The sequence below is a fragment of the Rheinheimera mesophila genome, from assembly GCF_000986865.1.
Taxonomy (GTDB): Bacteria; Pseudomonadota; Gammaproteobacteria; order Enterobacterales; family Alteromonadaceae; genus Pararheinheimera; species Pararheinheimera mesophila.
Window position 1 is genome coordinate 57672 of record NZ_LAVS01000006.1, and the last position, 45659, is coordinate 103330.

The 45659-nt window shown below is 48.0% G+C and carries 49 protein-coding genes (1 of these 49 only partly in view); 23 read left to right on the forward strand and 26 right to left on the reverse strand.

Annotated elements, in window-relative coordinates:
- Nucleotides 1-788, forward strand: the 3' portion of a protein-coding gene (locus SD53_RS04120; RefSeq protein WP_046518958.1) for a hypothetical protein. It extends 118 nt beyond the left edge of the window; 788 of the gene's 906 nt are visible here — the last part of the coding sequence; its start codon lies off the left edge, out of view; it ends in the stop codon at nt 786-788.
- 554 nt (nt 789-1342) lie between these two features.
- Here the strand turns inward: SD53_RS04120 and SD53_RS04125 are convergent.
- Nucleotides 1343-2215: a DUF2971 domain-containing protein gene (locus SD53_RS04125; protein ID WP_046518959.1), complete on the reverse strand. Its 873-nt coding sequence runs from the start codon at nt 2213-2215 to the stop codon at nt 1343-1345.
- Between the two features lie 557 nt (nt 2216-2772).
- Here SD53_RS04125 and folE point away from each other — a divergent pair.
- Together folE and gloA2 are read left to right on the forward strand one after the other, a co-directional pair.
- Entirely contained in the window at nt 2773-3417 is a 645-nt protein-coding gene (folE, locus tag SD53_RS04130; RefSeq protein ID WP_046518960.1) for a GTP cyclohydrolase I FolE, read from the forward strand.
- Nucleotides 3418-3595: 178 nt separating this feature from the next.
- Nucleotides 3596-4000: an SMU1112c/YaeR family gloxylase I-like metalloprotein gene (gene gloA2 / locus SD53_RS04135; protein WP_046518961.1), complete on the forward strand. Its 405-nt coding sequence runs from the start codon at nt 3596-3598 to the stop codon at nt 3998-4000.
- On the opposite strand, the gene SD53_RS04140 is transcribed toward gloA2, so the two are convergent.
- Nucleotides 3936-5075: an alkaline phosphatase family protein gene (locus tag SD53_RS04140; protein WP_068226338.1), complete on the reverse strand. Its 1140-nt coding sequence runs from the start codon at nt 5073-5075 to the stop codon at nt 3936-3938. The genes gloA2 and SD53_RS04140 overlap by 65 nt on opposite strands.
- A gap of 240 nt (nt 5076-5315) precedes the next feature.
- On the opposite strand from SD53_RS04140, the gene SD53_RS04145 reads away from it, so the two are divergent.
- Nucleotides 5316-6707, forward strand: a complete 1392-nt coding sequence (locus SD53_RS04145) for an alanine/glycine:cation symporter family protein (protein ID WP_046518962.1) — start codon at nt 5316-5318, stop codon at nt 6705-6707.
- 134 nt (nt 6708-6841) lie between these two features.
- On the opposite strand, the gene SD53_RS04150 is transcribed toward SD53_RS04145, so the two are convergent.
- From SD53_RS04150 to SD53_RS04165, 5 genes are all read right to left on the reverse strand, one after another.
- Nucleotides 6842-7264 (reverse strand): DUF3010 family protein, encoded by a 423-nt coding sequence (locus SD53_RS04150; RefSeq protein WP_046518963.1) that lies wholly within the window; start codon nt 7262-7264, stop codon nt 6842-6844.
- 466 nt (nt 7265-7730) lie between these two features.
- Complete coding sequence (locus tag SD53_RS18930; RefSeq protein WP_260394386.1) at nt 7731-7862, reverse strand: hypothetical protein; 132 nt, start codon at nt 7860-7862, stop codon at nt 7731-7733.
- A gap of 75 nt (nt 7863-7937) precedes the next feature.
- Nucleotides 7938-8471 carry a tetratricopeptide repeat protein gene (locus SD53_RS04155; protein ID WP_052749244.1) on the reverse strand — a complete coding sequence of 178 codons (534 nt, stop codon included), beginning with the start codon at nt 8469-8471 and terminating at the stop codon, nt 7938-7940.
- A gap of 250 nt (nt 8472-8721) precedes the next feature.
- Nucleotides 8722-9606 carry a LysR family transcriptional regulator gene (locus tag SD53_RS04160; RefSeq protein WP_046518964.1) on the reverse strand — a complete coding sequence of 295 codons (885 nt, stop codon included), beginning with the start codon at nt 9604-9606 and terminating at the stop codon, nt 8722-8724.
- Nucleotides 9607-9791: 185 nt separating this feature from the next.
- Nucleotides 9792-10442 (reverse strand): class II aldolase/adducin family protein, encoded by a 651-nt coding sequence (locus tag SD53_RS04165; protein WP_241481749.1) that lies wholly within the window; start codon nt 10440-10442, stop codon nt 9792-9794.
- 80 nt (nt 10443-10522) lie between these two features.
- Between SD53_RS04165 and SD53_RS04170 the strand changes: the two genes are divergently transcribed.
- From SD53_RS04170 to SD53_RS04195, 6 genes are all read left to right on the forward strand, one after another.
- On the forward strand, nt 10523-11680 hold the full coding sequence (locus SD53_RS04170; protein WP_046518966.1) for a methionine aminotransferase: 1158 nt from the start codon (nt 10523-10525) through the stop codon (nt 11678-11680).
- The gene (locus SD53_RS04175; protein ID WP_046518967.1) at nt 11656-12438 is read left to right on the forward strand and encodes an amidohydrolase; all 783 of its coding nucleotides are present in this window, start codon (nt 11656-11658) and stop codon (nt 12436-12438) included. Before SD53_RS04170 ends, SD53_RS04175 begins: the two co-directional genes overlap by 25 nt.
- Before the next feature lie 9 nt (nt 12439-12447).
- Complete coding sequence (locus tag SD53_RS04180) at nt 12448-13629, forward strand: MFS transporter (protein ID WP_046518968.1); 1182 nt, start codon at nt 12448-12450, stop codon at nt 13627-13629.
- Between the two features lie 101 nt (nt 13630-13730).
- Nucleotides 13731-14153, forward strand: a complete 423-nt coding sequence (locus SD53_RS04185) for a cytidine deaminase (RefSeq protein WP_046518969.1) — start codon at nt 13731-13733, stop codon at nt 14151-14153.
- Between the two features lie 14 nt (nt 14154-14167).
- Nucleotides 14168-15484: a thymidine phosphorylase gene (gene deoA, locus SD53_RS04190; RefSeq protein WP_046518970.1), complete on the forward strand. Its 1317-nt coding sequence runs from the start codon at nt 14168-14170 to the stop codon at nt 15482-15484.
- Between the two features lie 113 nt (nt 15485-15597).
- Complete coding sequence (locus SD53_RS04195) at nt 15598-16479, forward strand: TIGR02285 family protein (RefSeq protein WP_046518971.1); 882 nt, start codon at nt 15598-15600, stop codon at nt 16477-16479.
- A 7-nt stretch (nt 16480-16486) separates the two neighbouring features.
- Here the strand turns inward: SD53_RS04195 and SD53_RS04200 are convergent, their stop codons facing one another.
- The 3 genes from SD53_RS04200 to trxA form a co-directional block, all read right to left on the reverse strand.
- Entirely contained in the window at nt 16487-17782 is a 1296-nt protein-coding gene (locus tag SD53_RS04200) for an NAD(P)/FAD-dependent oxidoreductase (RefSeq protein WP_046518972.1), read from the reverse strand.
- Nucleotides 17783-17832: 50 nt separating this feature from the next.
- Nucleotides 17833-19101 (reverse strand): transcription termination factor Rho, encoded by a 1269-nt coding sequence (gene rho, locus SD53_RS04205; RefSeq protein ID WP_046518973.1) that lies wholly within the window; start codon nt 19099-19101, stop codon nt 17833-17835.
- Nucleotides 19102-19295: 194 nt separating this feature from the next.
- On the reverse strand, nt 19296-19622 hold the full coding sequence (trxA, locus tag SD53_RS04210; RefSeq protein ID WP_046518974.1) for a thioredoxin TrxA: 327 nt from the start codon (nt 19620-19622) through the stop codon (nt 19296-19298).
- A gap of 104 nt (nt 19623-19726) precedes the next feature.
- Here trxA and rhlB point away from each other — a divergent pair, with 104 nt between their 5' ends.
- Nucleotides 19727-20998, forward strand: a complete 1272-nt coding sequence (gene rhlB, locus SD53_RS04215; protein ID WP_046518975.1) for an ATP-dependent RNA helicase RhlB — start codon at nt 19727-19729, stop codon at nt 20996-20998.
- Nucleotides 20964-22508 (forward strand): guanosine-5'-triphosphate,3'-diphosphate diphosphatase, encoded by a 1545-nt coding sequence (gppA, locus tag SD53_RS04220; RefSeq protein ID WP_366246837.1) that lies wholly within the window; start codon nt 20964-20966, stop codon nt 22506-22508. The genes rhlB and gppA overlap by 35 nt, the downstream gene beginning before the upstream one ends.
- Nucleotides 22509-22539: 31 nt before the next feature.
- Here the strand turns inward: gppA and hemB are convergent, their stop codons facing one another.
- The 12 genes from hemB to SD53_RS04280 all read right to left on the reverse strand — a co-directional run bounded on the left by hemB (nt 22540) and on the right by SD53_RS04280 (nt 32240).
- A complete protein-coding gene (hemB, locus tag SD53_RS04225; RefSeq protein ID WP_046518977.1) occupies nt 22540-23544 on the reverse strand; it encodes a porphobilinogen synthase in 1005 nt (334 codons plus the stop codon).
- The gene (locus tag SD53_RS04230; RefSeq protein WP_046518978.1) at nt 23531-24301 is read right to left on the reverse strand and encodes a GGDEF domain-containing protein; all 771 of its coding nucleotides are present in this window, start codon (nt 24299-24301) and stop codon (nt 23531-23533) included. Before SD53_RS04230 ends, hemB begins: the two co-directional genes overlap by 14 nt.
- Nucleotides 24291-25094, reverse strand: coding sequence for a TatD family hydrolase (locus tag SD53_RS04235; RefSeq protein ID WP_046518979.1), 804 nt, complete (start codon nt 25092-25094; stop codon nt 24291-24293). The genes SD53_RS04230 and SD53_RS04235 overlap by 11 nt, the downstream gene beginning before the upstream one ends.
- Nucleotides 25094-25576, reverse strand: coding sequence for a hypothetical protein (locus tag SD53_RS04240; protein ID WP_125060980.1), 483 nt, complete (start codon nt 25574-25576; stop codon nt 25094-25096). Before SD53_RS04240 ends, SD53_RS04235 begins: the two co-directional genes overlap by 1 nt.
- Before the next feature lie 6 nt (nt 25577-25582).
- On the reverse strand, nt 25583-26338 hold the full coding sequence (tatC, locus tag SD53_RS04245) for a twin-arginine translocase subunit TatC (RefSeq protein ID WP_046518981.1): 756 nt from the start codon (nt 26336-26338) through the stop codon (nt 25583-25585).
- Entirely contained in the window at nt 26316-26723 is a 408-nt protein-coding gene (tatB, locus tag SD53_RS04250; protein WP_046518982.1) for a Sec-independent protein translocase protein TatB, read from the reverse strand. Before tatB ends, tatC begins: the two co-directional genes overlap by 23 nt.
- The gene (gene tatA, locus SD53_RS04255; protein ID WP_046518983.1) at nt 26724-26993 is read right to left on the reverse strand and encodes a twin-arginine translocase TatA/TatE family subunit; all 270 of its coding nucleotides are present in this window, start codon (nt 26991-26993) and stop codon (nt 26724-26726) included.
- Between the two features lie 50 nt (nt 26994-27043).
- On the reverse strand, nt 27044-28663 hold the full coding sequence (gene ubiB, locus SD53_RS04260) for a ubiquinone biosynthesis regulatory protein kinase UbiB (protein WP_046518984.1): 1620 nt from the start codon (nt 28661-28663) through the stop codon (nt 27044-27046).
- Nucleotides 28664-28665: 2 nt separating this feature from the next.
- Complete coding sequence (locus SD53_RS04265; RefSeq protein ID WP_046518985.1) at nt 28666-29271, reverse strand: ubiquinone biosynthesis accessory factor UbiJ; 606 nt, start codon at nt 29269-29271, stop codon at nt 28666-28668.
- A complete protein-coding gene (gene ubiE / locus SD53_RS04270) occupies nt 29271-30026 on the reverse strand; it encodes a bifunctional demethylmenaquinone methyltransferase/2-methoxy-6-polyprenyl-1,4-benzoquinol methylase UbiE (protein ID WP_046518986.1) in 756 nt (251 codons plus the stop codon). The genes SD53_RS04265 and ubiE overlap by 1 nt, the downstream gene beginning before the upstream one ends.
- 108 nt (nt 30027-30134) lie before the next feature.
- A complete protein-coding gene (locus tag SD53_RS04275; protein ID WP_046518987.1) occupies nt 30135-31214 on the reverse strand; it encodes a DNA alkylation repair protein in 1080 nt (359 codons plus the stop codon).
- A 3-nt stretch (nt 31215-31217) separates the two neighbouring features.
- Nucleotides 31218-32240, reverse strand: a complete 1023-nt coding sequence (locus SD53_RS04280; RefSeq protein WP_046518988.1) for a GGDEF domain-containing protein — start codon at nt 32238-32240, stop codon at nt 31218-31220.
- Nucleotides 32241-32563: 323 nt separating this feature from the next.
- Here SD53_RS04280 and SD53_RS04285 point away from each other — a divergent pair, with 323 nt between their 5' ends.
- Together SD53_RS04285 and SD53_RS04290 are read left to right on the forward strand one after the other, a co-directional pair.
- The gene (locus SD53_RS04285) at nt 32564-34288 is read left to right on the forward strand and encodes a DUF885 domain-containing protein (RefSeq protein WP_046518989.1); all 1725 of its coding nucleotides are present in this window, start codon (nt 32564-32566) and stop codon (nt 34286-34288) included.
- A 120-nt stretch (nt 34289-34408) separates the two neighbouring features.
- Nucleotides 34409-34909 (forward strand): hypothetical protein, encoded by a 501-nt coding sequence (locus SD53_RS04290; protein WP_046518990.1) that lies wholly within the window; start codon nt 34409-34411, stop codon nt 34907-34909.
- 20 nt (nt 34910-34929) lie between these two features.
- Here SD53_RS04290 and SD53_RS04295 read toward each other — a convergent pair whose 3' ends face one another.
- Together SD53_RS04295 and SD53_RS04300 are read right to left on the reverse strand one after the other, a co-directional pair.
- Nucleotides 34930-35160, reverse strand: a complete 231-nt coding sequence (locus tag SD53_RS04295) for a hypothetical protein (RefSeq protein WP_046518991.1) — start codon at nt 35158-35160, stop codon at nt 34930-34932.
- Entirely contained in the window at nt 35138-35635 is a 498-nt protein-coding gene (locus SD53_RS04300) for an EVE domain-containing protein (RefSeq protein ID WP_046518992.1), read from the reverse strand. Before SD53_RS04300 ends, SD53_RS04295 begins: the two co-directional genes overlap by 23 nt.
- A 159-nt stretch (nt 35636-35794) precedes the next feature.
- Here SD53_RS04300 and SD53_RS04305 point away from each other — a divergent pair, with 159 nt between their 5' ends.
- From SD53_RS04305 to tesB, 3 genes are all read left to right on the forward strand, one after another.
- A complete protein-coding gene (locus tag SD53_RS04305) occupies nt 35795-36103 on the forward strand; it encodes a hypothetical protein (RefSeq protein WP_125060981.1) in 309 nt (102 codons plus the stop codon).
- Nucleotides 36104-36226: 123 nt separating this feature from the next.
- Nucleotides 36227-36493 (forward strand): hypothetical protein, encoded by a 267-nt coding sequence (locus SD53_RS04310; RefSeq protein WP_046518994.1) that lies wholly within the window; start codon nt 36227-36229, stop codon nt 36491-36493.
- Nucleotides 36494-36557: 64 nt separating this feature from the next.
- Entirely contained in the window at nt 36558-37427 is an 870-nt protein-coding gene (tesB, locus tag SD53_RS04315) for an acyl-CoA thioesterase II (protein WP_046518995.1), read from the forward strand.
- Between the two features lie 54 nt (nt 37428-37481).
- On the opposite strand, the gene plsB is transcribed toward tesB, so the two are convergent.
- Nucleotides 37482-39917 carry a glycerol-3-phosphate 1-O-acyltransferase PlsB gene (gene plsB, locus SD53_RS04320; protein ID WP_046519010.1) on the reverse strand — a complete coding sequence of 812 codons (2436 nt, stop codon included), beginning with the start codon at nt 39915-39917 and terminating at the stop codon, nt 37482-37484.
- 121 nt (nt 39918-40038) lie between these two features.
- On the opposite strand from plsB, the gene lexA reads away from it, so the two are divergent.
- The 5 genes from lexA (at nt 40039) to SD53_RS04345 (ending at nt 45128) form a co-directional block, all read left to right on the forward strand.
- Nucleotides 40039-40668, forward strand: a complete 630-nt coding sequence (lexA, locus tag SD53_RS04325; RefSeq protein WP_173425684.1) for a transcriptional repressor LexA — start codon at nt 40039-40041, stop codon at nt 40666-40668.
- Between the two features lie 359 nt (nt 40669-41027).
- The gene (coxB, locus tag SD53_RS04330) at nt 41028-42077 is read left to right on the forward strand and encodes a cytochrome c oxidase subunit II (protein WP_241481750.1); all 1050 of its coding nucleotides are present in this window, start codon (nt 41028-41030) and stop codon (nt 42075-42077) included.
- Between the two features lie 9 nt (nt 42078-42086).
- Nucleotides 42087-43682 carry a cytochrome c oxidase subunit I gene (gene ctaD / locus SD53_RS04335; protein WP_046518997.1) on the forward strand — a complete coding sequence of 532 codons (1596 nt, stop codon included), beginning with the start codon at nt 42087-42089 and terminating at the stop codon, nt 43680-43682.
- 8 nt (nt 43683-43690) lie between these two features.
- On the forward strand, nt 43691-44254 hold the full coding sequence (locus SD53_RS04340; protein WP_046518998.1) for a cytochrome c oxidase assembly protein: 564 nt from the start codon (nt 43691-43693) through the stop codon (nt 44252-44254).
- Nucleotides 44247-45128 carry a cytochrome c oxidase subunit 3 gene (locus SD53_RS04345; protein WP_046518999.1) on the forward strand — a complete coding sequence of 294 codons (882 nt, stop codon included), beginning with the start codon at nt 44247-44249 and terminating at the stop codon, nt 45126-45128. The genes SD53_RS04340 and SD53_RS04345 overlap by 8 nt, the downstream gene beginning before the upstream one ends.
- Before the next feature lie 34 nt (nt 45129-45162).
- On the opposite strand, the gene SD53_RS04350 is transcribed toward SD53_RS04345, so the two are convergent.
- A complete protein-coding gene (locus SD53_RS04350; protein WP_046519000.1) occupies nt 45163-45372 on the reverse strand; it encodes a DUF2909 domain-containing protein in 210 nt (69 codons plus the stop codon).
- Between the two features lie 27 nt (nt 45373-45399).
- On the opposite strand from SD53_RS04350, the gene SD53_RS04355 reads away from it, so the two are divergent.
- The coding region (locus SD53_RS04355; protein ID WP_046519001.1) for an SURF1 family cytochrome oxidase biogenesis protein at nt 45400-45659 on the forward strand (260 nt) is incomplete at its 3' end.

Genomic DNA, 45659 nt, shown 5'->3' on the forward strand with positions numbered 1-45659 from the left:
GGTTGCCCGCTACGATCACCAAAGGTCAGGGTTTTGAAGCAAACTTCCCGCGTATCGCCACTATTGCAGTAAAAGCGCCGGATTTTTGTGTCAGCGAATCCCAGTCTCAGCGCACTGGTACAGCCCGTGCTGAAACCAATGTAATGCAAACCACTTGTGGCGTGGAAATGGCGCAAATTGAAAGCTCGTTGGCTAAAGCAGGTTTTGGCGTGATTAGCTGGAAAGTACTGCAAAACGAAATGACCGTATCGACCTCTCATCTGGAAGCGGCAAAAAAGCTTAAAGCCGACGCTATGTTTCAGATCAACTCACTGGAACGAGGTGTGACTCAGGCCGGTCAGGATGCCCGCTGGGATAGACGTTTTTACAACACCTCGGGTGGCGGCAAAGTTCCTACAGCGGTCGACAGTTATATGGCTAACTTACTGGATAGTTATGCCAAGCAAAATGAACAAGCCATGATAGCGGGCATCGAAGTACTCAGTGCCAGCATCAATGCCAGTGTCACTCTGGTGGAAAACGGCCGTGCTATCTGGTTCTACGAGTGGAACAATGTGCAGTCACAGGAAGATGCGGATCAAATAGTAGCTAATACTTATGTGTACTGCATCGATGGTTACTGCCAGCCTTATACGCCACAAGAATACGCGACTTATAACGACCAACTGGTACAAGGCACCAGCGATGCGGTGTCTATAGGTGCTAAAGCAGCAGATCGCCGCCGTGCTGTACACGATAAGCTGATGAAGCAGGTAGTGGAAGATATGGTGGGGCGTTTTACTTTGTAATTTTGTTATTGCTTACTGCTGAATCAAACAGGGCCGCTTTTATTAGCGGCTTTGTTTTTGGTCGGGTTCGGTTAGGTTAAAAGCGTTTCGCCGCTGGCGAGATACTTTCTTTTGCTTCGCCAAAAGAAAGCTATCCAAAGCAAGAAAGTGCAGGAAGCACTTTCTAACAGCCGAAGGCTGGCCCGCAGGGTGAATTGCAGGGATGCAATTCATAAAAGGCGACCCCAGGTCGCAGCGACAACGCTTGCGTTGAACAGCTTTAGCTGGCCCCGAAGGGGTACGAACGCAGTGAGTATAAAGCCCGGCCCAAAATCGTGCGTCCAAGGCGGCTGGGCAACTCGCTCGTCGCTACCGCTCCTCACTCAAACACTCCCAGCCTTAAAACCTTGGACACCCAATTTTGTCCGGCTCGCGCCCTAATGGGGATTTGGTGCCAATAGTTGAAATTGATTTTTCTATGATCGATAACAAAGAGCAAAAAGCGGCAATGACAAACGCAGCAAGGCCTGACTCTGAGGGCTAAACCTTAAGCGATAATTCAGGAACACTTTTAATTAGTTGGGTGCCCGAAAGTAGCCTACAGATTTGTCGATTTTAGTATCCGCAAAGCCATTTTTCTGTAACACAGCTTGAAGCATATCTACGCTGTTGGGATTAGCAGGCCCGAGCATAACACCATGTAGCGCCATTAAGTTTTTGAATTTTAAACGTAATGGAAAGCGTGGTGATAATTTGCCTTGGCTCTCCAAAAAAAGCACCTGCTGCTCTATTACTTCGCCCCACCTCTCGCCACGCAACTTGTTTGGCCGATATCCTGCTTCGCTTGTGTCCGAAAAGATAACGCACCGAACTTCATCTTCTTCTTTGTAAAACGCAGACTTATAACAAGCGCTGAGTCCATTCAATCGATTGACGAACTTTATGAAATTGATATCAGTTACATCCATTTCTTTAATAGATTTTAGCAACTTACCGTCATCGTGATGCTTTAAAGCTTCTTCTAATCTGGCTTTAAATACCTGCTCGTTGTATATGACATCAACCGCCTCAAACACAGGGGTTCCAAATACAGAATCGTTAAGTATGTGGACATTGCTGTCACACTGACTAGATGCATAGTTACAGGCTTTCAGTACATCGAGATCCAGCTCAAGCATTACACCTTTTCCCATATCACCATAGCCGCGCCATTGGCTTAGAGCGTCAGGTTTGCGCGAAAGCGATAAAACAAAAAATTCATGGGTGTTATCAATCCCGTGATATGGAATACCAGCTAACTTCTGGAAAAAATCAGGAAAAACATCTCTTTTCGCCAATATAATTTCATTCGGGTCGTTGGCAAGCGATACATTACTGCAATGTATAGATGCACTTTCAATAATCTTTAACAAGCTCGCCATAGAGCAGTAGTGGTAAAGCATGGTCATATTGAACCCATTACTAATGAAATTAATCCCTTTTCATACAATTTTACTATGGCTCACCTATGTGAACAGTCGCATTGTTAAAATCAATTAGAGTTTAATGACCAAATACTTTTTATCACATTATTTAATTCAAAAAATAGATAAGCAAGTTAGTCTGCCTTGCGATTCTGCCTGTTTGTGAAACCCTCAACATTTTCGAGAGCTTCGGCTGAATTATTCGCAGCAACGTGCGCTTTCGGTGAATACCAGTGATTCAGCAAGAGCCAGCCCCTTCGTCAGCTATTGGTATAGAGTGACGAAACTAACAAACTACGAAACAGTCGGACAACTACGTTAGCAGACCCTGTCCAGCAGGGATGCTGGACAGGAGCCTACACGGACGTATCTACGGCGTGTCTGCGTTGTAGTTGACCGCGCCTTTTGAGCCGAAGCCGTGGATCACTTACAGCAATTGCACCAAAGCCAGCCAGCTATAACAACCTATCCACCAAACTAAACCACTTCTCTGTGGTCTGCGTATAACATGCACTATCTGACAACAAGCAGCGAGAGCTTTTATGTTAACTGAATCCGCTTTAGTGGTGCGCAGCGCTCTGGAGGCTGCTGGTCTAGAAACTCCTATGCTAGACAATGGTTTGTCCAATGAGCAGAAAAAACAGCGTTTAACTGAACTGATGACGCAAGTGGTACATACCCTCGGTTTAGATTTAACCGATGATAGTCTGGCGGAAACTCCGGCCCGTATCGCGAAGATGTATGTCGATGAAGTGTTTTCCGGCTTGGATTACCGTACTTTTCCAAAAATTTCGATGATCGACAACAAAATGCGTGCTGAAGAAATGGTGAAGGTACAAAACATTAGTTTTACCAGTACCTGCGAGCACCATTTTGTCACTATAGATGGCACTGCCACTGTGGCTTATATACCGGGCCAGAAGATTATTGGCTTGTCGAAACTCAACCGTATTGTGAAGTTTTTTGCCCAGCGGCCACAGGTGCAGGAGCGGTTAACTCAGCAAATTCAAGTGGCTTTACAAGCCTTGCTGGGGGTGAAGGATGTGGCGGTGAGTATCGATGCTGTACATTATTGCGTGAAGTCCCGCGGCGTTATGGATACCAGTTCCAGCACTAAAACTATGGCTTTGGGTGGTACTTTTAAAACGGACGCCGCGACACGTGCCGAGTTTTTGTCGAAGTTTTGAACCTCTATAGTGGCTGATAGGCAGCTTTCTCTCGCCCCAATCCTGTGGTAGTTCCCAAGGGTTGGGGATTTTTTTCACGGCCGCATAGCCCTGGTTCGTACCGCCTCGGTTTTTCACTGGCTGACTTGGCGGGCAACTGGCACACTGGCAAGCTGTCTTAGTCAGAGCGAGTAACCTTATGTTAGCCGGTATTCATCATGTGGCGCTGATTTGCAGTGATTATCAGCGTTCCAAACACTTCTACACTGAAATTCTGGGTTTAAAAGTTCTGGCTGAACATTACAGGGCCGAACGTTTGTCTTACAAGCTCGACTTGCAACTGCCTGATGGTAGCCAACTGGAGTTGTTTTCTTTCCCTAATCCACCACCTCGGCCAAGTGCGCCTGAAGCTCAGGGCTTACGCCATTTGGCGTTTCAGGTGCTGGATGTAGCGCAGATGGTGGCGCATTTAGAAGCCAGGGGTATTGAAGTCGAGCCGGTGCGGATTGACCCTTATACAAAGCGGGCTTATACCTTTTTTAAAGACCCTGACGCGTTACCGTTGGAGTTGTATCAGATACTGCCAACCGAACTGAGGTACTAAAATCAAAAGCGGGCGCCGCTTTAGGTTGAACCGCCTGATAGTCAAAGCCTAAAACGGCGGCCATTGTTGCTGCCATCTGGCCTTGTTGCCAGCTTCCGTCTGTGCGGATTACACCTGCAGCCGGAATACCTGGGCCCATCGCAGCAAGCCAGATATGCTCTGAACCAGCAATTTGTGGCACTGGTCCTTTGTAACCGGGGAGCGCGGTACTTTTGCCGTGCGAGCGCCACTGTGCTGCTTCGCCCCGGCCGTGATCGGTACTGATCAGCAATGTGGTTTGATCACGGTAATAGGGGTCGTTTTGTAATTGCTGCCATAAGTCGGCAATAAACTGATCGCTGCGGTAAATAGCGGCCAGATACTGGTCATAGTGGCCTAAATGGGCAAAATCATCGGCTTCTCCCAGCGCTATATATAGCAATCTGGGTTTATGCAAACGCAGATGCTCCAGTGCAAATTCCTGAGTAAAGACATCCAGCCTGACATTGGCAAAAGGACTGGGTGTTTTCGCCTGCAACTGATTCAGATAGCGCTGCTTTTCACTGAGCTTGCCTTGTTCCGGCATAAAACCGGCATTGACCGTCAGGCCTGAACGTTGGGTATTTAAGATATAAGGAAACAGATCCCAGGAGCCAAAAGCCGCTATTTTCTGCCGCAATTGTGGCTGTTGGTTCAGCCATTCCAGCACTGTCACGTTCGGATTGGCTATTTTGTGATTGCTGTGAATGACCGGGTCGGAAAAACCAGCCAGTAGCTCCTGATAACCTGGGTACGAAATCTGATAAGGGTTGCTGACGTTAATGGCCGATCCCAGAGTGCGGTTGCCAACAGCAACCCCTTGCTGCAGCACAGTCTGATGTAAAAAGGGCATTAGCAGTTCAGGTCGACCGGGTTGAAAGGCCTTGATCAACGCGGGTGTTTTGACCCACTGCGCTTGTTGATGAAGGCTTGGGTCTGCTCCGGTAAAGACTTCCTGCCAACGCACTCCGTCTATGCTGACGAGCACCACTTTAGGTTCAGCTTTCAGACTAAGCGACACGAATAACAGCAGTGCCAGAATCCAGTTTTGTCTCATCATAGTGCCCCAACAGCGGTGGATTGGAGCCGATCCTGCCAGCAGAACATGACAACAAAGCTGAAAACTGATGGCAATTCGGTGACAGGCTGTATAGCAAAGATAAAAAAGCTTGCGTTGATGGTGTTCTGCGCTGAAGATAGTTACTAAAAATAGCCGTCTGGATGTATACCCGTCGCCCTCTCAATTGCTGGGGTAGACAGATCCGGCGATAAAATAATAATCCCAAGGTGCGTGTGTATGTCCGATTTTAGTTTTCAGCAGGCATTTGAATGGTTAAGTTCCGCCATTGCCTCTGTAGTGTTTTATGCCATTCCGATCAATGGCGCTGCGTTACCTGTCACTGTGCTCTGGCTGGTACTGGGCGCTATTGTGTTTACCTGTTATTTGGGTTTTATCAATATCCGCGGTTTTGGTCATGCCTTAAAGGTAGTGCGTGGCGATTATGCTGAAAAGACCGACAAAGGCGATATCAGTCAGTTTCAGGCCTTGTCAGCGGCTTTATCCGGCACAGTCGGCACAGGCAATATTGCCGGTGTGGCTGTGGCCATAGCGTTGGGTGGGCCTGGTGCGACCTTCTGGATGATAGTGGCGGGTTTTTTGGGTATGACCACTAAATTTGTTGAATGTACGCTGGCGGTAAAATACAGGGTCTACAACGCCGATGGTAGTACGTCGGGTGGCCCTATGTATTACATCAAAGCGGCCTTGGATAAATATGGCCTGCCACGCTTAGGTAGTTTTTTAGCTGCCTTCTTTGCGATTGCCTGTGTGTTTGGTTCGGCCGGTTTTGTCCATGTCAATCAGGGCTTTTCGCAAGTGAAGCTGGTGACAGGTTTTGACAATGCCTGGGTCTTTGGTCTGGTCTATTCGTTTTTAGTGGGTCTGGTGATTGTTGGGGGTATTCAAAGTATTGCCCGGGTCACCAGTAAATTAGTGCCTTTGATGTGTGCTATTTATTTATCGGCTGCTTTTGTATTTTTAACCATGAACGCGGATGCTATTCCTGAGGCCGTTTGGACTATTTTGCGCAGCGCTTTTGCGCCCGAAGCGGCTTACGGTGGTGTAATAGGTGTGATTATTCAGGGCTTTCGCCGTGCTGCTTATTCAAATGAGGCCGGTATAGGTTCTTCGCCTATCGCCCATTCGGCGGCCAAAACGAAAGACCCGGTGTCGGAGGGCTTTGTCGGCTTGCTGGAGCCTTTTATCGACACAGTCGTTATTTGTACTATATCTGCGTTAGTCATAGTCGTCAGTGGCGTTTACTTGCAGCCGGGTTTAGATGGTGTACAAATGACCTCGGCCGCCTTTGGCTCTGTATTTGACTGGTTCCCGCTGGTGCTGATGGTGGCGCTGTTGCTGTTTGGTTATTCCACTGTAGTGAGCTGGTCATTTTATGGCTTAAAGTCCTGGACTTACTTATTTGGTCACACAGCTTTTACCCAGCGTAGCTTTAAAGCGCTGTTTTGCTGTGTTGTGGCCATAGGCGCTGTGCCTAATATGCTGGCAGTATTTGATTTTATCGACTCGATGATCTTTCTAATGGCAGTGCCGAATATCCTGGCCTTGTATTTGTTATTGCCGGAAGTAAAGCAGGATTTAAAAGCCTATCTGTTAAAGCATAAGGGCTAAAACTCAAAGGCCAAAGAATCAGCCGAATACCCTGAATCATTGGGGTTACAGTGAGACCCCAGGAACATAGACCTCTATGTGACTGGGGTGAAGGAGCGCAGTCAACAAAACTGCAGCGTCAAGGATGACGGGTATTACTTTGACAGGTAAGCGTAGGCGGTGATAAAGGCCGTTTCCTGAAAACCTTTTAAGCCTGTTTCTTTAAAGTCGATAGGCACAGGATGGCGCGACAACTGCTCTTTGATAAAAGCGCTGGTCAGAATTTCAGTTTTGGCATTGGTCAATAACTGCAAAGCCGCTTCCATCTTAAAACCCACAGCGCCACCGGCAAACTTGCCTTTTTGTGGGCGTTCACGAATGACAAAAGTGTCTATTTTGTAGTCTTCGGCCAATTTGGCAAAGACAAACTGAAATTTCTTCATCTGCTCGCTATCCTGATCTTTGAGTAGCGGCAAACGTACAGTGCGGCAATCCGGAATATCAAACAGGCCATTATTACTTGCCAACAAACACAAAATGGCTTCACTGCCTTTCATTTCAACACCACAAACGCGCATAAGATTCTCTCGCTAACTCAAGTTGGGCCTATTATGCCAGCTTAATAAGGAAAAACTATAGCCAAATATGCCGCAGCTCTACCCTTTGCCCGACGGGGAAAGCCTAAGTAATTGCGGTCAGAGCGAGGCGACAAGGGATTGAGAGCCTGGGAGCATAGTCCACTATGCGACCTGGCCGAAAGCGCGTAGTCAACAAAGCTATGGCGGCAAGTTAGCGGGGAAGTCCCCTAAGTAATTGCGGTCAGAGCGAGGCGACAAGGGATTGAGAGCCTGGGAGCATAGTCCACTATGCGACCTGGCCGAAAGCACGCAGTCAACAAAGCTATGGCGGCAAGTACGACGGGGAAAAGAAAAAAGCAGACAAACCTGACAGGGGGGGGAGGTAGCTTGTCTGCTCACAGTGAGGTCAGATCTTAGTTGCATGCCTTCGCCGGGGAAGTAAAGGCATCACTGCACCACGATCGTATTACTGCTGAAAATCTTCGTTTTCTATATCCCACTGGCTTACCGAAATCTGTCGGTAAAAAGACCAGTGCTGTAACAACCAATTTAACCAGTGGTGGTGTACGTCGTGATCCTGCGGAATATGGAATGACATATCAATCTCCTGCTAAACCTGAGCGCTGTGACGAATACGGCGCTCAGTCTAGTCTACTTAGATGACAATACCTTTTCAGTTCGTCACATTTAAGGTTGCAGCCGTATACACAGGGCTAAGCGCTTTCATTTTTTCATTTAAAAGTTCCAGGTTGTGCTGGTTGATATGGCTTTGCTCAAGTACGGTGGCCTGTTGAAAATCAGCTAAAGCTGCAACAGGGTCTTGTGCCATCAAACGGGCTACACCACGGTTTGTATGAGCAAAAGATCGCATTTCGCGTTTGTAATTGCTGTCTGTGCCTTCGGCGCGACGGGCGGCATAAATGGCTGAACTGCACGCCTGCTCTGCCTGTTTAAATTCGGCCATGTGAGTGTATGCCACACACAAGCTCATCTGTTTGCTGAATGAGTCTGCCTGTTTGTCTGTTGCTGCTGTTGCTTCAGCAACACCGTCCTGATACAGACCGGCTTTAATTTTGCTCACGCCCGGGGTGTCTTCAATCAACACCATTTTAAATCCGCCGGTGGCTGCGCTGGCGACAAAAGAACTTGAGGCCAACAGTATCATTGCTACTTTTTTGCCAAAGCTAAGGGATGTCGCTTTCATCATTTACTCTCCAGTACTCTTCAGTCAGTTCAGTTCAAAGTGCAGCTTAGTCACTGCACTGTGCTTACTTTAGAAAGTTCCTGAACAACTGACAAAGGATATAAATCCAACCGACGGATGAAGGAAATTCATTTATGGTGCGGCAAAAAATGTCATATTGAAGTGATAACTGCGGTTTGAACTGATGTGTTGGCATTGAACCTTTGCCGACATATGAGGATTTCACCTACGTCCCTGTAGGTGAGGACAGCGATTAAAAAGCGCGTTGAAAGCTTTGCAAAATCCAGTTCACCAGTAACTGAATTTGTGGTTTGTTTGGATCTGTTGCATGTTGCACCAGATAATACTTGTCACGGCTCTCCAGTTCCTCACTGAACAGGCGTTTTAAACTGCCACTGGCAAACCAGGAGTGGCTGATAGGCCAGGGCACTAAGGCTATGCCTAAACCTTGCTGCGCTGCGCGCGCCACACTAAACATGCTGTCGAGCTGGATCACTTGTTTTGGCGTGAACACTTCCAGTTCCAGTTGTTCTGCCCACTGATGCCAGGACCAGGGTCTGGCCTGATGCACTAAACAAGGAACTTTGGTTAAGGCGTCAAAGCCCAGGCCATTCAGTTGCTGGTACAAGGCCGGGTTACAGGCTGGTACATAGCTGATTGGAAAAAGCTCATAAGCCACTTTGTCGGTCGGTTTGCTGCTGGCCAATAAGATTTGCAGGTCGGTGTGTTTAGCCGGGTCCTGTCGCGACTTGATAGTCTCAACTTTTAAGTTGATATCCGGGTGTTGCTCTGACCAGCCGACCAGTTTGGGTACAAATAACTCGCTGGCAAAAAATTCCGGCATCGAAATACTGATTTCTGTTGGATTTTTTTGCTGGCTGAAGGTCCGCAAGGTTTGCTCCAGTTCACGCATCAGTGGCAATAACGCCTGGTAAAAGGCCTTGCCTTGCGCTGTCAGTTCTACAGAGCGGGTTTGACGCAGAAATAAATCCAGCCCAAGTTCAGACTCCAGTTGTTTTATCTGGTGACTGACAGCCGAAGGCGTCAGATATAACTGACGTGCAGTCTCTTTAAAACTTAAACATTCGGCGGCGACACAAAAACAGCGTAGGCCGCGCATCGAACTATGTATGGCCATAAGAATTCACAATGGTTACCAAAGACATACCAGTTAAGCAAAAATGGAACCAGAAGTTCAACATATTGAATGTAAAGTAATTTTTAATCATTCAGCAAGGGCATTGAACCTGACTCGGTCAGTCTTGCCCCATTATGGAGCAATAATGCCAAATAAACAGAGGCGGGCAGAGTATAGCCTCTGAATCATGAATTAAAATGACAGCTTGCTTTAATTCGCTCCAGCTCGCAGGCGATTAAAAATTGCCAGGTCTCCAGATAGCGTTTGGCACTGTCAATGCTGTCGGCCCAGACATAAAGACCGTGACCACGAATTAACAAGGCATGAGGTAAAGCCTCGCGCTCAAACCGCTGCTGTAATTCCTGCAGTAGGTGTTCGGGGTTCTGCGGATCCAGAATAGCCAGAGGGCAACATTGGCGCTGCGAATCTGAAACGGCAACCAGATTTTGTAATTCATAGCCAACAAACAGATGTTGGTCAGCTCTAATTAAGCGAGAGAATACAGTAGCTTGCAGATCATGCGTTTGAAGTACTACTTTGTGCTGCGGGCTCTGCTGATACAAAAACTGGTGAATAGCTTTAGCCGGATCAGTCTGTGCTGCTGTGGGCCAGTAGTAAGGTAATAAATCCGCGGGGCTTAATTCACTTTTATCTTTGTCTGCGGTGGTAAAGAGCGCACTATGCTCAGAAGTGCGGATCGAAAAAAGTCCGCTGCCAAAGGGCAGCCATTGGCGCTGAACTATCCATCGGCCCAAAGCACAAAGCTGAATGGCATAAGGATTTAACTGATTCGTTTGAACTGGCTGATTCATCTTGATGTTTAGACGTCTACACATAAAACTGTCTGGATGATAGCATTCGTTGCATGATCAGGCCAGTCAGTTTCACTGTTTTTGTACTGCTGTGAGAGCCCATTATGAAGTTACAAAGTAAATTGCCCACTGTAGGCACCACGATTTTCAGTCAGATGTCACAACTGGCTGCAGAACATCAGGCTATTAATTTGTCCCAGGGCTTTCCTGATTTTCCATCTAATCCACGTTTGATTGAATTATTAAGTGCAGCCGCCCGCCATGGTTTGAACCAGTATGCGCCTATGCCGGGTGTGGCAGAGTTGCGTCAGCAAATAGCGGTGTTGGTGCAAGACTGTTATCAGAGGCAGTTATGTGCTGAGCAACACATTACCGTCACCAGTGGTGCCACCGAGGCACTGTTTGTCGCGATACAGGCCTTAGTCCGGCCGGGGGATGAAGTGATAGTGTTTGACCCGGCTTATGACAGCTATCAGCCTGCTGTGGAGCTGGCGGGTGGTTTTACTGTGCATGTGCCTTTGTTACCACCTTTGTATCAGGTGGACTGGACTCAGTTAGAAAAGCAAATCAGTAAAAAAACGCGGTTGATCATCGTCAACAGCCCACACAATCCAACAGGGGCTGTGTTTAGTCATCAGGACTGGCTGTCGTTGCAGGCTCTGGTGCTTAAACATCGCTTGTATTGCATCAGTGATGAAGTGTATGAACATCTGGTGTTTGACGATCGGCCGAAACTTAGTGCAAATCAGTACCCTGAACTGGCCGAGCGCAGTTATATCGTCTCCTCATTTGGCAAAACCTTCCATGTTACTGGCTGGAAGCTGGGGTATGCCGTAGCCAGTGCTGAGCTGACTGCGGAATTTCGAAAAATACATCAGTATGTCACGTTCTCCAGCTTTACTCCGGCTCAGCACGCGATAGCTGTGTTATTGCGTGAACAGCCTGAAGAAGTGCGGGGGCTGGCGGCTTTTTATCAGCAAAAGCGTGACTTGTTCCGGCAGGCGTTAGCCGGGTCGGCCTGGTCTTTATTACCCTGCCGTGGCAGCTATTTTCAGTTGGCGGATTACAGTGCATTCAGCGACCTGGATGATGTGGCCTTTTGTCACTGGTTAACCCGCGAACACAAAGTGGCGGCTATCCCGTTGTCGGTGTTTTACCGCCAGCCACCCAGTCAGCGTATCATTCGTTTTTGTTTTGCCAAAGAGCCACAAACATTAACCAGAGCGACGGAGATTTTATGTCAGTTATCCGTGTTGCGTTAATCCAGTCTGAATTGGTCTGGCAAGACAGCCTTGCCAATCAGCAGTATTTCGAACAGCAGTTCCGGCACTATCCGGACGTTCAACTTTTTGTGTTGCCAGAGATGTTTAACTCGGGTTTTAGCATGGATTCAACACGAATTGCTGAAACTATGGAAGGCCTTACAGTACAATGGATGCAACAGCAGGCTAAGCTCACGGGGGCGGCGCTGTGCGGTTCTGTCGCTATTGCGCAGCAAGGACAGATTTTTAACCGATTCTTGTTTGTCAGACCGGATGGGCTGGTGCAGTTTTATGATAAACGTCACCTGTTCCGAATGGGCGGCGAACAGTTGCATTATCAGGCAGGGTCTGAACGAGTGATCGTTTCTTATCTTGGCTTCCGGTTTTGCTTACAGGTGTGTTACGACTTACGTTTCCCGGTGTTTGCCCGCAACCAGCAGGATTACGACGCACTGATTTATGTCGCGAACTGGCCACAGCCACGGCGTCAGGTCTGGCGCACTTTATTACAGGCCCGCGCCATTGAAAATCAGGCTTATGTGTTGGGCTGTAATAGAATTGGTTCGGACGCCAATGCGCTGAGCTACAGTGGTGACAGTCTGGTGGTGGATTATTTAGGTCAAATCCGCTCCGAGCTGCCTGTTGGCCAAGCCGGGGTCGTAGTGGCTGAGCTGGATCTGAACGCTTTACTACAATTTAAACAAAAGTTTCCGGCTTATCTGGATGCGGATCCTTTTGTGTTAACGCCTTCATTTTAAGGAGAATCCATGTATCAGCGGCAAGTGACGGTACTGGTGTATTTAAGTTTTATGTTGTTGGGTTTACTCAGTATTTTATGGGGTATCTTGCTGCCTGATATTATGGCGCAGTTGCAGATGTCTCCCGCCGCCAGTGGTTTGTTTTTTGCCTGTTTGTCATTGGGCTCTATTACCGGTGCCTTTTTAGGCGGCAAATATGTGCAGAAATTTGAATTTGTGCCCTTATTTGCTGTGCTGTTACTGATTTTGGTGGTACTGGTGATTGGCGCCTCTTTTGTCCGATTTTGGCCTTTACTGTTAGGTTTTGTGTTTACTTTGGGGGTCACCTGCTCAGGCCTATTCACCATAGGCCATACCCTGATTGCCCGGCTTTATGTGGAAAAACGCGCCCGTATGATGGGTTTTATGGATTTTATGTTTAGTTTAGGCACCTTAGCAGCGCCTTTGTATGTGGTGGTATTGTATTGGGGTGTAGAAGACTGGCGCTGGCCGCTGCGTATTCTGGCGATATTTCTGGCAGGCACTGCCGCTTTTGCCTGGTATTTAGGCCGCACTCATCAAAGCCCGGCTCATATGGCACATGCCAAAGGCAGTTTGTCCTACCGTCAGGTGATGAAAAAACCTGTATTTTTTGCTTTGGCGTTAATGATGTTTGGTTATGGTGCTGTGGAGTGGGGCCATGGCAATTGGTTCGTGACCTACGCCAGTCAGGGCTTAGCTTTAAGTACTGAACAGTCCCGGCTTATTTTTGCGTTTTTTACCGCTGGCATGGTGCTGAGCCGGTTAAGTTTTTCAGTGTTTTTACGCTGGTTTAGCAGCGCTCAGTTGCTGATGATCCTGGTGACTTGTGCTTTTTTTGGCGCTTTGCTGGTCAAGACCACCGCAATGCCGGCTTTATTGCAACTGGGCAATTTTGCTCTGGGTTTAGGTTTGGGCGCTATTTTCCCGCTGATGCTGACCGCCGCTATGGATCTGGACAGCGATAATGGTCCTGTGTTGTCGGGGCTTGCCAATATTGGTGGCTCTATCGGCTATCAGGCGGCGGCTTTGGGCACAGGTTTAGCGGCACAACAAGTGGGCATAGCCACAGCCTATTGGTTGATCCCGATACTGGCGATCTGGTTATTCGGTACCGTGAGTTATTTCAGTTATTTGTTGCATAAAAAACAGTCGCAGAAGGTGAAAGTTTAACTTTTTTGCTGCATTTGCTGGTTTTATCATCAAGTTGCTCTTGATTCTGAACGGCTTTAGGCGCATAACCTAAGGCCGTATGACCTGTAAGAAATCAGAGTATGACAATAAGCATTCAATGGGCAGAATTAGCCCGCGCTGCCAAGGCAGCATCCGAACAGGCCTATGCGCCTTACAGTAAGTTTCCGGTCGGTGTCGCAGTTCAGGCCAAAAGTGGCAAAATCTATACGGGCTGTAATGTCGAAAATGCCTCGTATGGCGGCACTATTTGTGCTGAGCGTAACGCCATTGCTGCTGCTGTGGTGGCCGGGGAGCGCCAGTTTGTTGGTTTGATGGTCTATACGCCACAAGATCAGCTCACCCCACCTTGCGGTATCTGTCGTCAGGTGATTGCCGAGTTTTTTACCCCAGACAGCCCGGTACGTAGCTGCAATCATTTAGAGCAACAACAGGAATGGACACTGGAGCAGTTGTTACCTAGTGCCTTCACGCCGTTGTTTCTGGCCAATAGCAAAAAATTCTGAGTCTGGAGTTCACTGTGTTATTACCTCAGGAAATTATTAAACAAAAACGTAATGGCGGCGCGTTAACCGAGGCCGCTATCCAGCAGTTTGTCCGTGGTTTAACGGACCAAAGTTTCAGTGAAGGCCAGACGGCTGCTCTGGCGATGGCTATTTACTTAAATGGTATGAGCACAGCAGAAACTGTGGCTTTAACCCGTGCCATGCAGTATTCAGGTGCTGTGATGGACTGGACTGAGATGCTCGATGGCCCTGTGGTGGATAAACACAGCACTGGTGGTGTAGGGGATAAAGTCAGCTTAATGCTGGCCCCTATGATTGCCGCTTGCGGTGCTTATGTGCCGATGATCGCAGGTCGGGGGTTAGGCCATACCGGCGGCACTATCGACAAGCTCGAAGCCATACCGGGTTATCAGTGCCAGCAGCCTTTGGATAAAATTCAGCAGTTAGTCAAACAGCAAGGTTGCGTTATTGTGTCGCAAAGTGGCGAGTTAGCGCCTGCTGACCGGCGTTTGTATTTAATCCGTGATGTCACTGCGACTGTTGAATCTATTCCTTTAATTACGGCCTCTATTTTGTCGAAAAAGCTGGCGGCTGGCCTGCAGGCGTTGACGATGGATGTAAAAATTGGCTCAGGCGCCATTATGAAAAATGTCGCGGATGCGTCTGCTTTAGCCAAAAGCATAGTCAATACGGCTAAGGGCGCGGGAGTACCGACTCAGGCTCTGCTGACCGATATGAACCAGACGCTGGGTGCGACCGCTGGTAACGCACTGGAAATATTGGAAACACTGGATTATCTGACTGGTAAGTACCGTGAACCCCGTTTGCATCAGGTGACCCTGGAGCTCGGTGCCAGCATGTTGCAATTAGGTGGCTTATTTAACGACAAAACCAGTGCTATAGCGGCGCTGGAGCAGAGTTTAACTTCAGGGAAAGCTGCGGAAATTTTCAGTAAAATGGTGGCAGCTCAGGGCGGGCCTGCGGATTTACTGGAGAAACCAGAGCTGTATCTGGCCAAAGCCAAAGTAGTGTTGGATATCAAAGCTCCGGTGGCGGGTTATCTGAATAAAGCCGATACCACTGCTATTGGGATGGCCGTGGTGCGGTTAGGTGGTGGTCGTGCGCATCCGGATCAACAGATCAATATGGCGGTGGGCTTCAGTGATGTAACCGCCTTGGGTGCCAAAGTCGCTGCAGGTGATTTACTGGCGCGGGTTCATGCCGACACGGTAGAGGCTGCAGAACACGCAAAAGCGGAGTATTTGGCCGCTTTGAGCATAGAAGCTACTGCTGTAACTATCGATCCTGTTATTCATTTAGTCATTGATTAACCTTGAAAAAGACGCAAGTAAAAGCTGCTGAGTCTGGCTTTTACTTGCGACGAATGACCTTGTTGCTCTGAAAGGCATTTGTTACTGTACTGGCTTCTAGGGATGGAGGCGGGATGAAAAGGTTAAGTTGTTGTATCACATTGATGTTATGGGCCTTTAGTGCGTCAGCTCAACCTGTGATGCAATGGTACACCAGCCATTGGCCGCCTTATCGTATTAGTGAAGGGGCTTATGCCGGGCAAGGCTCGTTTGACTTGCTGCTGGCACAGTTGATTGAAGCACTGCCGCAGTATCAGCATAAAATCCATCAAATTCACCTGGCCCGTATTGTGAAAGTGTCGGCCACCACCAGCGAAAATCATTGCACTTTTGGTTTACGTTATACACCGGAGCGCGATAAACGCAGTTACTTCTCACAGCCTGCGGCATTATTGCCGAATCTGGCGATCAATATGCTTGCACAGCATGACCGACTGAACAGACTGGAGCCAGAACAGGCCGTGCAGATGAACCGCCTGGTACAAGAGCCTGAGCTTGTTGGCCTGATCGAAAATGACAGAGCCTATCCGATAGTGATTGCGGCACAGATCAATAAAATCGGCAGTAATCTAGGTGGTAGTTCGATGACGACTATGAATCCGGCGCAGTTATTGGCGGCCAAGCGGGTGGATTATGTGGTGGATTATCCGAATCGTTTACGTTACTTCAGTATCGAAGCTAAACAAGAGATAGAACTAGAGTTCAGACCTATAGCTGAAATTCCTCATTTTTCATATACCTATGTCAGTTGTTCGAAAACAGAAACAGGTAAAAACTGGATCAAAGATATTGATCTGGCCTTAAGCCAATTAAAGCAAAAGTCTGAATATAAGCAGGCGATGTATCGTTGGTTCTCAGAGCAGGAACAACAGCTACTGGAACCTCATTACGGCGAATTTCAGCACACCCGGCTTTTTGTGCCAGAGCAAGCTGAAACTCGCTTTAGTGATCTGTGAGCTGGTGTTAATGCAGCTTTAAGCGCGGTCTGATGATTTTATTGATCTTCCCTATCACTGAAATCACCATAGTGCGGAACCAGCCATGTAAGGCGACCTGATGCATTCTATACAACGAGATATAGGCCAGACGGGCGATCCGCCCTTCAATCATCATAGCGCCACCCACCAGATTGCCCATCAGGCTACCGACAGTACCAAAACGACTCAAAGATATCAGTGAGCCATGATCTTTGTATTGGTAGGCCGATTGCGGTTTACCTGCCAAAGCCGCGGTCAGATTTTTTGCGACATGACTGGCCATTTGGTGCGCCGACTGAGCCCGTGGTGGCACCCATTTGTTATCCGGCAGCGGACAGCCTGCACAGTCACCAATCACATAAATCTGGCTGTCGATACTGCTTTGTAGGGTCGGCAACACCATCAGTTGGTTAATGCGGTTGGTTTCTAAACCATCTAAGTCTTTTAAGAAGTCCGGCGCTTTAATGCCTGCAGCCCAAACCATCAGCTCTGCCGGTAAATGCTCGTCCCCTAACTGCAGGCCATGCTCGTCTGCTGCTGTGACTTTGGTATTGACCCGCACATCTACGCCTAAATTTAACAGCTCTTTGTGGGCTGCAGCGGCTATGCGCTCTGGTAAGGCAGGCAAAATACGTGGGCCAGCTTCAATCACAGAGATTTTTAACCGGTCACGTTTCATGTCGTTAAAGCCGTATAAATTCAGCTCTGCGGCGGCGTGGTGCAGCTCAGCCGCTAGTTCAACCCCAGTTGCACCTGCACCTACAATAGCGATATTCAGGTTTTCTTTCGGGTGTAAAGGCGAGTTCAGCTTCAAATAGGCTTCCAGCAGACGACGATGGAACCTGTTGGCCTGTGATGGACTGTCGAGGAAAATACAATGCTCCTGCACTCCTGGCGTATTAAAGTGATTCGACACACTGCCAATCGCCAGTACCAGATAGTCATAAGGAATACGGCGTTCTTCCAGCACCACTTCACCACTTTCATCCAGTACCGGCGCTAAAGTGACCTGTCGTTCTGCTCGGTTCAGGCCGGTAAAAGTGCCCAGTTGAAAGTCAAAACCATGTGCTCTGGCGTGAGCGCGATAGGTGACCTGATCAATATCCACATCCAGAGTGCCGGTGGCGACTTCATGCAATAAAGGTTTCCAGATATGAGTCGGGTTTCTGTCAATCAGGGTAATAGCCGCTTTGCCTTTACGGCCAAATTTATTACCAAGGCGGGTTGCCAGTTCCAGTCCACCAGCGCCACCACCAATGACTACGATCTGCGGGGTTGTCATCTGCTTTTTCTCACATAAAAAAAACCGGCAACAAGGCCGGTTTTGGGGGGTTAACTATTTTTCTGCCGTTTCATGGCTTCGAAAAACTCGTCGTTGGTTTTGGTCATCGACAGTTTATCGATCAGGAATTCCATGCAATCCGTTTCGTCCATTGGATTAAGGATTTTACGCAGGATCCACATTTTTTGTAATTCTTCCGAGGAGGCCAGCAGTTCTTCACGGCGGGTGCCTGAGCGGTTGAAATCAATGGCCGGGAACACACGGCGTTCGGCAATTTTACGCGACAGGTGTAATTCCATATTACCTGTACCTTTAAATTCTTCGTAAATTACTTCGTCCATCTTCGAGCCTGTATCGACCAAGGCTGTAGCGATAATGGTTAAGCTGCCGCCTTCTTCGACGTTACGGGCCGCACCGAAGAAACGTTTTGGTTTATGCAGAGCGTTGGCATCGACACCACCTGTTAAAACCTTGCCTGAGCTTGGGATCACGGTGTTGTAAGCACGGGCTAAACGGGTGATAGAGTCGAGTAAAATAATCACGTCTTTTTTGTGCTCGACTAAACGTTTGGCTTTTTCAATCACCATTTCAGCCACCTGGACGTGACGGCTGGCTGGTTCGTCGAAAGTAGATGCGACCACTTCACCTTTCACCAGACGCTGCATCTCGGTGACTTCTTCCGGACGCTCATCGATCAGCAATACCATCAGCACACATTCAGGGTAGTTAGCGGCGATAGACTGGGCGATGTTTTGCAGCAGGATAGTTTTACCTGCTTTTGGTGGTGCCACTATCAAACCACGCTGACCACGGCCAATAGGGGAAGCCAGATCCAGTACGCGGGCTGTGATATCTTCTTTACTGCCGTTACCACGTTCCATCCGCAAGCGCGAATTGGCGTGCAGCGGTGTTAAGTTTTCAAACAGAATTTTGTTACGGGCTTGCTCAGGGCGGCCGAAGTTGACTTCGTTCACTTTTAGCAGCGCAAAATAACGCTCGCCTTCTTTTGGCGGGCGAATTAAGCCAGAAATGGTGTCACCAGTACGCAGATTGAAGCGTCTGATTTGACTTGGAGAGACGTAAATATCGTCCGGGCCAGCCAAATAAGAGCTGTCAGAAGAACGCAGGAAACCGAAGCCATCGGTCAGGATTTCAACAACGCCGTCACCAAAAATCTCTTCGCCGTTTTTGGCGTGCGATTTTAAGATAGCGAAGATAATGTCTTGCTTACGTAAGCGGGCCATGTTTTCCAGGCCCATAGACTCGGCTAAATCAACCAGCTCGTTAATCGGCTTCAGTTTTAGTTCGGTTAAATGCATATGATGGGTTCTTGTTGGTCAAACAGAATTAAATTGCTTGCCGCTGATTAAAAGGAAGTAGGCTTAGGTTTAGTCAACGGAAAAGCGTGGTTACAGGGATTTGTTGCTGCGTTACACATTAGCAGGATAATTTTCAGTCGTCCAGCCGAAAAAAACAAAAAGGCGTATAAAAAATACGCCTTTTTATCGGGGACTTAGATATTGCTGTCTAAAAACTCTTTTAACTGAGTTTTAGATAAAGCACCCACTTTAGTGGCTGCAACCTGACCGTTTTTGAATAACAGTAAAGTTGGGATACCACGAATACCAAATTTTGGTGGTGTGCCAGGGTTGTGGTCGATATTGACCTTCGCCACTGTCACTTTGCCGGCGTATTCTTGTGCGACTTCGTTGAGGATAGGTGCAATCATTTTGCACGGACCACACCACTCAGCCCAAAAATCGACCAGAACAGGGGCAGCAGCTTTTAACACGTCGGCTTCGAAGCTGTCGTCTGACACCTGCAGAATATGTTCACTCATTGTATTCTCCGTTATTGCTGGGCAGTAGTGTAACTGCAAAAAAGTATTGTCAATTTTATCCGGACTGTTTCTTATTGCAAGCGTAACGGTTATGCTTAGCGTGTATGAATAAAACACACTTAACTCAGCATAAATTTGCCGATTTCGCATTGGCTCCACAGGTTCTTGCCGCTTTAGCTGCGCAAGGTTTTGACCATTGTACCCCAATCCAGGCTCAATGTTTGCCTCTTGCGTTAGCTGGCAAAGATATTGCGGGCCAGGCTCAAACAGGTACGGGAAAAACTCTCGCCTTTCTGACGGCAACTTTCCATCATTTGTTAACCCATGAGCCTAAGGCCAAGGGGCAACCTCGTGCCATCATTATGGCTCCTACGCGCGAACTGGCCGTTCAGATCCATCATGACGCTCAGGCTCTGGCCAAAACATCCGGCTTAAAGCTTGCTTTGATTTATGGGGGCGAGGGCTATGATTCTCAACGCCAATTGTTGGAGCAGGGCGCAGATATTTTAATTGGCACCACAGGCCGCTTAATTGATTACCTGAAACAAGGCCTGTACGACCTGTCACAAATCCAGGTGGTGGTGCTGGATGAAGCCGATCGTATGTTCGATTTAGGTTTTATCAAAGACATCCGTTTTATGTTCCGTCGCATGCCACCTGTGACTGAGCGTTTGAGTTTATTGTTCTCTGCCACTTTGTCTTACAAAGTGCAGGAACTGGCCTTTGAGCAGATGAACCAGCCCGTGCATATCCATGTGGCGCCTGAACAAATGACCGGCTCTCGTATTTCTGAAGAATTATTTTATCCGTCAGACGAACACAAAATGAAGTTGTTACTGACGCTGATGGAAGAAGAATGGCCGGATAAAGCCATTGTTTTTGCCAACACCAAACACTGCTGTGAAGATATTTACGCCTGGCTCGAAGCCGATGGTCACCGTGTTGGTTTGCTCACAGGCGATGTGATCCAGAAAAAACGTTTACGTATTCTGGAGGATTTCACCAGCGGTAAACTGGATATTCTGGTGGCGACAGACGTTGCTGCCCGCGGTTTGCATATTCCTATGGTTAGTCATGTCTTTAACTACGACTTACCGGATGATTGTGAAGACTATGTACACCGTATTGGTCGTACTGGTCGCGCTGGTGAAAGTGGTAAAGCCATCAGTTTTGCCTGTGAGCGTTATGCGTTAAATTTGACGGCTATTGAAGATTATATCCGTCATGCTATCCCTGTCACTCAATACGACCCTACAGCGTTACTGGAAGATTTAACTGTGCCTAAACCAAGGGTCAGACGTCGTCCGGGACAAGCTCGCAGTGGTGGAAGACCCAATCCGAATGGGCCAAGAAACCCACGTAGCCGTCCGCGCTAAGTCGATGGACAGCGCAGGAAAACCGACACAGCATAATGATATTTATGCTGTGATCGATCTCGGCTCTAATAGCTTTCACATGTTGATGGTGAAAGTAGTGGGCGGCAGTGTTCAGGTGATAGGCCGGGTCAAACGTAAAGTACGTTTGGCCGCAGGTTTAAACGACAGTTTAGTGCTTAGTAAACAAGCCATGACCCGGGGCTGGGAATGCCTGGCTTTGTTTGCTGAACGTCTGCAAGATATTCCTTCTGCAAATATTCGTATTGTGGGTACCGCTACACTGCGATTAGCCCGTAACGTCAAAACTTTTTTGGCTGAAGCCGAAGCTATTTTGGGTCAGCCTATTCAGGTGATTTCCGGCGAAGAAGAGGCCCGCATTATTTATTTGGGGGTGGCTCATACCTCCAATTGTGATTCCAATCGTCTGGTAATCGACATAGGCGGTGCTTCGACCGAAATCATAGTAGGGCAAGGCTTTCAGCCGATGTTATTGTCTAGTCTGAATATGGGCTGCGTCACTTTTCTTGAGCGTTATTTTGAAAATAACGAGTTAAGCGAAGCCAACTTCAATGCCGCTATAGCCGCCGCAGAACAGGAAATCCGTACTGTCAGTGATCAGTACCTGCAGCAGGGTTGGCAAAATGCGGTCGGCGCGTCTGGTACAGTGCAGGCGATGCAGGAAATTTTAGTAGGTCAGGGCAAAGATGAAGTCATTACCTTGCCACGACTGGAGGCTATTATGCAGCAGGCTTTGGCCTGTGGTCATATGGATCAGCTGAATCTGCCGGGCTTAGCTCAGGAGCGTAAGCAGGTCTTCCCTTCTGGCTTAGCGATTTTAATAGCGCTGTTTCGGGTGCTGAATATTAGCGGTATGACCTTATCCGGTGGGGCTTTGCGAGAGGGCGTGCTTTACAGCATGTTACCGCAGTTACAGCATCAGGATGTCAGAGCCCGTACTATGCAAAGCATGATGGTGCGGTATTACATCGACCAGCAACATGCAGAGCGGGTGGCGGATATGGCGGCTACTTTGGCTTCCCAACTGCATCAGCAGTGGAATTTAGCCAGTTTTGAAGGTTTAGCCATGTTGCGCTCAGGTGCTTTATTGCATGAGCTTGGCCTGCTGATCGAATACAAAAACCATCACCACCATGGTGCTTATATTATCAGCCATGCCGAACTGCCAGGCTTTACCCGGGCGCAGCAGCAGTTGCTGATGGCGCTGGTGTATAACCACAGAGCCGATATTCATAAAGAAATTTTATCGAAACAAACCATGACCTCAGTGCTGTTGGCCGTGCGGTTAACCCGCTTATTGCGGCTGTCGGTGATTTTATCAATGCGGCGTCGCTACGAGGTATTACCTGAAGTACAGATCACAGCGCAAGCTGAAGCTCTGACGTTAACCTTGCCCGAAGGCTGGCTCGATCATCATCCGTTGATGCGGGCTGAACTGGAACAGGAAGTGGAGTATCAGCAGCAGGCCGGTTGGCAACTGAGCATCGAATAAAGGGCCAGAGCTTTGCTCTGACCCTGGTGTTTTATCTTTGTAGCCAGATCGCGGCTTTTTTCGCAAAGTAGGTCAGGATGCCATCGGCTCCGGCGCGTTTAAAGGCCAGCAAAGACTCCATGACTATAGCTTCTTCCGCCAGCCAACCGTTTTGGATGGCCGCCATATGCATGGCGTATTCACCGCTGACCTGATAAGCAAAAGTAGGTACTCCGAATTCGTCTTTCACCCGGCGAACTATATCCAGATAAGGCATGCCTGGTTTAACCATTACCATGTCCGCGCCTTCCTCCAAATCCAAAGCTACTTCACGTAAAGCCTCGTTGCTGTTGGCTGGGTCCATCTGATAGGACTTTTTATTGCCGCCTTTTAGATTACCTGCTGAGCCAACTGCATCACGGAAAGGCCCGTAATAAGCAGAAGCATACTTAGCTGAATACGCCATAATTTTGGTATTTACATAACCTTCTGCTTCTAAAGCAGAACGGATAGCACCGATACGGCCATCCATCATATCGGATGGGGCAACAACGTCAGCGCCTGCTGCTGCATGAGACAACGCCTGTTTGACCAGTATTTCTGTAGTGATGTCATTGAGCACATAGCCGGATTCATCAATAATGCCGTCCTGACCGTGGGTGGTGAAAGGGTCTAACGCCACGTCCATAATTAAGCCAAGTTCAGGCAGATGCTGTTTCAGCATACGGGCCGCCCGTTGCGCCAAGGCATCCGGGTTGTAAGCTTCTTCGGCCATCAGCGATTTTTTATCTGCCGGAGTGACAGGAAAGAGCGCAATAGCCGGAATACCTAAAGCCACCAGCTCTTTCGCTTCTTCCAGCAATAAATCCAGCGACAGACGTTCAATGCCGGGCATCGAAGGGATCGCCTGGCGCTGATTTTCGCCTTCAACAATAAACATCGGATAAATCAAATCATCGACAGTAACGCGGTTTTCTGCCATTAAACGGCGGCTGAAATCGGACTGGCGCATACGGCGTAAACGGCTGGCTGGAAAATATTCATTAAACTGACTCATCTGGAGTCTCCTGTACTGTGATCTCTGGCTGAGACAAGGCTGATGAGACTACCCTGTTTCTGCCTTGATGTTTAGCCTGATAAAGTGCGGTATCTGCGGCCTGAATAAAATCTGTGCTGACACTGTGAATTTCAGCGACGGCCGCGTAGCAACCTATGCTACTACTAACAAACAGCTCCAGTTCTTGATGCCTTATCGGCTCAGAAGCCAGGCGCAAACGTAGCTGTTCGGCCAATACCAGAGCACCCTCAATCTCGGTGTTGGGTAAGATGATCGCAAACTCTTCACCGCCATAACGGCACAAGTGATCTGTGCTGCGTTTCAGCTCTTGTTGCAGCCGATGTGCAACCTGTTTAATCACCAGATCGCCGACTAAATGGCCATGTTTGTCGTTGATGGCTTTAAAGTGATCGATGTCGATCATCAATAAACCCAAAGTGCTGCGTTCACGACGGCTACGCTTTATTTCCGCGTTGAGCTTCTGATCGAAAAAAGCTCGGTTGCGCACCCCGGTTAAAGCATCCAGAGTATTTTGTTGCTCCAGTAGCTTATTTTTCTCGGCCAATTCGGTCAGTGTGATTTGTAATTCGAGAGTACGTTGCTGAATGCTGTCTTCCAGTTGGTCTGCGACCGTGATCTGCCATTTTTTCTGCTGCAGATAAAACAAAAGCCAGGCCAGCAATGCCGTCAGTACTGAGCCAGCCAATGCAGCGGCCAGCACAAGCGGCCATTGCTGTAACAAGGTATCAATCAGCATGGCTGCAGTCCTGTGGCAAGTTAAATACTTCGCAGCTATTTTGCCAGCAGATTTGCTGGATTTGTTCTGGTTGATGACCAGTGATCTGCGCTATGTACCTGACGATTTCAGGCAGGTACATAGGTTCGTTGCGTCTATTTTTTGGCTTTGCCAGTAAAGTCCGGGGTAACAGATAAGGTGCATCAGTTTCTATCAGCAGCCGGTCCAAAGGCAGGTACTGCACAGCGTCAAGCAACTGCTGATGACGCCGCTCGTCGCATAACCAGCCGGTGATACCTATATGCAATCCCAGATCGAGATAACTGCGCATTTGTTGTTGGTCGCCGGTAAAACAATGCGCTACCCCATGGCCAATATGATGCTGCTTTAGCAACGCCAGTTGTGTGTCGAATGCGTCTCTCTCATGCAAATACACCGCTTTGTTTAGCTGTTTTGCCAGTTGTAATTGCTGTTCGAATACGTCGATTTGCTGTGCCCTGGGGGAGAAATCTCTGTTGAAATCCAGCCCGCACTCACCAATAGCGACGACTTTGTGGTGTCGGCTGAGCTGGACTAACTGCGCAATCCAGTTGTCAGCCACGTCGGCCGCCGCGTGAGGATGCACACCAGCGGTACAATACAATCCACTCTGAGCATGGCTGTAATTTGAATTTTGTTCAGTTTCCGCCAGATCGCTGCTGATCAGCAATAAACGCTGCACATTTTCTGCTTTGGCCCGCTGAATGACCTCGGCGCGGTCAGCATAAAATTGCGAACTGAATAAATTCACACCAATGTCAAAAAGTGCAGGCACTATTTATCCCGACGGACTCTGGTTTTTCTGCCGCTGCCTTCTTCGCTCAGAAAAAATGAATTTAAAGATCCGCGTTCCAGGATGTAGGTTTTCCCTACTTTGGCGTTAAAGCTCTCTTTCGTCACCTGACGCCAGACCTGTGCATTTTCAAAGCTGAATATCTGTAAACCGAAGGGAGTTTTACTGATATTTTTCAGTACCATAGGTACAGTTGATTGCAATTTATCTTTAACTGCAGCTTTGTGCTCAAGACCAAAATCATCTTCAGTCAACACAGCCTGACCTTGCGCTGTCTCTGCAGGACCTGTTGTTTCTGTGTCTGAGCCTGTCGTTGGAGAGGGAAGCTGAATTTGATCAAAACAGGCCAGACGTTGTGTCTTATCAGGCAACTTTTTACAGGCTATCAAGGCTGATTCCAGTGAACTTGCCATACCAGAGCAAGGCAAGACCACTAAGCATAGTGGTAAAAGGTATTTCATCATCAGGCATTAAACTCCGTTGTCTGCTTCGTTATCGTCATCAGATCTGCTGACATAAAATCTGCTCAGCCAGATACCGAGCTCGTACAATAAACACATAGGCACGGCCAGCAGGGTTTGTGACAAGACATCTGGCGGTGTGAGCAGCATGCCGATGATAAAAGCAAATACAATAAAGTAAGGGCGTTTTTCTATCAGTTGCTGTCTGGTTACTGCGCCTGTCCATACCAATAACAATACAGCGACCGGAATTTCAAAAGATAAACCAAAAGCGAAAAAAAGTTTTAAAACAAAATCGAGGTAGCTGCTGATATCTGTGGCTATGGTCACCCCTTCCGGCGCGACGCTGGTGAAAAAACCAAACACTAGAGGGAAAACCACGAAGTATGCAAAGGCGATACCGCAGTAAAACAGCAGGGTGCTGGAGATGATCAGCGGCGCCACCAGATGTTTTTCTTTTTGATAAAGAGCAGGGGCAACAAATAACCAGATTTGCCACAGCATATAAGGCACTGTCAGGCATAAAGCGACAATAAAAGTCAGCTTAAAAGGAGCAAAAAAGGGGGCGGCCACATCCGTGGCTATCATGGAGGCTCCCGTTGGCAACACAGCCATCAAAGGTGAAGCCATCAGGTGATAAATGTCAGCAGCAAAATAAGCCAGAGAAATAAACACCAAAAGCACCGCCAGAACTGTATTTAACAGCCTGCGACGCAATTCAATCAGGTGCCCCAACAGGCTGTTAGGATTTGTGGTTTTTGTCATCTGTTACTACTGGATTTGTTGAAACGGAAGAAAGGGGGGTGACCACTTCGGACTGTGGTGTCGCTGGTGCTGCCTGCTGCGCTTGTGTCGTAGTGTTTGTTGGCGGATAAGGATTGGTCACATCAGCCGCCGCCTGTCGCAGCTCAGCTATCGCCTGCATTTCTTCGGTCGTCAGGTTTAACAAGCCTTTCTCTTCGGCTTGTTTTAACTTATCGTGCAGTTCCTGTACCCGTAACTCATCATTCAACTCAGCCTGCATTTGCTGGCCAAATTGTTTTACATTTCGAATAAAGCCGCTGACACTGCGGATTGCACCCGGTAAGCGCTCCGGGCCCAACACCAGCAGTGCAACCACAGCGATAACCACTAATTCCCAAAAGCTCATTTAGCGCTGTTCAGGAGTTTTAGGTTGTTCAGTGCTGGCTGGCGCCGTGTCTTTAACCTCAGCCTTTAACTGTGGCTGTGGTTGCTGAGGCTGTACTGTCTGCGCTGGCTGTTCTGCAGAGTCTTCCGGGTCTTTGACTGAGTTACGGAACCCCTTGATGGCCGAACCTAAATCTGCGCCTATACCACGCAAACGCTTGGTACCGAACAGCAGGACAATAATCACCAGGATGATCAATAACTGCCAAATACTAATGCCACCAAAACCCATGTTATTCTCCTTTACTATTCAAACATAGAACGGGCCTGATAGCCCCACGGTTAACTTTTAACACAAAAAACCAGAGCAATCAGCGCCAGCACCGCCGCAGTTATAGACCAGCCAGATGTCAGTAATAAGACAGCCGCTAATAAACTGCAACCTGCCAGCACTGCGTTGGCCAGTTTTTTCGTCTGGTGCTGCTGTTGTGCCTGGACTTGCTGCAGTTGAGCGATGAACTGAGCCTGCTGTTTCGGGCCCTGTTGCAAGTAGTGATGCAGCAACCCCGGCATTTCTGGCATTTTTTCTGCCCAGAAAGGTAAATTGGCTTTCAATTCACGCCATAAAGCGGCTGGCCCCATCTGCTGTTGGACCCAGTTTTCCAGAAATGGTTTGGCGGTTTGCCATAAATCCAGTTGTGGATACAACTGACGTCCTAAACCCTCAATATACAGCAGGGTTTTTTGTAACAATACCAGTTGCGGCTGAACCTGCATATTAAAACGACGGGCGGTATTAAACAGGTTAAACAGCACCTGCCCAAAAGAGATATCCTGTAATGGTTTCTGGAAAATAGGCTCGCAGACAGTGCGGATGGCACTTTCAAATTCTTCCACGCTGGTATCTGCCGGTACCCAACCCGAATCCACATGCAATTGGGCTACTTTTAAGTAGTCGCGATTAAAAAAGGCCACAAAGTTTTCCGCCAGATAGCGTTTATCTTCTTTATTTAAGGTGCCCACTATGCCGCAGTCTATGCCGATGTATTTTGGGTTGTCCGGCGTTTCAAAGGAGACAAAAATATTACCAGGATGCATATCGGCGTGGAAAAAGCTGTCACGAAACACCTGGGTGAAAAACACTTCTACGCCACGTTTGGCCAGCAGTTCCAGATTGGTGCCCTGAGCGCGCAATGCGGGCAGGTCCGAAACCGCGATACCATAAATCCGTTCCATTACCATCACGCCTGACCTGCTATGATCGGCGTAAACATAAGGAATATACAGGGAGTCGGAACCTTCAAAGTTACGTCTTAATTGAATGGCATTAGCGGCTTCACGTTGTAAATCCAGCTCATCCAGAATGGTTTTTCGGTATTCAGCTACCACTTCTTTTGGACGTAATCTTTTGCCATCGGGCAGATAACGGGCGACTAAATCAGCCAAGGCCTCCATCAGCTCTAAATCCGCCAGAATTTGTGGTCTGATATCGGGCCGAATCACTTTGATCACAACATCAGCCAGACGACCATCTGCTTGTTTGAGCTGAGCTGTGTGCACCTGGGCGATCGACGCAGAAGCCAGCGGTGTTTCATCAAACTGTTCAAACAAGTCGGTGATCTGAGTTAAACCTAATTGCTGAATAATCAACTGTCTGGCCTGATCGCCCGGAAAAGCCTCGACTTTGTCCTGCAGTTTGGCAAGCTCGTCGACCCACTGCGCAGGGAATAGATCACGGCGGGTCGATAACATCTGACCAAACTTGACCCAAACCGGTCCGAGTTGCTGTAAGGCTAAACGTAAACGCTCGCCTTCGGTTTTATCCGGGTATTGATTTCTTAACCAAAAAGCGGCGCTGCGGGCAGTGCGGAAATACCAGGGCTGCCAGGCAATGGGGACCAGTTGATCCAGTCCGTACTGCAACAGAGTCTTTAAGATGTGATAAAAACGACGCAGACCCAAAATTACTCCTGCCTGAAGGCGTTGTGACGACTTAATCGATCGACGCGGGCTTGTAACTGACTAACATCGCGACTGAACTGATTGATTTCAGCCTGAGTCGGACTCAAAGCCAGTTCATCCTGGGCCAGTTCCACTGTCGCCTGTGTCAGTTGTTGTAACTGCGTTTGGATATAAAGATGTAACTGCTTAATGCCGACCGCTACTTTGTGCGCCAGAGCGTCCCCTAACCAGTGCGATAGCTGCTGCTCCCAGTCCGGATCCAGTTGTTGGAGCAGGGAACTGAATTGCTGGGCGACCTGCAGGTCACCTTCAATTTGTAACTTGTCTTGTTTAATCAGACGGGTTAACTGACTGGGGTCATTCAGTTTTTGCAAAGTAGCCAGATCGGTGGCTATCACACAATCGACTTTTTCGTTGTGCTGATTCAGTAACAAGGTCTCTGCTGTAGCCGACAAAACAAAACGCCAGGGTAGCTCCTGTAACTGTAAAGCCAGTTGTTTGCCTTGTACTTTTTGTAATAAGACCGGGGAGGCGGGGTCCATCGCCACTACTTTGTGCAGCACCTTTTCCAGCGTAGCGCAGATTAGTTGTGGCACTAAACTCAACATCAGAATTTATAACCTTTATGCAGAGCCACTATACCGCCGGTCAGGTTGTGGTAGCTGACATGTTCAAAACCTGCGGTTTCCATCATCTGTTTTAAGGTGTCCTGGTCCGGATGCATCCGGATAGACTCTGCCAGATACTGATAACTTTCTTTATCGTTAGCGACCAGACCACCAATAGCAGGCAGTAGTTTGAAGGAATACAGGTCATAGACTTTACTCAGCCACTCGTATTCAGGTTTGGAGAACTCCAGCACCAGTAAACGACCACCAGGTTTCAATACCCTATACATAGAACGTAACGCCGCATCCTTGTCGGTGACATTCCGCAGACCAAAACCTATGCTGATGATATCAAAGCTGTTGTCGGCAAAAGGCAAGGCTTCGGCATTGGCTTGCACATAGTCGATATTATTGACCAGACCTAAGTCGCGCAGCTTATCGCGGCCAACGTTGAGCATAGACTCGTTAATGTCGGCCAAAATGACTTTCCCGGTCGGGCCTACTCTTTTAGAAAACAGCGCCGTGATATCACCAGTGCCACCGGCTAAGTCCAGTACCTGATGCCCTGGCCGCACACCGCTACAGTCTATGGTAAACCTTTTCCACAGCCGGTGAATGCCCATCGACATCACGTCGTTCATCAGATCGTATTTGGCCGCAACAGAATGGAATACATTGGCCACAAGCGAGACTTTTTCCGCTTGCTTAACGGTTTTGAAGCCAAAATGAGTGCTATCAGGTTGCTGGTCAGTCATAAAAAAGCCTTGGGCTGTTCGTTGTGAACTAAAGTGGCGCTAGTGTAAAAGATTCGGCGGCTTCCGCCAACTTATCCTGCAGTTTTATGCTGCTCTGACTGTTTCAGATCAATTGACCACAAGGTCAAAAAAGCTCTCGGCGTGACAATGGCCGTTCAGCATAATTTGCAGATGGTGTTGGCCCGGATAATGTTTACGGGTGGTTAAGTCGACAAAAGCGTGACGGCGTTCAAACCGCAGCGTCTGACCTGTCCAGGCTTTGTTGCTTAACTGAAATACCTTGTAATTTAACTGACCGGATTTTTTCCGGTAACCAATTTTGTACTCCAGCCTCAGTTTGGCGTCCAGTGGCGATGGACCTGTCAGCTCGATGGCAAAATGCAACGGCTGTTCTGCTGAAACTGTGGCATTGACCAGTGTTAGCTGGAGCTGCAAAGGTAACTGTTGCAGGCCAAACAGGCTCAGAGCGCGGGGATGTCCTTGTTTGAGCAGTCCCCTTAATGCATGTTTGATGATCCAGTCGGTGATTTGATGCTGCCCACACCAACGCTGTGCCAGATCGAGCACCAGCTCGGGATTATCTTTGCTGATATCATTTAAATGGTTCGCCACACTGCGCTGCACATAAGGTTGTTGATCTGTTTTCAGTTGTTCCAGAATAGGCACTAAAGGGCTTGGGTCTTTTTTGAAGTTTTTCAGTGCCATGCCCCAAGGCAAACGGGGCCGGGCACCTTCACTGGCCAAGCGGCGTAAATGCAGATTGTCAGAGCCAGCCCAGGCTTTCATTTGATTCAAGGTAAGTTCAGGGTAACGCAGAAAAAAGGGCCGGATAGCAAACTCACCAGTCGAAAAACAGGTGAAATGAGCCAAAGCCTGAAACGATGTAGCAGGGGCATTCAGTCCATAGACTTCAACATAGTCGGCAAACACAAAACCCTGCAAACCGGAAAAATGGCTGCTGATCGGAATTAATATGGCGATAGCGTCTGCGTAATCTAAATGCAGACTTTGGTGCAGGGCCTGACTGATGCAGCGAACTCTGGCCTTGAGTTCCAATTGATCCCAGTCAGAGCCTTGGGTGTGCTGCAAAAATGTTTCGGTGTCAAAAGCAGGACAATGGTGCTGGCACAGAGCGGAAAGTTGCTGCAAAAATGCCTTGTTAAAAACCTCTTTCAGCAAGCTGGCCATAGCTTAATTGGCCAGCATCAGCTCTGTTGCAACCTGATTACGGCCACGCACTTTGGCCTCCTGCAGCACTTTGCTGCTGCGTGATAAAAATTGGTGCCAGTTTTCCGCCGTGTTGTAGATGCTGACCCCTAAGGAGATGGTGATTTTCGGTAAAGTTTTTTTGCTTTTTGCTGAGACAAACCGTAATTTTTCTACGCCTTTGCGCACTTGCTCAGCGATTTCGCCAGCAGTACGTAAATCCACATCAGGTAATAGAATCAGGAATTCTTCCCCACCAGAGCGCACAGGTAAGCCACTTTCCTGCACATAACTGGCGATCTTGCGGGCGACTTTACTTAAAATCACATCACCGACACCAAAACCATAGTCCTGATTAAATTGGGAAAAATGATCTAAATTCACAGCTATGGCTGCAATACGCCGGCCCGGATTTTCAGTTAACCATAAATCCAGATGTTCCTGCATTGCTAATCTGTTGTACAAGCCGGTGAGCGGATCCAACTGCCGTTCTTTTTTCAGATGATCTAGCTCAGAGCGCAGCGCATGACACTGCTCATTAGAAAAGTCGAGTTGATCTTTAAGTTTTTGCTGACTGGCTTTGATGGCATAAGTCGCGCTAATCACTTTATTGACACTGTCACGGCTGCGGTTGGCATTGTGTGGATCTAAACCCAACAAGGCCTGATCCAGCACATCGATGTAATGTTGCACGGCTTCGCTGGCGATATCTGTGGTGCCCGACAATTTTGCCAACATGGTTGTGACCTGACGGGTCAGCTCTTCTTGCCGCTGGTGCTGCGGGCTTAACCATTGGCTATAAAGTTCAGCCATAACAAAGTCATCAAAGTTACTTTGTACCGCAAGTTTTTGTTCGATGGCCTGACATAATCCATCATTTTGACCATTGATATACTCATAGATCACTGTGTAATTGACCGGATGGGCTGCCAAACGATGCCGCTGCAAAAAAGCGGCGGTCAGCGCTGCCTTTTCACTTGCCTGCTCGATTGAGTCCTGATATTTCATGCCAAACACAACTCCACTAAATACTACTGCTAATTTAGTCTTAAAAACCTAATGTTACGCGAAACTTACACAGAGGCAAGCAACCTGATGTTGTTAAGCTGACATATCTATTAGAAAAAGTCTGCATCCCTAGCTTTATTAATGACTTATTTTTTAAGTTTTTTTTCTGATCGGGCAAAAAAGCGCAGATAGTCGGTTAAAAAACGACATTTTTAGCTGTTTTGTACGGATTATTGCGGTCAGCATCCAAAAAGCGAAGCCCGGTGCGCTGGCCCTCAGTACTGAACAGAGTAGAATCAGGAAAAACACCAGGGAGAAAAAGAATGCGTCCGAACATCATGTTTTTCTGCATTGCCTTATTCGTCACAGGCTGCAGCAGTCCAGCAAATAAACCAGCAGATTTTGATCAGTTTGCCAATCAGCTATGGCAGGCTGAAAAAGATTTACACAATCGTAGTAAAACCAGTTTACCCGACATGTCTGCGGCCACGCTGGCGGCTCAGGCGAAACAACGCCAGCAGTGGCTGGACAAACTAGAGCAAGTGGATTTGTCTGCCTTAACTGAACAGCAGAAAATCAACCATGCCATATTAAGCTACAGCCTCAAAGACGCCATCTCCGAGTATCACTATGGGGCGCATATGATGCCCCTGACCGCAGAGTCGGGTTTTCACAGTGATTTAGCTTTTATGGTGTCAGGTACTGAATTTAAACAGGTCCAGGATTATCGGGATTATCTGAAAAAGTTAACGACTATCCCAGTCTATATGCAGCAGCAGACGGATTGGATGAAACAGGGCTTAGCCAGCGGTATGACCCAGCCAAAAGCGGTATTAACTGGCTTTGATAAAGGAATTCTGGCCTTTATTACCCCAACGCCAGAACAAAATATATTTTATCAGCCGTTTAGCAAACAACCTGATTTTGTCGATGACACCGAATGGGCCAAGTTACAACAACAGGCCAGGCAAATAGTGCAGCAGCAGATCCATCCGGCATATCAGGCGTTTTATCAGTTTATGCAGCAACAGTATTTGCCCGGGGCGCGTGACAGTGTGGGGGCCAGCGAATGGCCTGCAGGCCGTGAGTACTATCAGAACAGACTGGAACATTACACTACCTTAAAACTTACGCCTGAACAGGTGCACCAGACTGGGCTGAAAGAGGTCGCCCGTATTCGTGCTGAAATGCAGGACATCATCAAGGCTGTTGGTTTTCAGGGCAGTTTTGCGGAATTTATCCAATTCTTGCGTTCAGACCCGCAGTTTTATGCCAAAAGCTCCATCGAGCTATTAAAAGAAGCCTCTTTTATTGCGAAAAAAGTAGATGCAGAGTTACCCAAGTATTTCAAAACTTTGCCGAGAACCCCTTATGGTGTAGCGCCTGTTCCAGCTGAAATTGCGCCTAAATACACTTCAGGTCGTTATGCGGGCACCAACAGAGACGACAGGGCAGGATTTTATTGGGTCAATACTTATGCGTTGGACCGTCGGCCTTTGTATGAATTAGAAGCCTTAACCTTGCATGAGGCTGTACCAGGCCATCATTTACAAATCTCATTGGCCCGGGAGCAGGCTTCGTTACCTGAATACCGGCGTAATTTTTATACTTCTGCCTTTGGCGAAGGTTGGGGGCTGTATTCTGAGTATTTGGGGATCGAAATGGGATTTTATCAGGACCCCTACAGTGATTTTGGTCGTCTGACCTACGAGATGTGGCGTGCGGCGCGGTTAGTGGTGGATACCGGCATCCATACCATGGGCTGGAGCCGTCAACAGGCTATTGACTTTCTGGCCAGTAACACCGCCTTGTCTATGCACAACGTGACGACAGAAATTGACCGTTACATCAGTTGGCCGGCTCAGGCTTTATCTTATAAGTTAGGTGAACTGACGATTAAACGATTGCGTAAAGAAGCTCAGAGCCAGTTAGGTTCTCAATTTGATTTGCGAGAGTTTCACGAGGTAGTGCTTGGCAATGGCAGCGTGCCTTTATCCATTCTGGAGCAGCAAGTCAGCCGCTATATTCAGCAGAAAAAACGCTCCTGAGGCTGACGGAGGCGGGGGCGAGGATTTGTTCGGATTCTGTCATAGGATTCTGCCCCCGGCTCTGGTAAAGTGCCGCAGTTTTTTCAGTGATGTCGGAGCAGAAAAAGGAGTGCTGTGTCGATGTGGATCTTGTTAGTACTGCTGGCGGTTGCACCTATAGTGTTTTTGGCCTTGAAGCTGGATCAGCTGGGCAAAATGCAAAACCGGTTGAAAGTGCAATTGCATTTTGCTGAGCAGCAGTCTGTGCAATTAGAGCATCTGGCTTTTTGGTTAGCTGAGGAGCAGAGCCAGCAACTGCTGGCCAGGGTGCATCAGGCCGGACGTACACAAGCAAAAGCTCCGGTCTGGTATCTGCACACCGAGCTGTTGTGTAAAGCTATTCCTGTGTTGTGTAAAGAGCAGGCGAATCACCATATGCTGCCGCGTCAGGCTGTTGCTAAGTTTCTAAAACAACAAAACCAGTTAAGTTTTAATGAGATGGAAAACTTTATCCGTCACCATTCTGCCCTGACGGAACTCTGGCAGACGAATACGCTGACGTCTTATCTGAAATTATGCCAGCGCGCGGTTGAAATGTTACAGGAGTACCAGCCCGTAACTGCTGAACGTTTAGCGGGCTAAAGGCTAATAGGGAAGCTGGGTTAATCGCGCAAAGACACCTTTGGAGCCGTATTAATCTGGCCATCTTCGTCAATGCTGGCCATTTTATGGCCCGCCTTGAGTACGGCGACCCGCTGTTGTTCCTGTTGTCTGACAAAAGATAACTCGTAACCAAAGCGTTGCAATTCAGAGACGGAAAACTTTTGCGCCATGTTCAGCATGTCCCAAAAGTAGCTCAGATCTCTGGGCTCACGTCGTCTTTCCTGTTTCATCGTCGCGTCCCCTGTCCTGACTCATTGTGATGATATGTTGCCATTCGGCTGAACTGACCGGCATCACAGATAATCTGTTGCCTTTTTTTACCAATGGTAATTGCTCTAGCTTAGTTGACTGTTTGAGTTTGTCGAGCGACAAAAGCTGGGGGAATTTCTCTACAAATTGCAGGTCTACAGCCACCCATGGCGCCTTAGAACCCGTTGATTTTGCATCAAAATAAGGGCTTGAGGCGTTAAACTGACTGGGATCCGGGTAGCTGCTTTGTACCACTCGCGCCACGCCCGCTATACCAATAGCGTTGCAACTTGAATGATAAATAAACACCAGGTCGCCCAGCTTGACCTGATCCCGCAGAAAGTTACGTGCCTGATAGTTCCGCACGCCTTCCCAGACGATGGCTGTCCCGGGGGAGTTGGCAAAATCATCGATACTGCATTCGTCAGGTTCTGTTTTAAAAAGCCAGTAGTTCATCGCAGGTCCGCTGTTCAGATCAGGTAACCGACTGTAGCACAGAGAAAAATCAACGCAGTACCGGACGGAAGAAAAAAATTGCTGTATAAATTTTGACCTTTACTTTTACCGCATTGTTGCTTAGGCTGAATTTGTTACTAATTTTATTACAGGAGTTCAATGATGAAAATAAAGCATGGATTAGTGGTGGTTTCTGCTCTGTTGATCACAACGGGCTGTGCACAATCTTATACTCAGGAGCAAACCAATCAACGTGCTGCCTCAGCTTATGCTTCGGTCAATAAAGCACTGAAGTCCGACGAAGAACTTGCAAAGAAAGAGATCGTCGTTTGTTTTCGTGAAAAACCTCTCGGAACTCTGATTGCGCAAACTGTATGCCGTACACCTGAGCTGATGGCGTTGGAACGTGAACAAACCAGAGATCGCATGACCAGGACTGAAATGCGCTCGTATACAGATAATAGGTAAATATTACAACTTTTTACAAAAATGTTGATAGGCGGTTGCTTTTTGTGCTGTTTCCGTCTTGTTGCCTCTTGGCTTTATAGTTACTATCAAAACTTCTTTGATATTGACTATAAGGATATAACTGTGTTGAAACCTCTGTTCATTTCTGTGTTTACCGTCACTTTGTTATCTGCCTGTGCCAGTACCCCTACTGCAACAGCTGAAAAAGCCAAAACTGAACAAGCCATTGCTGCTGCGGAGAAATCCGGTATGGTTTGCACGCGTGAGAAGAAGTTAGGTTCCAACAAACCTATCCGTACCTGTCGCACCAAAGAGCAAATTGCTCTGGAACGTGAAACGGCCCAACGCGAAATGGGCCAACGTGAATTGCGTTCACCCCGCTCATTTTAAGGTTGGTTTTTTCCGCTCCAGTGTACGAGAATACCAATCTGTCTGTTGATAAAGGAATAGGGTGATGAGCCAGGTTCTGCATGATTTATTGGTATTATTGAAACTGGAAACGATCGAACAAGGTTTATACAGAGGTCAGAGTCAGGACCTCGGTTTTAAGGCTGTGTTCGGTGGTCAGGTAATGGGGCAGGCTTTATCGGCCTCGAAAGAGACAGTGGAAGCGGATCGCAAGGTGCATTCGTTTCACTCTTATTTCCTGCGTCCCGGTGATGCAACTAAGCCTATCGTTTACGAAGTAGAAAATATTCGTGATGGCAAGAGCTTTAGTACACGTCGGGTCAGCGCTATTCAGTTTGGTAAACCTATTTTTTATATGACGGCTTCCTTTCAGGCGGAAGAGCAAGGTTTTGAGCACCAGGAATTGATGCCAAAAGTGCCGGGACCTGAAGAGCTGGTGTCCGATTTAGAGTTTTACCGCGAGCATGCCCACCTGATCCCTGAATCTTTGCGCAGTAAATTTATCTGTGAAAAACCAATAGAAATGCGCCCTGTGGCCTTTCACAATCCATTTAACCCACAAATCAGTCAGGCCAAACGTTATGTCTGGTTTAAGGCCAATGGGTTAATGCCGGATGATTTGCGGGTACATAAGTATTTGCTGGCTTATGCATCAGATTTTAATTTCCTGCCGACCGCATTACAGCCGCATGGTAAGTCTTTTATGGCGCCTAACATGCAGGTTGCCACTATCGATCATGCCATGTGGTTCCATCATGATTTCCGCTTTGACGACTGGTTACTGTATGCCGTAGACAGCCCGAGCGCGTCCGGTGCCCGCGGTCTGGTGCGTGGTCAATTCTTTAACCGGGATGGTGTGTTAGTGGCCTCGACTATGCAGGAAGGCGTGATTCGTAGTTACGACAAGGCGCGCTGAGGCTCTGGCGAGACAAAAAAACCACCTGCAGGTGGTTTTTTTCATTTCACAGAATTAGGTCTTTTTCACTATGCTCAGCACAGTCTGCAATACATCTGCTCTTAATAAGCCATTTACTGTCTGCTGCAATGGCAACAGAATAGTTGTAGCTTCCAGCTCATTTTGCTCGTTGGTATGGCAATAGCCTGCTTCGCGAAGTGCCGTAATTAAGGTCGCAAATAGCTGTTTATCATGGTATTCAGGTGAACTGATGCCATGCAAAGTGCTTAAACGCTGCGCCAGTTCATGGCTTTGTTGCTCTAAATCAGCCCGGGTCAGCGGGCTCTGAAGTTGCAGTAAATTTAATACCACCGCATAACGTTGCAACACATCCTGAGCGTTAAAGGCCAGCAGCTCCAGCATAAAATGACCTGCCTGTTGCACCGGAACAGCCTGTAAGGACTGGCCTTTGGTTTCGATCAGTTGGTGTTTTTGCAGTTGTTCCAGCACTTGTTCTATATAAGAGTTGAAGTCATCCAGGCGTAAAAACAGCTCATGCTGTAACAACGGCTGTAGCAACTGACAAATATTCATCAGTTGTACTTTAGTTAAGCCTGGGTGCTGCAACAAGGCCGTAGCCAAAATAGCAGGCAGCATAAACAAGTGACAGACGTTATTGCGGTAGTAACTTAATAAAATCGCGTTTTCCGGCGTCAGTTGAATTATCTGGCCAAAGCTGTCTTGTGACACTGCCACTTTCTTCAGGCGAATCGCATGGTCAATCCACTGGCTGACCGAACCTTCAGGTAAGGTCACGCCCGAATGATAAGGCGCATAGTGTTGTAAGTTACGGTAAAACTCCAGTTGGCTCGTCAGTTCCTGGCGGGTTAGCGAGTGTTGCCGGGTAGCCAGTAAACAGGTGGCAATGAGGTTGATGCTGTTGAGCGCTGCCGCTTGGTTAATCCGCTGCATAATGTCTGTTGCCAGTGTAGCGACTGCCGGGTTCAGCCAGGCCGGCTTTTGGCTATCTGCCGTCTCCATCGAAGCGCGCCAGTCCGGTACCTGCTGGTTTAAAAACGCATTCAGTGAAATAGGCTGACCAAAATTGACATAGCCATAACCATAATCCCTGAGTTTACGCGCTGCACTGAATACGCCACCTATGGATTCTTTTTTCTTGCTCGAGCCTTTGAGTTCGGTCAGGTAGGTGTTGACCTCCATCACATGCTCATACCCTAAGTACACAGGGACTAAGCTGATAGGTCTGTCGATGCCACGCAATACCGCCTGCACCGTCATCGCCAGCATACCTGTTTTGGGTTGCAGTAAACGGCCAGTGCGGCTGCGACCGCCTTCGGAGTAATACTTTACCGGATAACCTTTGCTAAATAGCTGACTCAAATACTCTCGAAACACCGCTGAGTACAACTTTTCGCCACTGAAGCTGCGGCGGATAAAAAAAGCACCACCACGGCGGAAAAAGTTACCGACAGGCCAAAAGTTCAGGTTGATGCCTGCCGCTATATGAGGTGGAGCCAAACCCTGATGGTAAATGACGTAGCTGAGTAACAGATAATCCATATGACTGCGATGGCAGGGCACGTAGACAATTTCGTGACCTTTTTGTACCAAATCTGTCAGTACCTGGCCGTTGGTAATTTTCAAGCCGGAATACAGCTTTTTCCATAACCAGCCCAGGAAACGATCGCCTACTCTTAAGGTAGATTCACGGTAATCGGCTGCTATTTCTTCCAGCAGTTTTAACGCCTCAGCCCGCGCTTCTCTGGTACTGATTTTTTTTGTTTGCGCTTCTTCTTCAATGGCCTTTTTTAATGCATCAGAAGCCAGCAAAGAGTTAAATAATGCAGCTCTGTCCGGTAATTTCGGACCTGTCGCCGCCAGACGCTGGCGATAGAAATGGAAACGCGCCACCCGCAATAACTTATGGGCTGTGTCTTCGTTGACTGTGGCATTTTCAATAATCTGCCGCACAGAGACGGCTTTACTAAAACGCACCAGGGTATGACGCCCTGAAATTAACACAATAAACAGCTTGGCCAGCCAGCTTGGGGATTCAGATTCGCCCAGCATAGACTTGACGCTGTCTTCTTTACCCGGAGCCCGGCCCCACAATACTGATACAGGGATCAGTTGAGCTGAGAAATTAGGATCCCGCTGATGCGCCTGTAATAAGGCTAAACCTTGTTGTAAGGCGTCAGTCGAGGTACGACTGCCCCACAGCACACGAGGTTGTTCAAGAAAAATAATACGGGACAGGCTGCTGTTCCCCACCTGTACAGGGGTCATCGGATCGGGCAGATCCAGTTTCTGACAGACTCGGGCTAAGGTGGCTAAATCGCTGGATGAGGCCGTTCTGCTGATGTAAAACACGGGCTGTTTGGGATCCAGCGCCAGATTTTCCGCTACAGGTTCAGGCACTATTTTGCATCTGACCAAAGGTTTGAGTGGCCAATACAGCAGCTTGGCTAACCATGTCATTGGTTTTAACATATCAAATCCGTACTTATAAACAGCCGCTAGAATAGCATGGAAGGTCTTACCAGCAAAATGCTTGGCAGACTGCAAAAGGCTGTATATACTCACAGTATCCACTGTATAGGTATTCAGCATTATGCGTCCATTAACACCACGACAAGCCGAAATTCTGCAACTGCTTAAAGATTATCAAGCCGCTTCAGGTATGCCGCCAACCCGTGCTGAAATTGCGACTCAGCTTGGGTTTAAGTCTGCCAATGCTGCTGAGGAGCATTTAAAAGCACTGGCAAAAAAAGGTTTTATCGAAATGATGCCGGGCACTTCCCGGGGGATCCGTTTGGTTGAAGATGAAGCCGTGAATGATGTGGAGCAAGAAGAACCGGGCTTGCCATTGATTGGTAAGGTCGCGGCTGGGCAACCTATTCTGGCGGCAGAACATATTCAGCAGCGTTATCAACTGGATGCCAGCTTGTTTAAACCTAATGCCGACTTTTTATTAAAAGTGCAGGGCATGAGTATGAAAGACATCGGTATTTTAGATGGTGATTTACTGGCAGTGCATAAAACTACGGAAGCCCGGCAGGGGCAGATTGTGGTGGCCAGAGTAGAAGATGAAGTCACAGTAAAGCGTTTTCGCCGTGAAGGGCAGATGGTTTACCTGCATCCGGAAAACAGCGATTTTGACGTGATTAAAGTAGACCTCAGTCAACAGTATTTTGCCATTGAAGGCCTCGCCGTTGGTGTGATCCGCACCAGCAGTTGGTAAAAAATCTACCTGACTCAATAGTTTGCTAATACATCAAGCACTGGTACGACCATTTGGTTTTATCGGTGCTTTTTCGTTTTTCGGGTTTACTTCTGTTCGTTCCTTGACTAATTGTTAGATGCAACTGATAACAAAATAAACACATCAGTGCACCGGTTTTAGTTGTTTAAATCGGGATAATAATAAAAATGGCGGTTGCGGACTAAAGACGAAGTTGGATGTGTAGTGTCTTTCAATCTGCAATTTGCTTTGTGCAAAGACAGAGGAGAAGTCACGTGGCGAAAACCAGTTATCTGTGTTGGTCGCTGCTAACCTTTTTGCTTGCGTTCTCAACGCAGTCTGCAGAAATGCCTTTGAACATGACTCAAGGGGTTACAGAAATCAGTCAGCAGGTTTACGACCTGCATATGAAGATTTTTTACATTTGCTGTGCAATAGGGGTAGCGGTTTTTGGGGTGATGTTTTGGTCCATCATCCATCATCGTAAGTCGAAGGGTGTCGCGCCCGCCCAATTCCATGAAAGTACCAAAGTTGAGCTACTTTGGACCGCTTTACCTGTGGTTATTCTGATTTTAATGGCGATACCCGCCACCCAAACCTTGATCGCAATGGAAGACACTTCTGAAGCTGATGTCACTATTTTAATCACCGGCTCACAGTGGAAGTGGCACTACAAGTACATGGACCACAAAGTGGAGTACTACTCTTTGCTGGCCACGCCCCGCAAACAAATCGACAATAAGTTGAAGAAGGGTGAAAACTACCTGTTGGAAGTCGACAGGCCTTTGGTGATCCCTACAGGTAAAAAGGTGCGCTTTTTAGTCACCTCAGATGATGTGATCCACTCCTGGTGGGTACCAGCTTTTGCAGTAAAAAAAGATGCCAACCCTGGTTTTATTAATGAAGCCTGGACCAAGGTCGATCATCCCGGCGTGTACAGAGGTCAGTGCGCTGAGCTGTGCGGTAAAGATCATGGTTTTATGCCAGTGGTGGTCATTGCCAAAGATCAGGCTGATTTTGAGCAGTGGATAGCTCAGGAAGCTGCTGCGCAAGCGGCCGCCAAAGCCGAAGAGCAAAAACTGCTGTCCATGAATATGAGCAAAGAAGAGTTAATGGCGTTGGGCGAAAAAACCTATATGGGTTATTGCGCGGCCTGCCATCAGCCTAACGGTGCTGGTATTCCTGGGGTATTCCCTGCATTGAAAGGCAGCAAAATGGCGCTGGAAGATCTGCCCGCTCATATCGATATAGTGCTGAACGGTAAAACCGGCACTGCCATGCAGGCTTTTGCCAAGCAACTGACCTTAAGTGAAATTGCGGCTGTGGTAACTTACGAGCGCAATGCCTGGGATAACAATACAGGGGATGTAGTGCAAGCTGCCGACATCGCCAAAGCACAAAAACCTTAGGGGGCGCAGATGAGTACTGTTACTACAGATCCACATGCTCATGCTGAGCATGACCATCATCACGGACCAGCGAAAGGCTTAAAACGCTGGCTTTATACCACCAACCATAAAGACATAGGCACCTTGTATCTGCTGTTTGCACTGACGATGTTTTTTATCGGCGGGGCTATGGCTATGGTGATCCGTGCCGAACTGTTTCAGCCAGGACTGCAAATTGTTGAACCGAACTTTTTTAATCAGATGACCACAGTGCATGGTCTGATTATGGTGTTTGGCGCGGTAATGCCTGCTTTTACCGGACTTGCCAACTGGCTTATTCCTATGATGATAGGTGCGCCCGATATGGCGTTGCCCCGGATGAATAACTGGAGCTTCTGGATTTTACCTTTTGCATTTAGCATTCTGCTGTTGTCGCTGTTTATGGAAGGTGGCGGCCCCAGTTTTGGCTGGACTTTTTATGCACCGCTATCCACCACCTATAGCAATGACAGCACCGCGCTTTTTGTATTCTCTGTTCACATTATGGGTATATCGTCCATTATGGGCGCTATTAATGTGATAGTGACCATTATGAACCTGCGGGCGCCGGGCATGACCTACATGAAGATGCCATTGTTTGTCTGGACCTGGTTTATTACGGCTTATCTGCTGATTGCTGTAATGCCCGTGCTGGCCGGCGCTGTGACTATGGTGCTGACTGATAAGTATTTTGGCACCAGTTTCTTTGACGCTGCAGGGGGGGGCGATCCTGTATTGTTCCAGCATATTTTCTGGTTCTTCGGTCACCCCGAAGTTTACATCATGATATTACCTGCGTTTGGCATCATCTCCGCCATAGTACCCACTTTTGCCCGTAAGCCGTTGTTTGGTTACGCTTCTATGGTATACGCCACTGCCAGTATCGCCTTACTATCCTTTTTAGTCTGGGCGCATCATATGTTCACCACAGGGATGCCGGTGTTTGCTGAACTGTTTTTTATGTACTGCACCATGCTGATCGCGGTACCGACCGGGGTGAAAGTGTTTAACTGGGTGGCCACTATGTGGCGTGGCGCCATGACCTTTGAAGTGCCGATGATGTTTGCCTTGGCTTTTATTGTGCTTTTCACCATAGGTGGCTTCTCTGGCCTGATGCTGGCCATCACGCCTGCTGATTTCCAATACCATGATACCTACTTTGTGGTGGCGCATTTCCACTATGTATTAGTCACAGGAGCCATCTTCTCCATTATGGCGGCCGCTTATTATTGGCTGCCGAAATGGACAGGGCACATGTATGACGAAACATTGGGGCAGTGGCATTTCTGGTGTTCGCTGATTTCGGTCAATGTGCTGTTTTTTCCGATGCACTTTGTTGGTTTAGCCGGTATGCCACGACGGATCCCGGATTACGCACTGCAATTTGCTGATTTTAATGCGCTGATCAGCATTGGTGGTTTCGCTTTTGGCTTATCCCAGTTGCTGTTCGTCTGGTTGGTAGTGAAATGCATCAAAGGCGGTGAAAAAGCCACAGCAGAGGTTTGGGAAGGAGCCGAAGGACTGGAGTGGACTATTCCGTCTCCTGCGCCTTATCACAGTTTTACTACCCCACCTGAAATCAAGTAGGAGGCGTTATGGCACTAAAACATCAGCCTGTAGTGGTGAAATTATGTCTTCTGACAGCCGCCATGTTTGGTTTTGGTTATGCCTTAGTGCCTTTGTACGACGTGTTTTGTGATTTAACAGGCCTGAATGGTAAAACCTCGACTATGGCTGCGACAGCCGAAGCCGCTATACCGGATAAACAACGTGAAGTGCTGGTCGAGTTCATCGCCCGGCCCAATAACAACATGCCCTGGGTGTTTGAACCTGTAGTGCATAAACTACGGGTGCACCCGGGGGAAATTCATCGTATTGATTATCTGGCACACAATGTTACAGGCAGAGCCATGACAGCTCAGGCTGTGCCATCGGTCTCGCCGGGGCAGGCGGCTTTGTATTTTAATAAAATGGAATGTTTCTGTTTTACCCAACAACATTTGACGGCAGGTCAGCAGTTATTGATGCCGTTGCAATTTTATGTCGATCCCGCACTACCGGAACAGTTCAGCACCATCACTTTGTCCTACACCTTGTACGAAGTAGACGCTGCCACCCCGGTCACTGCACAGACAGCAACAGGGGATAACAATGAGTGAAAAATACCAACACTATTACGTACCAGAGCAAAGCCCGTGGCCGATAGTGGGCGCAGTGGCCTTGTTTATGATTGCTTTTGGCGCTGGCAATTATGTGAATGAAGTCACGAAAGATCAGCCCGGTTATGGTGGCTATTTGCTACTGGCTGGTGTTGCCACTTTAATTTTTATGCTGGTGGGCTGGTTTCGTAATGTCATAGATGAATCTATGAATGGCTTGTACAGCAAACAACTGGACCGATCATTCCGCCAGGGTATGAGTTGGTTTATTTTCTCCGAAGTGATGTTTTTTGCGGCCTTTTTCGGGGCTTTGTTCTATGCCCGGATGATCGCGATACCGTGGTTGGATGGTGCCAGTAATAACGCCAGCACAGCTGCTGTGTTATGGCCAGCTTTTGAAGCGGCCTGGCCTTTATTAAAAACTCCGGGGGGGATCGAAACTCAAGCCATGCCATGGCAAGGTTTGCCCCTGTACAACACTATCATCCTGTTAGTTTCTTCTGTGACTTTGCATTTTGCCCATGTGGGGTTGGAGCAAAATAAAAGAGGTCAACTCAAGTTAATGTTAGGACTTACTATCTTGTTAGGCGCACTGTTCCTCTCTTTGCAAGGTGTGGAATATGTGCATGCTTATCAGGATTTGGGTTTAAAACTGGACTCCGGTATTTATGGCAATACCTTCTTCCTACTGACAGGATTCCATGGTTTACACGTGACCCTGGGGGCCATTTTTTTACTGGTGATGTTTTTACGCATCGTACTGAAAAACCATTTTACCGCCGATAAGCATTTTGCCTTCCAGGCCGCGGCCTGGTATTGGCATTTTGTTGATGTGGTTTGGTTATGTCTGTTTGTTTTTGTCTACGTGCTGTAAGGCAGATGCGGGCTTGGTCGGCCCGCTGACTGACTTAATAGGGGCGGCCGTGTGGCGTGATTATCCCAAATTGCAATGCGAGGATCACCAGTAGTAACACAATGGCCGACCACCAGACACGACGACCTAAAAACTTCGACATGCTGGGTTGGTTTTCATCGTTTTTGAGCATCAGAAATAACGCACGAAATAAGTTAAAAACAATAAAGAGCAGTAGTGCAATGAGTAAAAGTTTAATCCACATAAAACCTCGCTTAGGGCTGGTCATCGTATGACAGCCAAGCCTATTGGTACTCATTTTAGTCGCAACTGGCTGTTGGCTGTATTCACTCTGGTCGCTTTTGCGCTTTTGATCAAGTTGAGTTACTGGCAGTGGCAACGTGCTGAGCAAAAACAAACTCAATTGGAGCAGTTGCAGAGTGCCGAGCAACAAGGGCCAGTGCAGTGGACGCATTTAGCCTCAGTGCCGGCAGAGCAACAAGATGGCCTGATGGTGCAAGGTAAAGCGGTCTGGTTAAAACCCGCCGTCTG

Bases quoted from the DNA above. Each gene is read 5' to 3' on its own strand.
- SD53_RS04125 (WP_046518959.1), bottom strand. From the start codon at position 2,215: ATGACCATGCTTTACCACTACTGCTCTATGGCGAGCTTGTTAAAGATT.
- folE (WP_046518960.1), top strand. From the start codon at position 2,773: ATGTTAACTGAATCCGCTTTAGTGGTGCGCAGCGCTCTGGAGGCTGCT.
- gloA2 (WP_046518961.1), top strand. From the start codon at position 3,596: ATGTTAGCCGGTATTCATCATGTGGCGCTGATTTGCAGTGATTATCAG.
- SD53_RS04140 (WP_068226338.1), bottom strand. From the start codon at position 5,075: ATGAGACAAAACTGGATTCTGGCACTGCTGTTATTCGTGTCGCTTAGT.
- SD53_RS04145 (WP_046518962.1), top strand. From the start codon at position 5,316: ATGTCCGATTTTAGTTTTCAGCAGGCATTTGAATGGTTAAGTTCCGCC.
- SD53_RS04150 (WP_046518963.1), bottom strand. From the start codon at position 7,264: ATGCGCGTTTGTGGTGTTGAAATGAAAGGCAGTGAAGCCATTTTGTGT.
- SD53_RS18930 (WP_260394386.1), bottom strand. From the start codon at position 7,862: ATGTCATTCCATATTCCGCAGGATCACGACGTACACCACCACTGGTTA.
- SD53_RS04155 (WP_052749244.1), bottom strand. From the start codon at position 8,471: ATGATGAAAGCGACATCCCTTAGCTTTGGCAAAAAAGTAGCAATGATA.
- SD53_RS04160 (WP_046518964.1), bottom strand. From the start codon at position 9,606: ATGGCCATACATAGTTCGATGCGCGGCCTACGCTGTTTTTGTGTCGCC.
- SD53_RS04165 (WP_241481749.1), bottom strand. From the start codon at position 10,442: ATGTGTAGACGTCTAAACATCAAGATGAATCAGCCAGTTCAAACGAAT.
- SD53_RS04170 (WP_046518966.1), top strand. From the start codon at position 10,523: ATGAAGTTACAAAGTAAATTGCCCACTGTAGGCACCACGATTTTCAGT.
- SD53_RS04175 (WP_046518967.1), top strand. From the start codon at position 11,656: ATGTCAGTTATCCGTGTTGCGTTAATCCAGTCTGAATTGGTCTGGCAA.
- SD53_RS04180 (WP_046518968.1), top strand. From the start codon at position 12,448: ATGTATCAGCGGCAAGTGACGGTACTGGTGTATTTAAGTTTTATGTTG.
- SD53_RS04185 (WP_046518969.1), top strand. From the start codon at position 13,731: ATGACAATAAGCATTCAATGGGCAGAATTAGCCCGCGCTGCCAAGGCA.
- SD53_RS04195 (WP_046518971.1), top strand. From the start codon at position 15,598: ATGAAAAGGTTAAGTTGTTGTATCACATTGATGTTATGGGCCTTTAGT.
- SD53_RS04200 (WP_046518972.1), bottom strand. From the start codon at position 17,782: ATGACAACCCCGCAGATCGTAGTCATTGGTGGTGGCGCTGGTGGACTG.
- rho (WP_046518973.1), bottom strand. From the start codon at position 19,101: ATGCATTTAACCGAACTAAAACTGAAGCCGATTAACGAGCTGGTTGAT.
- trxA (WP_046518974.1), bottom strand. From the start codon at position 19,622: ATGAGTGAACATATTCTGCAGGTGTCAGACGACAGCTTCGAAGCCGAC.
- rhlB (WP_046518975.1), top strand. From the start codon at position 19,727: ATGAATAAAACACACTTAACTCAGCATAAATTTGCCGATTTCGCATTG.
- gppA (WP_366246837.1), top strand. From the start codon at position 20,964: ATGGGCCAAGAAACCCACGTAGCCGTCCGCGCTAAGTCGATGGACAGC.
- hemB (WP_046518977.1), bottom strand. From the start codon at position 23,544: ATGAGTCAGTTTAATGAATATTTTCCAGCCAGCCGTTTACGCCGTATG.
- SD53_RS04230 (WP_046518978.1), bottom strand. From the start codon at position 24,301: ATGCTGATTGATACCTTGTTACAGCAATGGCCGCTTGTGCTGGCCGCT.
- SD53_RS04240 (WP_125060980.1), bottom strand. From the start codon at position 25,576: ATGATGAAATACCTTTTACCACTATGCTTAGTGGTCTTGCCTTGCTCT.
- tatC (WP_046518981.1), bottom strand. From the start codon at position 26,338: ATGACAAAAACCACAAATCCTAACAGCCTGTTGGGGCACCTGATTGAA.
- tatB (WP_046518982.1), bottom strand. From the start codon at position 26,723: ATGAGCTTTTGGGAATTAGTGGTTATCGCTGTGGTTGCACTGCTGGTG.
- tatA (WP_046518983.1), bottom strand. From the start codon at position 26,993: ATGGGTTTTGGTGGCATTAGTATTTGGCAGTTATTGATCATCCTGGTG.
- SD53_RS04265 (WP_046518985.1), bottom strand. From the start codon at position 29,271: ATGTTGAGTTTAGTGCCACAACTAATCTGCGCTACGCTGGAAAAGGTG.
- ubiE (WP_046518986.1), bottom strand. From the start codon at position 30,026: ATGACTGACCAGCAACCTGATAGCACTCATTTTGGCTTCAAAACCGTT.
- SD53_RS04275 (WP_046518987.1), bottom strand. From the start codon at position 31,214: ATGGCCAGCTTGCTGAAAGAGGTTTTTAACAAGGCATTTTTGCAGCAA.
- SD53_RS04280 (WP_046518988.1), bottom strand. From the start codon at position 32,240: ATGAAATATCAGGACTCAATCGAGCAGGCAAGTGAAAAGGCAGCGCTG.
- SD53_RS04285 (WP_046518989.1), top strand. From the start codon at position 32,564: ATGCGTCCGAACATCATGTTTTTCTGCATTGCCTTATTCGTCACAGGC.
- SD53_RS04290 (WP_046518990.1), top strand. From the start codon at position 34,409: ATGTGGATCTTGTTAGTACTGCTGGCGGTTGCACCTATAGTGTTTTTG.
- SD53_RS04295 (WP_046518991.1), bottom strand. From the start codon at position 35,160: ATGAAACAGGAAAGACGACGTGAGCCCAGAGATCTGAGCTACTTTTGG.
- SD53_RS04300 (WP_046518992.1), bottom strand. From the start codon at position 35,635: ATGAACTACTGGCTTTTTAAAACAGAACCTGACGAATGCAGTATCGAT.
- SD53_RS04305 (WP_125060981.1), top strand. From the start codon at position 35,795: ATGATGAAAATAAAGCATGGATTAGTGGTGGTTTCTGCTCTGTTGATC.
- tesB (WP_046518995.1), top strand. From the start codon at position 36,558: ATGAGCCAGGTTCTGCATGATTTATTGGTATTATTGAAACTGGAAACG.
- plsB (WP_046519010.1), bottom strand. From the start codon at position 39,917: ATGTTAAAACCAATGACATGGTTAGCCAAGCTGCTGTATTGGCCACTC.
- lexA (WP_173425684.1), top strand. From the start codon at position 40,039: ATGCGTCCATTAACACCACGACAAGCCGAAATTCTGCAACTGCTTAAA.
- coxB (WP_241481750.1), top strand. From the start codon at position 41,028: ATGACTCAAGGGGTTACAGAAATCAGTCAGCAGGTTTACGACCTGCAT.
- ctaD (WP_046518997.1), top strand. From the start codon at position 42,087: ATGAGTACTGTTACTACAGATCCACATGCTCATGCTGAGCATGACCAT.
- SD53_RS04340 (WP_046518998.1), top strand. From the start codon at position 43,691: ATGGCACTAAAACATCAGCCTGTAGTGGTGAAATTATGTCTTCTGACA.
- SD53_RS04345 (WP_046518999.1), top strand. From the start codon at position 44,247: ATGAGTGAAAAATACCAACACTATTACGTACCAGAGCAAAGCCCGTGG.
- SD53_RS04350 (WP_046519000.1), bottom strand. From the start codon at position 45,372: ATGTGGATTAAACTTTTACTCATTGCACTACTGCTCTTTATTGTTTTT.